Origin of the sequence: Azospirillum humicireducens (assembly GCF_001639105.2) — a bacterium.
Classification (GTDB): domain Bacteria; phylum Pseudomonadota; class Alphaproteobacteria; order Azospirillales; family Azospirillaceae; genus Azospirillum; species Azospirillum humicireducens.
This window is the reverse complement of sequence record NZ_CP015285.1, coordinates 2,720,001-2,774,730: the sequence shown is the minus strand read 5'-3', so window position 1 is coordinate 2,774,730 and position 54,730 is coordinate 2,720,001. Positions and strand designations below refer to the sequence as shown.

Below are 54,730 nucleotides of genomic sequence, written 5' to 3'. Positions count from 1 at the left end.
CCGCGGGTGGACTGGCGGCTGACCGAGCAGGACCGTCGGGGCGCGGCCGAGACCCAGCGCCTGCTGCGCGAGGATCTGCTGCGCCGCGGCCTGATCACGAACGGCGGGCGGCAGGACGAGCCCGCCGAGGCGACGATGGCGGATGTCGGCTGGTGCTGGCACCATATGGGCACGACGCGCATGCACGAATCGCCGCGCCACGGCGTGGTCGATGCGGAAGGCCGCGTGCATGGCGTCGGGAACCTCTTCATCGCCGGCAGTTCCGTCTTTCCCACCATGGGCGCCGACCACCCGACCATGACCATCGTGGCGCTGGCGCTGCGGATGACCGACCGCATCCTCGCCCTGCTGCAGGACGAACGGAGCAGTCCGCCTGCCCCCGCGGTCGCCGCCTCGCTTTGAGCGGAGCGGCGGTGTCCTATATCCTCCTCTCCCTGCGGAGAGGAACCGACCGATGGACCTGTTCGACGATGTTCCGGCCCCTTCCCCGAACGGGATGCCGCCTGCGGCGGGGCCGTTGCCCGACATCGTGGCGCCGGGGCTCGACTGCCTGTTCGTGGGCTTCAACCCCGGCCTGCGGTCGGGCGCGCTCGGCCACCATTATGCCGGGCGCGGCAACCAGTTCTGGCGCCTGCTGTTCGAGGCCGGGCTGACCCCGCGCCTTTACCGGCCGGAGGAGGACGCGGCCCTGCCAGCCATCGGGCTGGGCTCGACCAACCTCGTCGCCCGCGCCACCGCCAGCGCCGCCGAGCTGTCGCGGGCGGAGCTGCGCGGCGGGGTGCCGCGGCTGGCGCGGATCGTCGGTTTCCTCCGGCCGCGGGTGCTCGCCTACACCGGCAAGGGGGTCTATCTGGCGGCCACCGGCCTGCCCGACGCGCCCTGGGGCGTGCAGGAGCGCGGGCTGTTCGACGGCGTCGCCGACGTGGTGGTGCCGTCGCCGAGCGGCCTCGCCCGCCTGCCCTTCGAGGAAAAACTGCGCTGGTTCCGCGCGTTGCGGGCGGAGATCGAGCGTCGGCGAGGCACAGGATAGGTTTCCAATCGCATCAATGGGAACCTATCCAACGATGCTATGCAACAGCCTCGAGATGCGGCTGGCGCGTTATCGTGAAGCTGACCGCGCCGTCGGCGTCATAGCGCAGGATCCAGACGGTGTGGAAATCGTCACCCTCCCATTTTTTCGGAACCTGATCGGCCGGGGCACCGAGTGCCAGTGCCAGTTCCGGCAGCTTGCCGTGATGCCAGCAGATCAGAACGGTGGCGCCGGTGTAGGGCGCACCGCTCAGAAGCGCCGGAACCTTGGCGACATCATCGTCGGCAATCGTGTGGGCCAGCGGCAAGGCGCGGATCAGACTGATCGGCGTCACCGTTTCGATCGGCCGGACGCTGTGCGGCGAAGGTGCCGTCGCCACCACCGCCGAAATGGCCGGAGCTCCCGTCGGAACCAGATCGGGCAGCGTCCTGGTGATGGAGCAGGCGCGCTGCCAGCCCTTCGCCGACAGGTTGGGGTCGGTGTCGTCATCCGGCTTTTCGCCATGGCGGATCAGCAGGACGGTGTTCGGCGCCGGCTTCGGTGCGGTCATCGCCAAATGCCTTTCAACGGGAAAATTTCCTTCATTATACGCAAAATAAGAGAATGCACTGACAATTTAATCTCATAAGAAGTGAATCGATGGGCGTCTTGTCAGAAATGCCGCGACCGCAATTCCTGCCTAGTCGCTAGAGATAACTGTCCGGACGGAGAGTATCGACCGGGAGCGGGCGGCGGCGGGGGGCAATCCCCCTGCCCCGGCGAATCTCCGGGAAAGGCGAGGATGCGGAAACGGCCTTGAGCCATGCTGTGCGCCGCATGACCGCCATGGACCGACACAGCATCCCTTACGACCCATTGCCCGCGCCGGAGACCGGTCTGGTCGCCCGGCTTCTGCGCATCGAACCGACACGCAAAAAAGAACCGGCGGAGACTTCCGTCGCCGCCGGTCCGATGCGGGCCGGCCCCGCCTTAGCTGCCCCGTCTCAGCTGACGATGCCGCCGCGGCTGAAGGGCAGCGTCTGCTGCGGCTGGCCGGTCACCGAGAAGACGGCGTTGGCCACCGCGGGTGCGGCGGTCGGGACACCCGGTTCGCCGGCGCCGGTCGGCCGTTCGCCGGACGGCACGATGTGGACCTCCACCGCCGGCATGTCCGACATCCGCATCGGCAGGTAGCTGTCGAAGTTGGCCTGATCCACCACGCCGTCGGTCATGGTGATCTCGCCGCGCAGCGCATGGCCGATGCCCCAGCCCGTGCCGCCCTCCATCTGCGCCTTGACGATGTCGGGGTTGATGACCTGACCGCAGTCGATGGCAACGACGACCCGGTCGACCTTGACCTGCCCCTTGCCATCGACCGTCACGTCGGCGACATGGGCGACATAGGTGTTGAAGCTCTCATGCACCGCCACGCCGCGGCCCTTGCCCTGCGGCATGGGCTGGCCCCAGCCGGCCTTCTCCGCCGCCAGCTTCAGCACGCCGGCCAGACGCGGATGGTCCTTCAGCATCTCCAGCCGGAAGGCCACCGGATCCTTGCCGGCCGCCTTCGCGAGCCGGTCGATCATCACCTCCTTGGAATAGGCGGTGTGGGTGTGCCCGACCGACCGCCACCACAGGGTGGTGACCGGCGAGGCGACGGTGTGGGCGTCCACCGCCAGATTCGGCACGGCATAGGCCATGTCCGACGCCCCCTCGACCATCGTCGCGTCGACGCCGTTCTTGACCATCACCGCCTCGAACGGCGTGCCGGCCATGAAGCTCTGGCCGACGATGCGCTGCTTCCAGGCGACCAGGGCGCCCTTGGCATCCACCGCGGCCTTGATCCGGTGCAGGAACAGCGGGCGGTAGCGGCCGCCCTTGATGTCGTCCTCGCGCGTCCAGACCAGATGCACCGGGGCCTTGGGATAGGCCTTGGCGATCATCACCGCTTCGGCGATGTAGTCGGCGTTGGTGGTGGCCCGCCGGCCGAAGCTGCCGCCGGCCCACTGGGTCTCGATCTTCACCTGTTCCGGCTTGCAGCCCAGGATATGCGCGGCGACCATCTGTTCGACCGTCTGGAACTGGGAGCCGGCCCAGATGGTGCAGCCACCCTCCGGGTTCAGCGCCACCACGGCGTTCAGCGGCTCCATCGGCGCATGGGCGAGGTAGGGGAAGACGAAGTCTCCTTCCACCACATGCCCGCCTTTGGACGACGCCTCGGCGAAGGCCTTGTCGGCATCGCCCTTGCCGGCGGCGACCGCACCCGGCCGGTCGGCCAGCTTGCGGTAGTCGGCCAGCATGGCGTCGGTGCCGCGCATCTCGGCCTTGGCATCGTCCCAGGTGACCGTCAGCGCCTCGCGGCCCTTCATGGCGGCCCAGGTGTTTTTTGCGATCACCGCGACGCCGACCGGCAGGCTCACCACCTCGATCACGCCCGGCACCTTGCGGGCCGCCGCGTCGTCGACGCTCTTCACCGTGCCGCCGAAGCGCGGGCTGCGGGCCAGAACCGCCGTCACCTGACCGGGGCGGCGGATGTCCATCGAGAAGATGGCGGTGCCGTCGGTCTTGCTGATGTGGTCGAGCCGGTGCAGATCCGGCTTGCCGATCAGCACATAGTCCTTGGGGTCCTTCAGCTTGACCTGCTGCGGCACCGGCAGCTTCGCCGCCGCCTCCGCCAGTTCGCCGAAGGTGAGGCTGCGGTTGCTCGCCGCATGGCGGACGACGCCCTTCGACACCGTCACCTCGCCGGCCGGTACGGTCCAGCGGGCGGCAGCCGCGGCGACCAGCATGGCGCGGGCGGCCGCACCAGCCATCCGCAGCTCGTCCCAGCTGTTGGCGACGGCGGTGGAACCGCCGGTGCCCTGGATGCCGAAGAAGTGGTTGGCGTACAGCTTGCTGTCGGCCGGGGCGAAGGCGCCGCGCACCTGGGCCCAGTCGGCGTCAAGCTCCTCCGCCGCGATGGTGGCGATGCCGGTGACGATGCCCTGGCCCTTGTCGAGATGCTTGGCCAGCACGGTGACCGTGTTGTCCGGCGCCACGATGATGAAGGCATGCGGACGCGGGTCGGCCGGACCGACGATCTTCGGAGCGGCCTCCGCCGCCAGCGCCGGCATCGGCAGATGCGCGCCGACGACCAGCGCGCCGGCCCCGGCGCCGATGGCCTTCAGGAAACCGCGGCGCGACGGGGCCGTCAGCGGCCGCAGCGCGAGGGGTTCGCCGAACCCATTGTGGGCGGCCTGACGGATCAGATGATGCAGCATGGATCAGGCCCTCATCGTCTGGGCGGCATCCTTGACCGCCGCGCGGATGCGGACATAGGTGGCGCAGCGGCAGACATTGCCGTCCATCGCCGCGTCGATGTCCTGGTCGGTCGGGTTCTGGTTGTCGGTCAGCAGCGCGACCGCGCTCATGATCTGGCCCGACTGGCAATAGCCGCACTGGACGACGTCCAGCTTCTGCCAAGCCGCCTGGACGGCCTGCGCCGCCTTGCCCTTCACGCCTTCGATGGTGGTGACTTTGCTGTCCGGACCCAGCATGCCGACCGGGGTCTGGCAGGCGCGGGTCGGCGTGCCGTCGACATGGACGGTGCAGGCGCCGCACTGGGCGACGCCGCAGCCGAACTTGGTGCCGGTCATGTTCAGCTCGTCCCGCAGAACCCACAGGAGGGGCATGTCCTCGGGCACGTCGACCTGACGGTCCTCGCCGTTGACGTTGATGCGAATCATGGCTCTTGCCTCTTTCTCCCTGAACGGAACCGCCGCCATGTGGTGACGACGGCAGGTCCGCTGCCCGGTTGCGGGCCTTGGCTACGAATGGCGGCTACGGATCAGGATTTTTGATTGTTTGGCTGCTGAACCAGCTCTGTCTCGACAGAATACACCGTCTAGTGCACAATGAACTAGGAGGCTTTGGTTCATATCGTCATGAAAGCAATTCATAACCCGGCGCTCGACCTGAACCTGATCAAGGTGTTCGACGCGCTGCTCGAAACCCGCAACGTCTCCCGCGCGGCCGAGGCGCTGGGCGTCAGCCAGTCTGCGGTCAGCCACGCCCTGGCCCGGCTGCGCACGCTGATCGGCGATCCCCTGTTCGTGCGCACCGGCAACCGGATGGAGCCGACGCCGCGCGCCCAGCGGCTGGCGGAACCTCTGCGCGACCTGCTGGTGGGAGCCGCCCGCGCCCTGTCGGCGGCGGAGGATTTCGACCCGCAGCGGGAGGAGCGGAGCTTCAGCATCTCCACCTCCGATTCGATGCAGGCGGTCCTGCTGACCGGCATCCTGCGCGACGCGGCCGAGGGTGATCTGCGCGTGTCGGTCGCCCTGCGCAGCCTCGATCCCGACGCCATGCTGGACGCGCTGGATGACGGCACGCTCGATCTGGCCATCGGCTATCTGCCGGAACTGCGGCGCTGGCACGACCGTCAGGTGCTGTACCGGGAGACCCATGTCTGCCTGTACAACCCGGATCTCGTGCCGGTCACCCCGCCCATCGGGCTGGAGGATTACACCCGCTATCCGCACCTGATGCCGTCGCTGCGCGGCGGCATGACCAGCTTCATCGACGACGAGCTGGCGGCGCTCGGCACCCGGCGGCGGGTGGCGGCCTCCACCACCCAGTTCCTGGCGATCCCGATGATCCTGACGCGGGCGCCGATGCTGACCTCCCTGCCCGCCCGGCTGGCCAGCCTGTGCGCCGATGCGCTGGGGCTCGCCACCAGCCCCCTGCCCTTCGATGTCGGCGATTACGAGGTGTCGATGATCTGGCATCGGCGCAACACCGGCTCCCCCTCCCACAGCTGGCTGCGCCAGCGCATCGGCGAGGAGGCGGTGAAGCTCTGACGCGAATAGGACGGGGCGCCCTTCGAATTGCCTGGTCGAACCGGCCCGGATCGGCGGCCAACAACCACCGGGTTGGCAAATTCCCTTCCCTGCGGCAGGACGCCGCGCCGGCCGGAAGGTCACCGTGCCGCATACGACAAGTCATCGCAGCGCAACGAAAAACCGTGTAGAACTTGCTGCACCTGCGAACCAACGCAACCGCCAACCAATAGGGGCAAGGAACAATGGCCGAGAGCATGGGAATCGAGACCATCGGCGTCATCGGCGCCGGACAGATGGGCAACGGCATCGCCCAGGTCTGCGCCGTCGCCGGCCTGACGGTGGTGATGACCGACATCTCCGAGGAAGCGGTGCAGCGCGGCCTGTCGACCGTCGGCGGCAGCCTGGACCGTCTGGTCAAGAAGGAGAAGATGACGGCGGCCGACCGCGAGGCGGCCCTGGCGCGCATCACCGCCACCACCGACAAGTCGAAGCTGGCCAACTGCGATCTGGTGATCGAGGCCGCGACCGAGAACGAGGATCTGAAGGTCAAGATCCTGAAGGATCTCTGCGCGACCCTGAAGCCGGAAGCGCTGGTCGCCACCAACACCTCGTCGATCTCCATCACCAAGCTGGCGACGGCCACCGACCGTCCGGACCGCTTCATCGGCCTGCATTTCTTCAACCCGGTGCCGCTGATGGCGCTCTTGGAGATCATCCGCGGCATCCAGACCAGCGACGACACCCACGCCAAGGCGATGGCCTTCGCCAAGCGCGTCGGCAAGTCGCCGATCACCGCCAAGAACAGCCCCGGCTTCGCCGTCAACCGCATCCTCTGCCCGATGATCAACGAGGCGATCTTCGCGCTGCAGGAAGGCATCGCCACCGCCGAGGATATCGACGCCGGCATGAAGGCGGGCTGCAACCACCCGATCGGCCCGTTGGCGCTCGCCGACCTGATCGGTCTCGACACCATGCTGTCGGTGATGGAGGTCTTCTATGAAGGCTTCAACGACCCGAAGTACCGTCCGGCCCCGCTGCTGAAGGAAATGGTCGACGCCGGCTATCTCGGCCGCAAGACCGGCCGCGGGTTCTACGACTACAGCAAGTAATGTTTGGGGGGCGTTGTGGACACACGATGCCCCCTCCCTCCCCCACCGCAGGTAGGGGAGAGGGTTAGGGAGGGGGCCGAGCACCCCCCATTTACGAGAACTCCCGCACCGTGTGCAGGTGGTTGAGGGGCCCATGCCCGTGGCCCAGACCCGGCGCGGTCAGGATCGCCGTCTCCACGTAACGCCGCGCCCGCGCCACCGCGTCGCGCGTGCCAAGCCCCTGCGCCAGCCCCGCGGCGATGGCCGAGGATAGGGTGCAGCCGGTGCCATGGGTGTGCGGCGTGTGGACGCGCTTGCCCTGGAAGACTGTCTCGCCCTCCTCGGTCAGCAGCAGGTCGTAGAGGCTGTCGTCCTCCAGGTGTCCGCCCTTCAACAGCACCGATTTCGGGCCGAAGCTCAGCATCAGTTCCGCCGCGCGGCGCATGTCGTCCAGGTCGCGGATCGGCAGGTCGGTCAGCGCCTCCGCCTCCGGCAGGTTGGGCGTCACCACCTCGGCCAGTGGCAGCAGGCGCTTGCGCAGCGTCACCACGGCATCGGGATCGAGCAGATGATGGCCGCTCTTGGCGATCATCACCGGATCGAGCACCAGCGGCACGTTGACCGCGCGCGCCTCATACTCCGCCGCCACCGCCTCGATGACGGGGGCGTTGGCGAGCATGCCGATCTTCACGGCATCGGCGCCGATATCCTCCAGCACCACCTTCATCTGCAGGGCGACGAAGGCGGGATCGACCGGCACCACGCCATAGACCCCGGTGGTGTTCTGCGCCGTCAGCGCGGCGATGGCGGTCGAGGCAAAGGCGCCGAGCGCGCTGACCGCCTTGATGTCGGCCTGGATGCCGGCACCGCCACCGGAATCCGACCCGGCGACGATCAGGACGCGGCCTTTCACCGAGCCGGTCATTTCGGAGCCGCCGGTCATTGCGCGGCCTCCAGGCTGCGGGTGGCGCTGGCGCGGATGGCCTCGGCGATGTCGCCGACCACGCCATGGACCAGCGCCTCGTCGTCGCCCTCCGCCATCACGCGGATCAGCGGCTCGGTGCCCGACTTGCGGATCAGGACGCGGCCGCTCGACGCCAGCCGCGCCTCGCCCTCCTTGATCGCCTGCTGGACGGCGGCATCCTCCAGCGGCTTGCTTCCGGCGGCGAAGCGGATGTTGGTCAGCTTCTGCGGCACCGGATCGAAGACGCGGCAGACCTCGCTGGCCGAGCGGCCCTCGGCCTGGATCAGCACCGCCAGCACCTGAAGCGCGGCGATCAGCCCGTCGCCGGTGGTGGAATAGTCGGACAGCACCACATGCCCCGACTGCTCGCCGCCGACATTGTAGCCGCGCTCGCGCATCATCTCGACGACGTAGCGGTCGCCCACCGGCGTGCGGGCCAGATGCAGGCCGAGCCCGCCGAGATGGCGCTCCATCCCCAGGTTGGACATGACGGTGGCGACGACGCCGCCGCCGCGCAGGGTCTGCGACCGCGCCCAGGAGGTGGCGATCAGGCTCATCAGCTGGTCGCCGTCGATGGGACGCCCGGCCTCGTCCACCATGATGAGGCGGTCGGCGTCGCCGTCCAGCGCGATGCCCAGATGGGCGCCGTGGGCCACCACCTGCTCCTGCAGGGTCTGGGTGGATGTTGCGCCGCAGCCCTTGTTGATGTTGGTGCCGTCGGGGCTGACGCCGACCGGAACCACGTCGGCCCCCAGCTCGTACAGCACCTTGGGCGCGACCTTGTAGGCGGCGCCGTTGGCGCAATCGACGACGATCTTCAGCCCATCCAGCCGCAGCCCGCGCGGGAAGGTGTTCTTCACATACTCGATGTAGCGGCCGGTGGCGTCGTCCAGCCGGCTGGCGCGGCCGAGATCGGCGGGGCCGGCGAGGTCGGGGGCGAAGGGCAGCGCCATGCGCCGCTCGATGGCCGCCTCGACCTCGTCCGACAGCTTGTAGCCGTCGGGGCCGAACAGCTTGATGCCGTTGTCCTGATAGGGGTTGTGCGACGCGGAGATCACCACGCCCATGTCGGCCCGCAAGGACCGGGTCAGCATGGCGACCGCCGGGGTCGGCAGCGGCCCGACCAGCACCACGTCCATCCCCATGGAGATGAAGCCGGCGGTCAGCGCCGGTTCCAGCAGATAGCCGGACAGCCGGGTGTCCTTGCCGATCACCACCCGGTGCCGGTGGTCGCCGCGGCGGAACTGCAGCGCGGTCGCCATCGCCACGCGCAGGGCCGTTTCGGCGGTCATCGGGTCGATGTTGGCGGTGCCACGGATGCCGTCGGTGCCGAACAGGTGTCGCGTCATGAAAGCCTCGTGCAGGAACCGTCTTCAGGCCCGGATGTCGGGGTTCGGGGCCGAAAGCGCAAGCGAAGGATGTTTCTTCGCGCGGCTGACCGGCCGGGTCAAGCTCCCTTCGGCGGCTGCGCGAAAGGGTTGCAGGCGAGCTTACCGGGGATGCAGCCCCTCCCACAAGGCTCGGGCCTGCGCCGTTTCGGCCACGTCGTGGACGCGCAGGATCTGAGCGCCCTGGTTCAGCGTCTCCAGCCCGGCGGCGAGCGAGCCGGGCAGCCGCTCCTTCGGCGGCTCCTCGCGCGACAGGCGGCCGATGAAGCCCTTGCGCGACAGCCCGATCAGCACCGTACAGCCAAGTGCATGGTACAGCGAGGTGTGGCGCAGGATCTCCAGATTGTGCTCCGTCCTCTTGCCGAAGCCGATGCCGGGATCGATGGCGATACGCTCCGGGGTCACGCCGGCGGCGGCGCAGCGGGCGATCCGCTCCTCCAGCCAGTCGAACACGTCCAGCGCAGCGTCGCGGTAGGTCGGGTTGGCCTGCATGGTGCCGGGCTCGCCCTGCATGTGCATCACCACCACCGGGGTGCCGGTTCTTGCGACCACCGGCAGCGCGTCCGGATCGGACAGCCCGGCGATGTCGTTGACGATGCGGGCGCCGGCCGCGGCGGCGCTCTCCATCACGCTGGCGTGGCGGGTATCGACCGAGACGGCGGCCCCTTTCGCGGCGAAATGACGGATCACCGGCAGGACGCGCCGTTCCTCCTCCTCCGGCGCGACCGGATCGGCGCCGGGGCGGGTGGATTCGCCGCCGATGTCCAGGATGTCGGCGCCGGCCGCCAGCATCGCCTCGCCATGGTCGATGGCGGCGGAGGGGTCGAGGAAGTCGCCCCCGTCGGAGAAGCTGTCCGGCGTGACGTTGACGATGGCCATGATGAGCGGCCGGTCGGTCGCCAGCCCGGCGAAGGGCGCGCGGGCGCGGGTCAGGGCACCGAGCTGGCGGTCCAGCGCCTCCGCCACCGCGCGCGACCGCTCCCAGCCCCAGGCCATGATCTCCGACAGCGGCGCGAAGGCGCGGTCGATGCGGGAGGCCCCATCTTGCAGGCCGTCGCGCACGATCAGTTCGGCGGTCGAGAAGGCGAAGCGTCCGCCGGCCAGCGGCACCGCAGCCCCCTTGGCCCAGGCGGCGATGGGCATCAGCCCGACCGGGCGAAGATAGACCCGAACGCCCTCCTCTCCCGCCCAGGGGCAGAAGCCTGCCAGCGACCCGGCGGCCGATTTGGGGGCGGCTTTGGCAGCGGGCTTTGCGGAAAGCGGCGGCATCGGGATTCCCATCACGTCACGAACTGGTGCCACCGTTCCTGGCACGGGACCGGCGGGATGGCAAGGGGGGCTTACCCCCTTTCTTACCCCCGCCGCGCCAGACCGCCCTTCAGCTTCAGCACATAGGTGATGACCTCCGCCACCGCCTGGTAATGCTGGAGCGGGATGGCCGCATCGACCTCCGCCGAGGCGTGGAGGGCGCGGGCAAGCGGCGGATTCTCGACGATGGGAATGTTGTGCTCCTGGGCCAGCGCGCGGATGCGCAGCGCAATCAGGTCGGCACCCTTGGCGAGGCAGATGGGAGCGGCGGTGCGGCCACGCTCATAGTCCAGCGCCACGGCGAAATGGGTGGGGTTGGTGATGACCACCGTCGCCCGCGGGACGTTCGCCATCATCCGCTTCTTGGAGCGCAAGCGGCGGATGTCGCGCAGGCGGGCCTTGGCGTGGGGGTCACCCTCGATCTGCTTGAATTCGTCCTTGATCTCCTGGTGGCTCATGCGCAGGCGGCGGCGCCATTCCAGGCGGTTCCACAGCACGTCCACCGCCGCCATCAGGACGGTCGCCAGCAGGACCGCCAGCAGCAGCCGCAAGGTCACGTCCCGCAGCAGGTTGGGCAATCCGGCGACGTCCATGCCCACAGTATCCTCCGTCCATGCGATGTAGGGCGCCAGCGCGTGCCAGGCCGCGAAACTGATGATGGCGAGCTTGACCAGGCTCTTGACGAATTCGACCAGCGCCGGCCGGCCGGCCATCCGCTTCCAGCCCGAGGCGGGCGACAGGTGCGACCATTTCGGCCGGATGCGGTCGGACGCGACCAGAAAGGGTCCCTGCCCCAGCGCCGAAACCACCACCCCACCCAACAGGATGCCCAGCACCGGCAGCAGAGCCCCCGCAGCGCCGACGATCAGCCAATGCAGGCTGTGGATGACGTCGATGGCGCTGCCGTCGATGCGGATGTCGTCGGGATTCTCGATCAGCGGCAGCAGCAGGCCCGACAGCTGCGACGACACGCCGGGTGCCGCCATCAGCACGATCATCCAGGCCGCCACCATCGCGGACAGAAGGCCGACGTCGCGGGCGCGGGGGACGTCGCCCTTCTCCGCCGCCTCGCGCAGGCGTTTCTCTGTCGGTTCCTCTGTTTTCTGCTCGTCGTCCTGCTCCGCCATCGGTCAGGATCCCGAGAGCCAGCCGCCGAGCGTGGCGACGAAGGCGGTCAGCATCGCCCCGGCGGTCGCCATGAACAGGCCCATGCCCACCATCAGCACACCCGGCGTCGCGACGAAATAGACGGGCATCGCCGGCATGACCCGGTTGACCAGCCCCAGCGCCACATTCATCACCAGCCCGTAGAGGATGAAGGGCGCCGCCAGCCCCACCCCCAGCCGGAAGGTGGTCGCCAGCAGCTCGGCGAAGCGCTGGGCGACCATGCCGAGATCCGGGAACACCCCCGCCGGCCAGGAACCGTAGGAGCGGACCAGCGCACCGATCATCAGGTAATGCACGTCGGACGCAAACAGCAGCGCCAGCCCGCCGATCAGCAGCACGCCGGACAACACCGACCCGCCCTCGAACCCCGCCGCCTCCATCGAGAACGGGTTGCTAAGGCCAACGACCTGCGCCGCCAAGGCGCCGGCGGTCTGCAGCGCGGCCATGAACAGCCGGGCGCCGAGCCCCAGATAGGCGCCGACCAAGGTTTCGCCCGCCAACTCCCGCAGCATCTCCACCGGCTGGCCGGGCATGCGGTCGGGCAGCCCATCCACCCCCGGCAGCAGCACCAGCGTGACGATGATCGCCAGCACCGCCCGGATGCGCATCGGCACCGCCGCCTCGCCGAAGCCCGGCAGCAGCCCGATGGCCGCCGCCACCCGTGCCAGCACCAGGAGCCCGCGGTAGATCTCCAGGGTCAGGACCTGGCTGAGCGCATCCATCGGCCTAAACCTGATCGATGGTCTTGAGCGACGCCTTGCGGTGCAGCTCGGCATGGCTCAGCACCGGCGTCATCGGGCTGACCCGCTCCAGCAGGGAGCGGACGAAGGGCCGCACCTCCGCCCCCACCAGCAGGGCGGGCCAGACCTGCGAGGTGGCGTGCTTCTGGATTTTCAGGCGGACGGCGGTCAGGAACTCCTGCACCTGGCTGGGCGGCATGGCAAAGCGGCGGTCGTCGCCCTCCACCACGATGTGGTCGAGCAGCGCCTGCTCCCAGCGCGGGCTGAGAACGATCACCGAGACGAAGCCGTCCGGACCGGCCAGCCCCTGGTGGATCTGCTGGCCCAGCCGCATGCGCACATGTTCGGTGATCAGCGTGATGTGGCGGGTCCAGCCGACCGCCTCCGCCACCGCCTCGACGATGGCCGGCAGGTTGCGGATCGACACGCGTTCCGACAACAGCTGCTGCAGCACGCGCTGGAGCACGACCAGCGAGATCTGGCTCGGCACCATGTCGTTGATCAGCTTCTGGTACTCGCGGCCCAGCCCGTCGATCAGCTTTTGCAGCGCGGCGAAGGTCAGCAGGGTGGACAGGTTGTCCTTGATGACCTCGGTCAGGTGGGTGGTGATGACGCTTTCCGGATCGACCACCGTATAACCCTTGGCCACCGCCTCCTCATGGCGGGAGGGGTCGATCCATTTGGCCTGCAGGCCGAAGGTCGGCTCACGCGTCGGGTCGCCGGCGATGTCGGGCACGGCGCCGCCGGTCGGATCGATGGCCAGCAGATGCTTGGGCCGCACCTCCCCCTTCGCCGCCTCCACCCCCATGATGCTGATGACGTAGCTCTTGGGGGCCAGGAAGCTGGAATCCTTGATGCGCACCGACGGCAGGACGAAGCCGAACTCGGTGGCGAAGCGCTTGCGCAGGGTCTTCACCTTGGTGGTCAGCGGCCCGTTCTTGTTGAGGATCAGCGGGACGAGGTGGTTGCCGACCTCCACCTTCACCTCGTCGACCTTCAGCATGTCCTCCACCGCCTCTTCCGGGACGGCGGGGGGCGCCTTGCGGCTTTCCTCCAGCTTGGCGAGCGCCGCGGCGCGGGCCTTGCGGCGCGGCGCGTACCAGCCGAGCACCGCGAAGGCGGCGCCGATGGCGAGGAAGGGCGCCATCGGCAGCCCCGGCGTGATCGCCAGCGCCACCAGCAGCCCGGAGGCCACCATCAACGCCTTTGGATAGGCGCCAAGCTGGTCGATCACCGCCTTTTCGGCCGAGCCGATGTTGCCGCCCTTGGTCACCAGCAGGCCGGCGGCCAGCGACACCACCAGCGCCGGGATCTGCGTCGCCAGCCCGTCGCCCACCGTCAGGGTGGTGTAGATGGAGGCCGCGTGCTCGAAGCTCATCCCCTTCTGGGCGATGCCGATGGCCATGCCGCCGAGAACGTTGATGACGGTGATGACCAGACCGGCCACCGCGTCGCCGCGCACGAATTTCGAGGCACCGTCCATCGCGCCGTAGAAGGTGCTTTCGTCCTCCAGCTCCTTGCGGCGGCGGCGCGCCTCGGCCTCGTCGATCATGCCGGCGGAGAGATCCGCGTCGATCGCCATCTGCTTGCCGGGAATGGCGTCCAGCGTGAAGCGGGCGCCGACCTCGGCGATGCGGGTGGCGCCCTTGGTGATGACGACGAAGTTGATCACCACCAGGATGCAGAAGATCACCACGCCGATGACGAAGTTGCCGCCCATCACGAACTGGCTGAAGCCCTGGATGACGTGGCCGGCGGCGGCGTGGCCGTTGTGCCCCTCGCTGAGGATCAGGCGGGTCGACGCGATGTTCAGCGCCAGCCGCAGCATCGTCACCACCAGCAGCACGGTGGGGAAGGACGAGAAGTCCAGCGGGCGCGGAATCCACAGCGACACCATCAGCACCAGCACCGCGACCGAGAAGGACAGCGCCAGCCCGAGATCGAGGAACCAGGACGGCACCGGCAGGAACAGCACCGCCAGCACCAGCAGGATGCCGACCGCGAACAGCACGTCGCGGTTCGCCAGCCCGATGTCGCCGATCAGGCCGAACCGGCTGCGGACGTGATCGGTAAGGGTCATGGCAGGCCGTCGGGGTTCGAGGGATGGGGCGGTCGTCCGGCAACGATAGGACGGCGCGGTAAAACCGGGATTTAAGCTGCTCCCCGGCCTGTCACTGGTTCGGCAGCAGCGGCCGGGCCGGGCCGTCGGCGAACAGGCCGGACAGGAAGCTCAGCCGGCCGCGCTCGGCCGCGGTCCAGACCGGGGCGGAGCCGGAGGGTCCCGCCGCCAGCGTTTCCAGATAGCCCAGCGCTCCGGCGACCCAGCGCAAATTGCCGGTCACCCGCTGGCGATAGGCCTCGCCGCGTTCGGACTGGGACGAGTGGTAGCGGGCGATGGCCGTTTCCAGCGAACCGTGGTCGCGCCGCAGCGCCGACAGGAAGGACGCGGCATAGCGGGCGTTGGCGACCGGATCGAAGGCGGTGACAAGATCGGGAAAGGCGTCGGGGTGCCAGCGCAGGTTCACTTGCAGACAGCCGACGTCGATGGACTGCACGCCGCGCGCCTGGGTCTCGCGCACGAAGGCGATTGCCGCGTCGCGCGTCGGGAAATAGTGGGACCGCCCTTCGGTGTTGACCGTCCAGGGCCAGGCGGTGAAAAGGCGGTCCTCCGTCCGCCGGCCGGATTCGGTGAAGCCCATCGCCAGCAGCAGATGGTCGTGGATGCCGGCCGCCTTCTCCGCATCGAGAATGGCGGCGATGCACTGGGCTTCGGGCGGCAGGGCCTTGCGCGACGCCGGGGGGGGCGGTGCCTTCGGCGCGGCGTAGAGCGCCGTGCTCCACACGCCGATCTGCGAGAGGTTGGCCGGCGGCGCCGCCGCACCGCCGGCCGGACTTACGAGCAGCCCGAGAAGGGGGCCGACCGCTCGCAACAGGGGGCGCCGCATCGCCATGGGCGTCACTGCGGGCGTCAGTCGATGGCGACGATCAGGTCGCTCAGCCGGTCGGCATAGGTGGCGAGCGCGCCATACATGAAGGGCAGCGCCAGCACCGTCACCACCAGGATCGCGACGATCTTTGGTACGAAGGTCAGCGTCATCTCCTGCACCTGGGTCAGCGCCTGCACCAGCGAGATCGTCACGCCCACGACCACCGCCACGATCAGCGGCGGGGCGGCGACCAGCAGGGTCGTCCAGATGCCGCTGCGCAGCACCTCCAGCACGTCGGCCTGGTTCATGGGGGTGGTCCTTCGTTCGTGGGGAGAGGTGTCGGCTTCGATGCCCCCTCAAACCGCAATGCGCATGATCTCCTGATAGGCCTGCACCATCTTGTCGCGGATGGCGACGACGCTCTGCACCGTCATCTCAGCGGCCAGAACCGAGCGCACGACGTCCTGCGCGCTGGCCTTGCCCGACACGGCGGCCAGCGACACGCGCTCGCTCTCCTTCAGCGTCTCGACCGCCTGCGAGATCGATTTGTCGAGGAAACCGCCGAAATCGCTTTCCGCACTGGCCGCCACCGCGTCGGTCTGGCCGACGCTGGAGAGCGGCGAGGCCGCCGCCTGGGTCTCGGCGAGGCCGCCGACGAAGGGGCTGCGGTTGGCGGCATAGGCGGCGGCGACGCGGCCGACGGACATCTCGATCATGGAACGGCTCCTCAGCTGCGCAGCAGGTCGACGACGCGGGTCATCATCGCGCGCGATTGTTCGATGACGTTCATGCTGGCCTCGAAGGCGCGGCCGGCCTCGCGCATGTCCATCATCTCGATCAGCGGCTGGACGTTGGGCTTCTTGACATAGCCCTTGTCGTCCGCCGCCGGATGCGAGGGATCGTAGGCAAGCTGGAAATCACTGCGGTCGCGGCCGATCTGCTTGACCTTGACCAGTTCCGCCCCCACCCCGCGGTCCATCATGCTGTCGAAGGACACCGTCTTGCGGCGGTAGGGGTCGCCGCCCTTGGTGGTGGCGGTGGAATCGGCATTGGCGAGGTTTTCCGCCACCACCCGCAGCCGGGTCGATTGCGCCTGAAGTCCGGCGCCGGCGATCTTCAGCGTGGCGCCGAGGGCATCGTTCATCATGGCTCGTCTCCGTCTCGAATGCCGTCAGCCGTTCTTCCCTTAGCCATTTCGCCAGGCCATGCGCAGCATCTGCACATTGCGCTGGAACAGGCTGGTGGTCAGGGCGAAGGCGTCGCGGGTCTCGCTGCCCTTGATCATCTCCTGTTCCAGCGACACCGCGTTGCCGCTCGGCGTCGTCTCCCACAAGGCCGCCTTGCCCGCCTCGCGGAAGCCGGCGGTCGAGCGGGTGCTCACTAGATGAAGGCCGGAGGTGCGGGCGGCCTCGACCGGCCGGATGCCCTCCATCACGCTGTCGAAGGATTTCAGGTCGCGCGCCTGGTAGTCGGGGGTGTTGGCGTTCACGACATTCTCGGCGACCAGCTTCTGCCGCTGCGCCAGATAGTCCAGGCGGGTGCCGGCAAGCTGAAAGAATCCGATTTTACCTAAATCCATTGCGACCTCGTTCCATTACATCTCGCCGGAACACGAGGCGGACGATGAACCCGCCCGTTTAAAACCGGATTTAAATTCCCTCCTCTAGGCTGACCCCATCGACGGACATGATGGAGACAGCGCCCATGCCGGCACTCGCAACCCTGGCGGCGGAACTCGACCGGTTGCCGACGCGCCACTGGCGCGGGGAAATCCGCTCGGCCGCCGGCATGACGCTGGAGGTCGACGGGCTGCAGCGCGTGCTGTCGGTCGGCGACAAATGCCATGCCGAAACCCTGCGCGGCGGCCGTGTGCTGTGCGAGACCATCGGCTTCCGCAACGGCCGCTCGCTGCTGATGGCCTTCGACAGCCTCGACGGCGTGGCGGAAGGCTGCGCCGCCGTCACCGACGACACCGCCTTCACCCTACGCCCCGGTCCCGGCTGGCTCGGCCGGGTGGTGAACGCGCTGGGCGAGCCCATCGACGGCAAGGGGCCGCTGGTGAATGGCGAGCATCCGCGGGCCTTGCGCCAGCCGCCGCCAGCCGCCTGCGCCCGGCGCCGGGTGGGGAAGCGGCTGGACAGCGGCATCCGGGTGATCGACAGCTTCGTGCCGCTGTGCCGCGGCCAGCGCCTCGGCGTCTTCGCCGGGTCAGGCGTCGGCAAATCGACCCTGCTGGCGATGGTCGCCCGCCATGCCGAGGCCGACGCCATCGTCATCGGCCTGATCGGCGAGCGCGGCCGCGAGGTGCGCGAATTCATCCAGGACGACCTGGGACCGGAAGGGCTGGCCCGCTCCGTCGTCATCGTCGCCACGTCGGACGAGCCGCCGCTGATGCGCCGGCAGGCCGCCCTGCTCTGCATGACGGTGTCGGAAGAGATGCGCGATCAGGGGAAGCACGTCCTCTGCCTGATGGACAGCGTCACCCGCTTCGCCATGGCCCAGCGCGAGATCGGGCTGGCCGCCGGCGAGCCGCCGACCGCCAAGAGCTATCCGCCGAGCGTCTTCGCCGAGCTGCCCCGCCTGCTGGAACGCGCCGGCCCTGGCCCCGAGGGCGGCGGAGACGGCGACATCACCGCGATCTTCACCGTACTGGTCGACGGCGACGACCATGACGAGCCCATCGCCGACGCGGTGCGCGGCATCCTCGACGGGCATCTGGTGCTGGACCGCAGAATCGCCGAGCAGGGGCGCTATCCCGCCGTCAACCTGTTGCGCAGCGTGTCGCGCACCCTGCCCGGCTGCCACGATGCGCGCGAGAACCGCATCGTCGGCCGCGCCCGCGCGCTGGCCGCCATCTATGACGGCATGAAGGAGATGATCCGGCTCGGCGCCTACAAGCGCGGCACCGACCCGGAGACCGACGCCGCCATCGACCTGCACCCGCGGCTGGAAGAGTTCCTGCGCCAGGGCAAGGACGACCCTTCCCCATCCGCCGACAGCTTCGCGCGCCTGGACGCGCTGCTCGCCGCCATCGGAGTCCAAACATGAGCGTCAACACACGGCTGGCGGCCCAGGCCGTCACCCCGCCGTCACCCCACCCTGCACGCAAGGAGAAGGCGGAAAGCCTGGACGACAAGATGAGCCTTGGCTTCGACGACCTGATCGACGCGGTCAACCCGCTGCAGCAGTTGCCGGTGGTGTCGTCGGTCTACCGCGAGGCGACGGGAGAGACGATCTCGATCCCGGCCCGGCTGGCTGGCGGCTTCCTGTTCGGCGGCCTGCCCGGCCTGATCGGCAGCGCCGCCATGGTGGCGTTCGAGGAGATCACGGGCGACACCGTGCTGGGCCATCTCGGCAGCCTGCTGGAGGACGGGGACGGCTCCGCCGTGGCCAAGGGGGACGGCGGGACGGCGGCGGCGCTGCCTTGGATGACCGCCGGCACCGGCGGCGGCGCGGAGCCGCCCCTGCCCTCCCCCCAGGCGCTGGCCGAAGCCCTGCGGCGCCGGTCGCCCGCCACGGAGCCGGCACCGGCGGCGCTCGCCGTCCCGGCCGGCGACCGGCCGGCGCCGCAGCTTCTGGCGAAGCTCTACAGCCTGGAGGTGACCGCCGCTGCCGGCGCTCCGGGCGTGATCCGCAAGGCGGGGTGACTGTCCCTCCCCTCCCTGGGAAGAGGGGCGTGGAGCGCGATTTTCTTGTCCGGCGGCCCTGTTAAGGGGTTGCCCGGACTGGTGGCGGACACCCTGGAGCGGCGACGGAGCGGCGTGCTAGCATTCCGTCCGGATTCCAATCGTGGGTGGTCAGGTGGTGGACGACGGTGACAGTCGCGATGAGACGGACAATGTCGGCACCCCTCCGGGAAGGCGCTGGCTCTGGCTGCTGATCGGCCATTCCGCGGTCGGTCTCGCCACGGCCGGCGCCTTCCTGCCGGTGCTGCCGACCGTGCCCTTCCTGCTGGTGGCCGGCTGGGCCTATGCCCGCGGCAACCCCGCCCTGCGCGAGCGGCTGCGCAACGATCCGCGCTTCGGTCCCGCCGTGCGCGAGTGGCAGGACCGCGGCGCCATTCCGGTCCGGGCGAAGATCTTCGCCGTCGCCGGCATGTCGTCCGGCTTCACCGTCCTCGCCCTGTCCTCGCCGGGCTATCTGGTGCTCGGCGGCGTCGGGACGGTCATGGTGGCGGCGGGCACCTACGTGGTGTCGCGGCCGGCGCCGTCGGCCGACGACGACCGCAGCTGACGCCGGCCCTCAGCGGCCGAGATTGTTGCGCGACGCCTGTTCGATGGTCTTGATGTGGGCAAGGCCGGGCAGGATTTCCGACCGGATGAACTCCAGCCTGCGCACCGGGCCGCCGCCGCGGGCGAAGCGGTGCTTCCACAGGTTCATCTTCACCGCCAGCCCGCACAGCACCCCGCCGATGGTCAGATGGTGGGTGACGATCAGGTCGCGGATGCTGCGGAAGCTCTGCGGGTTGATGTCGTGCCAGAAATCGCGGGACCGGTTGTCGAAGCTCTCGAACCGCCCGGTGATGGAGGTGGCGATGTCGGTCAGGTCGTGGCCGATCTCGTCCAGCATCCGGCCCTGGCGGGTGTCGCGGCGCACCTCGCTGACCTGATACAGCTCCGCCATCCAGCCGAGGAAGCCCTGCACGTCGGGAACGATGTCGTCCAGGCAGCGCTTGAAATAGGCAAGCGACAGGAAGATGTCGGCATACTCCTCCAAGAAGGCCGGGATCTCCTGCAGCGGGATGTCGAGCCGGTCGGCGGTCAGCTGCAGCCGGCGCCGCGCCTCCTCCACGTCGGGCTGGACGAACAGCCGGATCAGCTCGTCCATGCTGGCGATCTCCGAGCATTGGATGCCGTAGACATGCTCGATCAACGGCCGGGTGAACACGCGCATGTAGCTGGTCAGCTCAGACCGCTTGGACTGCGACAGGCGCAGGGCGTCGGAATCCTCCACGTCGATGTTCAGCCGGCGAAGCTCCAGCCGCAGGCTGTAGACGTCGAAGCTGGCGGCTTCGGCGATCTGCGCGATCTTGCGCAGGTCGCGGCGGATCAGCGGATCGTCGATGCCGAAGCATTTGGGCAGCTGGTTGATGCCGATCTGGCCGCTGCCGGTCTGGGCATCGTTGAACAGCTCCGCCACCGTCTCCAGACGGACATTCTTGATCAGCCGGGCACGGCGCAGGCCCGGCGTCTCCAACGGAAGGATCGACAGCGGCAGGATGTGCAGCGCATCACGCGCCTCGTCCTCCGCCGACACGGCCGGCCGGGCCAGCCGCACCGCCGCCGCTCCGCTGGTGGCCGGCGGCCGGATGCGGTCCCGTCCCGCTCTGTCCTGTGGGGTGCCGGCTGGAGGCAAGGCTGGGGTCTCCCGTCTGCCGAGCCCCGCGGGCTTGTCAGAAGCGCGGGAATCTCATCAGCGTCATGGTGATGGATGGATCGATGGAGATGACGGACGCCCGCCCGCTGCGGGAGATCGGGCCGATCGACGGCATGGACGCCGCGGCGGCGCTGCCGCCGTTCTGCATGTCGTACATCGCGGCGAAGCGGTCGAGGAACTTGGCGACCTTCTCCGGACTTTTCAGGTCCGCGATGTCCATCCGCTTTTCCAGCAGCGCCTTCTGCTTATCCACGTCGAGAAGCGCGGTCTGCTCCGGCAGGCCGAGCGCGGTGTAGACCACCTTGCGCAGGGCGTTGTCGGCCATCACCTGATACCAGTTGGTGATGTTCCCCGAGCGCCGCTGGAAATAGAGGCCAAGGCGGACCGCCGGATTGGTGGCCTCGGAATCGACCTCCAGCGTCACGTCGACATAGCGGTCGACGATGGCCTGGACGACGGCCGGCTGCTTCAGGTTGGCGCCGCCGGTTTCGGCGAATCCGAGGATGGTCGCCATCTCGCGGAACTTGGTGTCGCTCATCCGGTTGGCGGTGGAGGACGGATCGCCCACGCCCTCCTCCAGCACCTTGCGGATCAGGCCGCGCGACTTGGCCTGGCTGCCCAGGTCGAACGCCTCCAGGACGAAGCGATAGAGCTTGTCGTCCTTCATGAAGTCTTCGGCGCTGGAGACCTTGCCGATATTCTCCTGGAAATAGGAGATGGCCCGCTGCACCGCAGGGCGGCTGCGCACCGCCTGTTCGTAACGGTCGTGGTTGCGGCTGACGACGCGCAGATCGACGAGTGTGGTCATGCCTTCACCTCGCCGTTTCCATTGTCGGCGCCCTCGCGCGGCACGGCGGGATCCTCGTCGGCGGCGTCGGTTTCCGCGCCGTAGCTGGCGGGGATGCGCATGATCACGTCCCCCGTCGCGGTGTCGAGCACCTCGGTGTAGAGCCGGCGGGTGTCGGGGTCGAGATTGACCCGGTAGGGCCGGGCGGCATGCCTGGGCTCCGCCTCCGCGGCGTCGGCCTTCGCTGTGCGCTCCACCACCTCCGCCGGCTTGGTCGTCTCGGCCTGGGCGGCGCGGAGACGGTCGGCCTGCCGCTGGCGGGCCTCGGCGATGATGTCGGCGCTGGCGGAAGAGCGTTCGCCGCTGGGGCCGGCCACGCCGGCGACGGGGGTGGTCATGGCGTCATCCTCCGACGTGGCGGTCGATCTGCACGACCTGCGCCGCCTGGAGGGGCGCTGCCGGAGCGGCCGGGGCCGCCTTGGCGGCGGACAGCAGCGTGCCCTCATACTCCATGACCGGGCGCAGGGCGGAGAGCGCCTTGTAATAGTCGCGCTCGCCGACATGGCCCATGGCGGCGGCGATGCGGTCCTGGATGTCGGGGCGGGTGAAGGTGGTGTAGAGCTGCGCCATCATCTCCGCCACCGCACCGCTGCCGGCGGCGGCGGTCTGCGGGTCGAGCAGCATGCTCTGGATCAGGAAATAGGCGCGGCGCACCGGGGTCACCGCATCCTCCTCCTGCAGGATGTCGCTGCCGCGGATGATCTGCGCGAAGTTGGAGATGGTCAGGGTGTAGCGGCGGTTCTCGTTCTGCACGACGCAGCCGTTGATGACCACCCGCTCGCACGGCTTGAGGCGCAGCTTAAGTGCCATAGGACAGTTCCTCCGTCGCCAGCTCCCGCGCGGGCTGCTGTGCGGCGCCCTGCAGGCCCTGCATCACCGACCGGTTGATGTGGATCAGCAGGTCGATTCCTCCTTCGCCGCGCAGGACGCGCTGGGTGTTGCGGTTCACCGCGAAGGAGAGCGAGACCAGACCGGCGCGCAAACCCTCCGGCAGGGCGTTGCCGTCCTCGAGCAGGTCGGCGCGCAGCGCGTTCCACAGTTCCAGGTTCCGCCACAGCGCATCCTTCAGATCGGCGGATCTCCAATCGGCTTCGCGGTTGGCCTCCAGCGCCAGGGTGATGCGCAGGAACACGCGGTACTCGATCTTTCGCGGATCGTCGCATTCGGCGATGGTCTGGTGGTAGGCGGCGATGCTCATGGGCGCACCCCTGCGGTGGGGTCCTTGACGGCGGGAAGCCGGACCGGTTGCGGTGGGTCTTGGGGGATAGGCTTTGGGTGACGGGCGGGAAGCCGTCGGCGATGCCCGCTCCGCCGCTGCGATGGGAGCATGAACGGGCATGGCCGACGGGACGGCGCCATCGTCCAGGGGTTTGGACGATGGAGCCGCCCACGAAGGGACTTAGCGGAACAGCGACAGGATGTTCTGCGGACCCTGGTTGGCGATCGACAGAGCCTGGATGGCGAGCTGCTGCTGGACCTGGAGGGCCTGCAGGCGGCTCGATTCCTCGTTCATGTCGGCGTCGACCAGCGCGCCGATGCCCTTGTTCATCGAGTCGGTCAGCTTCGACACGAAGTCGTTCTGCACCGACACGCGGTTCTCGATCGAGCCGATCACCGAGGCCTTGCCGATGGCGCTGTCGAGCAGCGAGTTGATGACTTCCAGCGACTTCTTGGAGTTGTTGACCACGTCGATCTGGGTCAGATCGGCGAGGCCGCCGAAGGCATCGCTTTCCTTCGAGCCGACCCACAGACCGGAGATCTGGGCGGTGAAGTTGCCGTCGGTGTTCACGTCCTGGTCGGTGAAGGTCAGCGTGTCGCCGGTGAAGGCGACCTGGAAATCGGCACCGGCCGTGGTCAGGGCGGCGTTCACCGCGGTGGCGATGTTGCCCTGGGTGGTGGCGAGATCGGTGTCGTAGGTCTGGGCCGACAGGTCGACCGACACGTCGACCTTGGTGCCGTTCTCCTTGGTGACCGTCAGCGACAGGGCGCCGAGACCCAGATTCTGGCCGTCGATGAAGGTGGCGCCGGGCGCGCCGAACTTGATGTCGACCTTGGCCTTGGTGGCGTTGGTCGAATCGACCTGCTGCTCGATGGTGGCCTTGCCGACGATCGATTCCACGCGCATGTCCTGGCGCTGGAATTCGATGTAGCTCGGGTCGACCGTGCTGTCGCTGCGGCTCAGCGAGGCCAGGATCGAGACGTTCTTGTCCTTGGCCGTGCCGTCGTTGGAGTAGGTGACGCGCAGCAGGTTGTCGCCGTTGAAGGAGGCATCGGCGGCGGCGCCCTTGATCAGCTTCACCAGCTGGTCGACGTCGTTCTGGATCAGGGTCTTGTCGACGCCGTTGGTCTGGCCGGCGATGACGCGGGCCTTCAGCGTCTGCAGGTTCTCGACGATGTTCTTGGAGGCCACCGACGCGGTGTTGGTGGTGCCGGAGCCCAGCTCCAGCGACTCCTTGACCGCCTTGAAGCCGGCGACGTCGGCCTTCATGGTCGTGGCGATCGACCAGTAGGCGGCGTTGTCCTTGGCGTTGTTGACCTTCAGGCCGGTCGAGATGCGGTCCTGCGTGGTCTCCAGATCCCCGGTCACGCGACGCAGGGTCTGCAGCGCGGTCATGGCGGAGGTGTTCGTCATAATCGAGGCCATGGGTATCTCCATTCGCGAGATGCATGGCGCCTTTCTGACGCCGGGGCCAATCGCGCCGGCCTTCCCGGTCTACTGTGCGGGGGCGCGAGCGGCAAAATCAGGATGACGGAGCCGGTTTAAGCCGGGGTAAAAAATCGGACGCTTGGGATCGGGGCGGACAGGCGGACAGGAGGAGGGACTGACGCGGAGTCAGCGGCCGACGGCGCGGGCCGCGGCGCGCGGCGCCACCGGCGGGATGAAGGGAACGCGGGTGCCAGCCAACCCGCCGGCACCCGACCAGCGGTCCAGCATCAGCTTGGCCCGGTCGGGGGCCACATGGTCGGGCGGCGCCTCGAACTTGTAGCCGCGTCCATAGACCGTCTCGATATAGCGGCCGCCGCCGGTCGCCATGTCGATCTTCTTGCGCAGCTTGCAGATGTAGACGTCGATCACCTTGTCCAGCGGGTCGGAGCCGGACAGGCCGTAGACCTCCTCGTAGATATGCTCCTTCGACACCACCCGGCGGTGGTTGAGGGCGAGCACCGAGAGGATCGCATGTTCCCGCTGGCTGAGGCGCAGCCGTTCGCCATCGACCTCCGGGTCCCGGCCGTCGAGGAAGACGGTCAACCGGCCGACGGTCACCGCATTGCTGGTCAGCCCGTAGGACCGGCGGCGGATCGCCTCCAGCCGGGCGCGGATCTCGGTGCTGACCACTGGCTTCACCAGCACGTCGTCCGCCCCGGCCCGCAGGATGCCGGCGGTGGTGTTGGCGCAGCGGCGTTCGATCAGGCAGATGATCGCGGCGGTGACGTTGCGGGCCCGGAGCATCGCCACGCAGGCTTCGGTGTCGCCGACATCGCCGATGATGATGGCGTCATGTCCGATCTCGATGGAGCCATGCCCGCCCACCAGCTCGCGCAAACCATTCAGGTCCACGCGGTCATGGTTAACCTTGCACAGGGCAAGTTGTTTACCGATTGCGTCGGCAATCAGATCGGCTGGCTCAATCAGCAAAGCCTGCATTGGATTCTCCATGGTCGAGCAAGCGCAGATAAAGCATTGATTTTTACGCAATTGCGCGCATGTCACATGCTTATCACAGCCCCAAAAGAACCCATCGAAAGCCGGTGTGTCAACAGAATGAGCTACCCACATAGACATAGCCAACGAACGTGTTTTACGCCGTTTTAAGGGTTTCATACGACTAAATACCGGATAAATTTTTATTCATCTGCCGTTTTACTTTGAAATCCGAGTTGATTCAGCAGTGATCGCCACAAGCAATCATTAATTCGTTCGACATCTATGGTTAACGACAGTGAAGAAGCCGAAAGCCGGCGCTTACAAACATGAACGCTGGTTTAACCCTGTTGCCCTACGGTCGCCGGGCATCCGTGTTGGAGGAGGTTCCATGTCCGGAACGAAGGCGTCCGTCATTCCGGCGACCGCAGCCGCTGCTTGTCTGCTTGCCCTTGCCGGTTGTGCGCAAATGTCACGACCGCCCGACAGCGATTACCGGCAAGCCCTTGAAAAAGCGTTCATGGCGGGGCGGTGCGACGGAGAGTCTGTGCGGGACCTGTGGTCGGCCTACGGCCGGTGGTATGCGGCGGCAGCGTCCATCGCCGGCCATCCGAAGACCGATGAGGCCGCGGCACTGCTGCGCCAGGGAGACCAGTTCCGCATTCTGGGCTGTCCGGAGGTGGCGCGCGCGTCCTACCGGATGCTGATCAGCCGTTTCCCGGAGGAGGGATATGCCGCGATGCGCGAGGCGGCGCATGACTCGCTGCGGACCCTGCCACCGCCGCCGCCCGTGCCGGGGACAATGCCGACCCCGGCCCCCGCCAGGCCGACCCTGGTGAGGCCGCCGGCGGAGATCTGATACCAGCGGCTCCTGATCCTGACCTGTCAGGATCAAGAGCTTCGGCGGCATGGGCCGCCGCCGCGCCAGTCGGCGCGGATACCAGCGGTCATCATCAATGACCGCTGGTATGAGAGCAGGATCCGAGAGCGGGGAGAGAGGGTTCGATCAAAGGGCGATGTCGGAGGAAAGCGGCCTGTCCAACCCCAGCCAGGCGTCGGCCAGCGGTCCGACGGTCAGCACGCCATCGATCCGGCAATCGGCCAGAGCGGCGCGGAAGCTCTCATGCAGATCGGCCAGCGCCGACGACGGCAGGCCGGTGGCCAGCCGCAAGGTCACGTCCAGCCGCCGACCGCCCAGCGTCGCCATCAGCTGCACCGGCCCCAGCCGCGGCGGCCGGGCCTGGAGCACCAGGGTGACGCGGTCGGACGGCCCGTCCTCCATCCCGACGGCGCAGAGCAGCCCGTCGCCGCCCTCCAGCAGCGGCACGCGCGACAGCCGCCACACCCGCCCTTCGACGGGCTGGAAGCGGGGGGCCAGCGCCCGCTCGCACTCGTCGATCAGCAATCCGCCGTCCAGGCCGGACAGTTCCGCCGCAGCATCCGCAGCGATCCAGCCGCGGCAGCCGTCCGCCGTCGCCGCCAGGAACAGGGCGAGCCCGGCGCCGAAGGTCGAATCGCAACGCGGCAGGCATCCCCGCGCCAGCGCCGATTCGACCGGCGCCAGCGTGTCGAGCAGATCGAGCAGGCGCCGCACCACCGGCCCCGCGTCGGGGCCGTCGCCGGTCTCCCCCGCCGCAGCCGGCATGGCCGCCGGCATCGCGGCGAAGCGTGCCGCCAGCAGGTCGGGCGGCGGCACCTGCGGGGGAACGAGGTCGTGCCCAGCCATTCAGCGGATTTCCATCCTGCCTGCCCCGCTCAATAGACGACCGTGTCGGCGTCGTCGGATTGCGGGATGATGATGGTGCCGTCGTCGGCCATCGCCTTGGCGGTGCGGACGATCTCGGCCTGGGCATCGTTGACGTCGCGCATGCGCAAGGGCCCCATGTTCTCGATCTCGTCCAGCAGGATCATGCGGGCACGCTCCGACAGGACCGACAGGAAATGGTCGCGCTGCGCCACCGGCGCGCCCTTCAGCGCGATGGCGAGCTGGCCGGTGTCGCAGCGGCGGATCACCGCCTGCAGCGAGACGCGGTCCAGCCGCATCAGATCCTCGAAGGTGAACATCAGCTGCTTGATGCGCTGGGTCGGCTCCGGCATCACCGTTTCCAGATCGTCGAAGATCTCGGTCAGCGTCTCGCGGTCGATGCGGTTGAAGATGTCGGCCATCCGTTCCAGCGAATCGTTGCCGTGGGTGCGGGCGTAATTCGCCATGAACTCGTTGTGCAGGATCGATTCAATGTCGAGCAGCACCTCGCGCTGGACCGATTCGATCTGGATCATGCGCTCGATCACCTCGGTGCGGATGGCCGGCGGCAGCAGGACCAGCACCTTGGCGGCGTGGTCGGGCCGCATCTTGGACAGGATGACCGCCGCCGTCTGGGGATATTCGCCGGCCAGATAGCTGGCGAGCACCCCCTCGTTCACGTTGGACATCTTTTCCCACATGGTGCGGCCGGCGGGACCGCGGATCTCACCCATGATCTCGGTGACGCGGTCGGCCGGCAGGAAGCGGTTCAGCATCCGCTCCGTGCTGTCGTAGGAGCCGACGACCGATCCGGCATTGGCGAAGCGTTCGGTGAAGATGCGCATCAGCGTCTCCACCAGATTGGAGGTGACGTTGCCCAGCGTCGCCATCGCCCGGCTGACGAGGCGGATCTCGTCCTCGTCCAGCCGCTCCATCAGCCGCGAGCCGCGCTCCTCGCCAAGGGCCAGGAAGATGACGGCGCTCTTCTCGACGCCGCTCAGGCTCTTGTAGTTCTCACGGATCTTGATCGGCGTTCCCATGGCGGCACCTCAGAAGGAAAGATCGGCGGAGGCTGCGGACGACGGCGGCGCGTCGGGTCCATCGGCGGGCGGCTGGGCCAGCGCGCGGTCGTGGCGGAAGGCGACCGCCATCACGGCGCCCGCCACCAGCAGCAGCGGATGCGGGATCAGCGGGGTGGGCTCGATGGCGGCGAGCAGCCCGGCGATGGAACCGTCCTCCGGCACCGTGGCGCCGCGGCGGCGGGCCAGCGCCAGCAGGCTGTCGGCGAGACTGGCAGGCGGCGATGCCGGGGCGGCAGGGTCTTCCATCGCCTCACACCCCGTAGGAGCGGATCAGGCTGCCGGCGATCAGGAACCAGCCGTCGGTCAGCACGAAGAAGATGATCTTGAAGGGCAGCGCGATCATCACCGGCGGCAGCATCATCATGCCCATCGCCATCAGGATCGCCGCCACCACCATGTCGATCACCAGGAAGGGCAGGAACAGCAGGAAACCGATCTCGAAGGCGCGGCGCAGCTCCGACAGCAGGAAGGCCGGCATCAGCAGCCTGAGATCGACGCTCTCCGCCGTCACCGGCCGCTCATCCCTCACGGCACCGTCCTCGCCCGCCGGTTTCGGCTTGGCGGTGAAGGCGGCGAAGGCGGCCAGATCGCGTTCGCGGACATGCGAGGCCATGAAGCCGCGGAACGGCTCGATCATCCGCTCCAGCCCCTGCTCCTGCGTGACCTGCTCGTTCAGCAGCGGGCGCAGCCCCTCCTGCCAGGCGCTGTCGATCGTCGGACCCATGATGTGGAAGGTCAGGAACATGGCGAGGCTGACCAGCACCATGTTGGGCGGCGACTGCTGCAGGCCGAGGGCCGAGCGCAGCAGCGACAGCACGACGATGATGCGGGTGAAGCAGGTCACCATGATCAGCAGCCCCGGCGCCACGCTGAGCACCGTCAGCAGCACGATGCCCTGGACGATCCGCCCCGACAGGCTCGCCCCGTCCGCCAGCGACCCCAGCGCACCGAGATCGAGGTCGAGCGGCGCCGCGGCGGCGGGTCCGGCGGCGAGGAGGACGGCGGCGAGGAGGGCGAGGGTGCGGAGGCGCATGCGGGGGCTTTCGGGGGGAGTAGTTGCCGCGCTTGCCCCCTCCCCATCCCTCCCCCGCTTTGCGGGAGAGGGGGTAGAACGCTTGCGGGAGTTACTCGAAGGAGCGGCGGCAGTTCCCTCTCCCACCGAAGGTGGGGGAGGGTTCGGGAGGGGGCACCGGTGCGACGACCTCCCCTCAGTCGATCTCCAGCTCCGTCCGCACGATCTCGGTCAGGGTGACGCCGAGGCGCTGGTCCTCGACGATCACCACCTCGCCGCGCGCAACCAAGCGGTGGTTGACCAGCACTTCCACCGGCTCGTCCACCTTGCGTTCAAGCTCCAGCACGGCGCCGCGGCCGAGCTTCAGCAGCTGCGCCACCAGCATGCTGGTGCGGCCGAGCACGACCTGCACGTCGACCGGCACGTTGTAGATGGCGTTCATCGGGCCGTCGTAGGGCTTTTCACCGAGCTTCTCGGCGGCCTTCTCGGCCTGCTTGGGATCGTCATCGAGCATGTCGAGGTTCAAAGGAGGCATGAGGGTTCTCGCTTCGGATCGTTCAGGTCATGTCGGGGGACAGCGCCGGCATCAGGGCGGCGACGGCACGGTCGGCGAGTGCGGCGACAGCGGCCTCGACGGCGGCGGGATCGCGGCGGACGGAGCCAGCGCCCCAATCAGCCTCGATCGCACCGGCGGCAAGCGACGGATCGCCCTGGATGTCGATGCGGCCGCGGAAGACCGCCTGCCCGGCCAGCCTCTCCTCCAGCGGAGGGCGGAGCGACGGGTGCAGGCGCAGGGTGAGAAGCGGGGATTGTCCGGCGGCGCGCAGGGCGTCGGCGGCGAGCCGCTCCACCTCCTCGCGCGCGACCCGGTCGAGCAGCTGCGGCACCATGCGGCGGACCAGCGCCACCAGCACGAAGGCGCCCTGGGCCTCCAGCCGTTCCATCAGGATGGCATGGTCGGCGTCGAGCGCCGCCATCCGCTGCGCCAGCCCGTCGAGAGTCGCGGCAAGCTCCGCCTCGATCCGCCCGCAGGCGGCGCGCTCGCCCTCGGCCCGACCCTGGGCCAGTCCCTCGGCCAGCGCGCTCGCGCGGGCCTCGGCAAGGGCGGCCAGATGCTCCCGCTCCGACAGGGTGGGACGGTCGAGCGGATCGGCCGCCTCCGTCACCTCCGGCTCCGCCGCCGGGGCAGGCGCGCCGAAACCGTGGTCGAAGCGGTAGCGCGGGTAGGCGGCCATCACGCCACCTCCTCATAGAGCCAGGAGCGCAGGATATCGATGGCCTCGTCGGGATACTGGTCGACCAGCTCGCCCAGCCGCCGGATCGAGGAGGCGCGGACGCGGCCCTCCACCGTGCGCAGTTCGATCAGCTGGTCCATGGTCTCCTCGATGCCCAGCTGCGGCGCCATCGACGCGGCGGCGAGCGCGGCTTCCTCCCCCTCCCCGCCGTCGGCCAGCGCCGCGCCGCCGCCGGCCGCGGCGGCAGAGGCCATGGCCGGACCGGTCAGCTGCGGCATGGCGCCGCCGGCGGGCGCGGCCAACGCCGGGGTTTCCGCCACCGCCGGTTCCGGTGCCGGGAAGACGCGGCGGATCAGCGGACGCAGGCCGACCAGGATGACCAGGGCGGAGAGCACCAGCAGGATCACCCACTGGATCAGCGTCATGACGTTGCGGCTCAGCGTCTCGGCGATCTCGTCGCCCAGCGGGCGCGGCGTCAGGTCGGGCGCCAGATCGACGAATTCGAGATTGTCCACCGTCACCCGGTCGCCGCGCGCCTCGCTGAAGCCCATGGCGGAGCGGACCAGCTCGGTCAGGCGCTGAAGCTCCTCCGCGCTGCGCGGCTCGTACTGGCGGGTGCCGTCGGCGGCGGTCTTCCAGGTGCCGTTGACCAGCACGGCGACGCTGAGGCGGCGGACGTCGCCCGGCTCGATCACCGTCTCGCGGCTGACGTTGGAGATCTCGTAATTGACGGTCTCCTCCTGCCGCTTGCTGTCGTTGGAGGATTGCGGCCCCTGCGGCTGGGCGCGCACATCGCGCTGCGGCAGGTTCTGTTCGGCGGTGACCGGCGGCTCGCCGTTGCTGTCCTGGGCGCGCTCCTGTTCCTGCACGGTCTGGGTGGAGCGGACGACCTGGCTGTTGGGGTCGAAGGTCTGGCTGCGCACCACCTCGCGCTTGGTCTCGACCTCGGCGGCGACCTGGACGCGGACATTGCCGGCGCCGAGCCGGGCGGTCAGCATCTGCTCCACCGCGCGGGCGACGCGGGCTTCAGCAGCCACGCGCAGGCCATCGGTGCGCGCCGAGGCCAGCCCCGGCCCATCGTCCTCGGTCAGCAGAAGCTCGCCGGAGGAGTCCATCACCGTCACCGCGCTGGGCTTCAGGTTCGGCACGGCGGCGGAGACGAGATGGCGGATCGACAGGGCCTGTTTCCGGTCCATCGCCGCGCGGCCCCGCATGCGCACCACCACCGAGGCGGTCGGCTTCGGCGCGCTGCGCGAGAATTCCTCGCGCTCCGGCAGGACGATGTGGACGCGCGCGGCCTCGACGCCGGCCAGCGTCTCGATGGTGCGGCCCAGTTCCCCTTCCATGGCGCGCAGGCGGTTGATGCGCTGCATGAAGCTGGTGATGCCGAGCGGCTTGTCGGTGTCGAACAGCTCGTAGCCGACGCCGCCCTGCGCCGGCAGGCCTTTCTCCGCCAGCGCCATGCGGACGCGGGAGACCTCGGACTGCGGCACGCTGATCGTCGTGCCGTCGAAGCCGGCGCTCACCGGCACGCCCATCTCCTGCACCGCCTTGGAGATGCGACCGGCCTCCACCGGTTCCAGGCCGCTGTAGAGCGGCGTCATGTGCGGCTGCGACAGCAGAAGCGCCATGCCGGCGACGGCAAGGACGATGCCGAGCCCGGTCCCAGCCAGCACGAGCAGCCGACCGCGCCCCAACGACCGCAACGTGTCGATCAGACTGTCCACGGTTCCCCGCACCTTTAAAGTTTCTGAAAATCGGCGGGCCTAGTCTTCGCCCTGCGCACCCCCCGACGCTAACGGGGCGACTTTTAAGCGGAGTAAAAAACGGCGTGGCCTCGCAAGACAAAGCGCCTCAAATCTTATCGAACGCCAGCTTTACTAAAATTTTCGGCAATCGTCCGCGGGATGGATCGATGATTACACGATTTGGCATGGCGGGGACCGGAACGGTCAGGGACGAAGTCCTGAACCGCCTTCGTGGATCGGGGCGCATCCTGGTGATCGCGCTGCCGCTCGCCCGTTTGGCTGCCGGCCTCATCGCGGTGGGGGGCGTGGCGGCGGCCGGGATCGCCGGCTACTGGATGGCGGCCGGGCCGCAGGCGCTGGACCGGCTGTGGCCGGCGGCGACGGAGGCGCTGCCTGCCGACGCCGTGGTCGACATGCCGGAGCTGGTCGTCAACCTGCGGCACGACACGCCGTCCCGCTTCCTGAAGATCGGCCTGTCGCTGACCGCCGCCCACCGCGACCGCGAGCGGCTGGAGCGCGCCATGCCGCAGCTCACCGACAGCCTGCAGGAGTTCCTGCGCAACCTGGACCAGGACGACCTTGAGGGGTCGGCCGGGCTGCACCGGCTGCGCAGCGAGATCAAGCGCCGCTTCAACCTGATCCTGTCCGATCCCGCCGGCCGGCAGGAGGTCGTCACCGACGTCCTGCTGCGCAACCTGCTCACGCAATAGCGACCTTCCAGAGGCACCGGATGACCGACACCCCCGCCCCGACCGCCCCCTCCATGGCCGCTGCCCAGACCGTTCCGGACGAGGGGTCCGACGGGGCCGCGGACTGGTCCGACGCCGCGTGGGAACTGGCCGCGGCCCGGCAGACCGCCCCGCCCGCCGCAGCGGCGGCGGAGGCGACGGGCGACGCAATGGCCGGCCTGCCCGGCGAGACCCGGACGCTGAGCCAGGAAGAGATCGACCGGCTGCTGAATTTCGCCGCACCGGAGGGCGGCGGCCCGGCGATGAGCGCCATCCAGCGGCTGGTCAGCTCGACCACGGTCAACAAGGACCGGCTGCCGATGCTGGACGTGGTGTTCGACCGCATGGTGCGGATGCTGAACACCTCGCTGCGCCAGTTCGCGTCCACCAACGTCGAGGCGTCGCTGTCGAAGATCGAATGGCTGCGCTACACCGACTTCCAGGACACCATCGAGCTGCCGGCCCTGATCGGCGTCGCCCGCGCCGAGCCGTGGGACAACCAGATGCTGGTGTCCATCGACAGCGCGCTGATCTATTGCATGATGGACGTGCTGCTGGGCGGGCGGCGGTCCAGGCCGGGGCGGATCGACGGGCGGGCCTACACCTCCATCGAGCGCAAGATGACCGAGCGGATGATGAAGGTGGTGCTCCAGGATCTGGGACAGTCCTTCGATCCGCTGGCCCAGGTCGATTTCGTCTTCGACCGGCTGGAGGTGAACCCGCAGTTCGCCACCATCACGCGCGCCACCAACGCCATCATCCGCGTGCGCATCGCCGTGGAGGTGGAGCGCCGCACCGGCCACATCGACATCGTCATCCCCTACGCCACGCTGGAGCCGATCCGCGGCAAGCTGGTGCAGATGTTCATGGGCGAGAAGTTCGGCCATGACACGGTGTGGGAAAGCCACCTGAAGAACGAGCTGATGCGCTCCAAGCTGGAGCTGGTCGCCGTGCTGGCGGAGACCAAGGTGCCGCTGGGCGAGGTCCTGGCCTGGCAGAAGGGCCAGTCGCTGAAGCTGCGCATCGGCCCCGATCAGACCGTCCTGGTCTTCAGCAAGACCATACCGCTGTTCGCCGGACAGATGGGACAGCGCAACGACAACATCGCGGTGAAGATCGACACCGATCTCGACACCAAGCAGGAGCTGATCGATGGTCTCCTTTCTCATTGACGCGGCCCTGGCGGTGATGCTGGTCACGGCGACCGCCTATCTGGTCATCGTCAACAAGCGGCTGAAGCTGCTGCGCACCGGACAGTCCGAGATCAACGCCCTGGTGTCGACCTTCTCCAAGTCGATCGACGACACCGACGCCTCGATGAAGCGCATGGTGGCGTCGGCGACGGAGATCGCCGCCCGGCTGTCCGACGATCTCGACCGCGCCAAGGGCATGAAGGAGGACATGGCGCTGATCCTGGGCTCCTGCGAGCGCACCACCGCCCGCATGGAGGAGTCGGTCCAGCATGCCCGCGCCCTGCTGCGCCGGCTCGACGAAGGGGCAATGCGCACCGGCCGCAACCGGGCACAGGCGGAAGCAACCGCAGCTGGCAGTGCCGAAGCCGTCGCGAAGCCGCCTGAAACAGCCGCCGCTCCGCTGATGGCGGCCCTGACGGCGGAGGAGATCGACAAGGGCGAGTTCCGGGCGCTCGAAACCGCCCTGCGCGCCGTCGCCGGCCAGACGGCGGAAGCTCCCGCTCCCGCCGCTCCGGCGAAGGCGGCGGCCAGCGCCTTCTATGCGCGGCTGCGCACCGTGGGATCGGAGGCGTCGGCATGATTCCCCGCATCCTCCCCATCACGCTGGTCGCGGTCCTGATGGTGCTGCCGCTGAAGCTCGGCGCTCTGGTGGACGGCTTCCCGGTGATCGCCCAGCAATTCGACCGCGAGTTCGGCGCCCATGAACGCCCCTGGGCGACCGACCTGAAGGCCACCGACGCCAAGACTGCCGAAGCGGCTGCCGCACCGGTACCGGTCCCCGCGCCCCTGCCGGTCTCGACGCCGGTTGCCGAAGCGCCGCCGCCGGTGGCGCTGGCTCCGCCCAGCTGCACCGATCCGCTTCTGCGCGCGGCCATCGACGAGCAGAAGGCCGACAACTCCGGCCGTCACAACCGGCTGCGCGAGGCCGAAGCGGTGCTGGCCGCCACCGAGGCGCGCGTCGGCACCCAGATCCAGCGCCTGAACGGCGTGAAGCGCGAGGTCGAGACGCTGATGGCCCAGCGCTCCAATCTGCAGCAGGAGGACCTGAAACGGATGGTGGCGATCTATGAGGCGATGAAGCCGCGCGATGCCGCCCGCATCCTGACCGATATGGAAACCGACATGGTGGTCGACGTGCTGGACCGCATTTCCGAACGGCGCGCCGCCCCGATCCTGGCCGAGATGGCCGACGCCAAGGCGCGCGAGGTGACGCGGCTGATCCTGCAGCGCCGCGCCTTGCCCGGCGACCGCAAGGCCGCTCCCACCGTCGTCGGCGCTTCGGTGCCGGCGACGGCCGTTCCGCGCCCCACCCTGACCAATTGAGCGCCATGACCAGCATGCCAGATGCCGTCGCGGCACCGTCCCGCTCCACCCCGTCTCAGCGCGGCGGCTCCGCTGGCGGCGATGCGCGCGACGGCGACTTCTCCAGCCTGGTGGAGGACGCCGCGGAAGACGAACCCGACGAATCCGCGACTCGCCCCGACCGTCTGCGCAGACGCAAGGAACCGAGGCCCGACACCCCCGCCGCCGCACAGTCCACGGTCACCCACGCGGTCGTACAACCGGCGGTCCAGCCTGGCGGCAGCACCGACGCGCCGCTGATGCCCTGGATGGCCGCCGCCAACCCGGCCGCGCCGCCGCCGGGCATGCCCGCGGCACCGGCTCCGAATCCGGGCGAGGCAGCTGCGCTGGCCGGGCAGCAGGCCCTTTCCGCTATTGGAAACGGCAACCGGACCACGGGGAACGCTGCCGCTCCGCAGCAGCCGGTCGAACCGTCGGCAACCGGTGCCCCCACGCCTGCGGGCACGACACAGAGCGCAACCAGCGCCGAGGGCGCGCCTCAGGGGGCCCCTAGGGACGCCACGGGCCAGAACGAGGCCGAGCCCGCGTTCCCGCAATCCATGTCTGTGCCCACAGAGGCGACCGCCTCGACCGCAGCCATGCCAGCCCCCACCGTCGCCGCCGACGCGGACGCAGACCCGGACGGGCGCGCCAGCCGCCGCGACGAGAGCAGCGATCCCCGGACCGCGATCCGCTCCGCCCGCGGAACCGGCCGGCCGGCCGCCGCCGACAAGGCGGACCAGCCCGTCAGCGCCGCGGCGTCTTCCCGGACGGCCCAGCCCGCCGCCGATGCAGCGGTCGCCGCCGCCACTCCCGAACCGGCGCCCGCTTTCGGCACGCCGCCTTCCGCCAACAGCGGCACCGCCGCGACCGGCTTCGAAGCCCTGCCCACCCTGCCCGCACAGGCCGCGACGCACTATGCCGCCGCCGCGGCATCGGGCCGGGCCGCAACGGCGCACAGCCCGGCAATGGCACAGTTGGCCGCTCCGCTGGTGCGCGTGCTCGACTCCGGGGGCGGCGAGTTCCACATCGACCTCGCCCCGGCGGAGCTGGGCCGCATCCGCGTCGTCGCCGACGTCAGCGACGGCAAGGTCTCGCTGACCGTCCAGGCCGAGCAGGCCGACACGCTGGCCCTGCTGCGGCGCGACCTGCAGCAGCTCGAACGCGCGCTCGGCGACGCCGGCCTGTCGCTCGACAATTCCAGCCTGCAGTTCTCGCTGCAGGACGACGGCCAGTCGCGCGGCTTCACCGCTCCCGACCGGGACCGCGCCGCCGCCGGCTGGCGCGCTCAGGTCCAATCCGACCCCGGTCCCGCCCCCGTCGACGACAGACCGATGCGCCCGATCGACGGGCTGGTCGACGTCACCGTCTGAACAGGAAAGAGCTTTTCGTCATGACCACCGCTCCCAGCACCGGCGTCACCGCCCCGAAGACCGCCCCCGCGTCCGCAGACGAGACCAAGAAGGCGACCGTCGATTACGAATCCTTCCTGAAGCTGCTGACCGCCCAGCTGCGCAACCAGGATCCGCTGGCGCCGATGGACGCTTCGCAGTTCATGACCCAGCTGGCGCAGCTCTCCACGGTGGAACAGTCGATGCGCTCCAATGACACGCTCGGCAAGGTGCTGGACACGCTGAAGAGCAGCGGCATGCGGATGGACATGGCCCTGCTCGGCCGCAAGGTGGAGGTGGAATCCAATCAGCTGTCGCTGACCGGCGGCAAGGCGGAGGCCGCCTACACGGTGGACGGCCAGCCGGCCTCCGTGAAGCTGGACGTGCTGAATGCCGCCGGCAACGTGGTGTACAGCACGCCGGGCGCCCTGCAGACCGGCCGTCAGGTCTTCAGCTGGACCGGCAAGACGCCCAGCGGCGGCACCGCCCCCGACGGCCTCTACACCCTGCGGGTGACGGCCAAGGACAAGGATGGCAAGACGCTGAACACCGCCACCGTCGTCACCGACACGGTGGCCGAGGTGCGCAGCGTCGACGGCGCCACGAAGTTCGTGCTGAAGAACGGCGCCACGGTGGAGTCCAGCGCCGTGCTGTCGGCGTCGTGAGGCAACGCGCCCGCTCCAACCCTGGAGAGGGGATGTTACAGCCGCGTGTTTTCCTGGCGCAGCAGCCGGTCGATCAGCACCGCACGGACCGGCCGGGCGCTTTCGGGGCCGGTGAAGGTGCCGTTGGCGCCGGCCAGCAACGCGGTCGCCACCCCCTGCGGATCGACCGACGGGCCGTTGAAGCGGCCATGTCCGGCGAGGTCGAACAGCGCCTCCAGCATGGCGCTGCGCGCATGCGGCAGGCGGCGGCGCAGCAGCAGCGCGTCGTCGGCGCTGGACGCCTCCAGCGTCACCTGGGTCAGGATGAAGGCGACGGTACGGCCGCGCTCCAGCATCGGCACGACCAGCTGCCCGGCCTCGACGTAGTAGGGACCGCCGGCAACGGCTGCCCCGGCATCGGGCTGGCCGCCGGCAGCCGCGCCTCGCGGAACCTCGAAGCGGCCGAAGCCGTAGCCGCCGGCAAAGGCGAGTGCGGCGGCCACGGCGAACAGCAGGACGGCTTTCATGATGCGGAATCCCCGGTGAAGCCGGATGTCAGAAGGGCAGGATCACGTCCAGCACCTGCTGGCCGTAGCGCGGCTGCTGCACGTCGGTGATCTGGCCGCGGCCGCCATAGGTGATGCGCGCCTCGGCGATCTTGTCGTATTCGATGGTGTTGGCGTTGCTGATGTCTTCGGGACGGATGACGCCGGCGATGCGCATCTCGCGCAGTTCGTAGTTCACCCGCACCTCCTGCCGGCCGGCGATGACGAAATTGCCGTTGGGCAGCACCTGCGTCACCACGGCGGCGACGCGCATGGCGATGCGCTCGTTGCGCTGGATGGTGCCGTTGCCGCTCGACGTGCTGGAGCTGTCGAGATCGACCAGGCTCGACGGATCGACCGCGTCGGGCAGCACGGCGGGCAGGCGGCTTTCCAGCCCGAAGAAATTGGGCAGCCCGGCCTTCTCGTTGTTGGTGCGTCCGCGCTGGGTGCTGTTGCGCAGCTGCGCCTGGTCGGAGATGTCGATGACCACCGTCAGCAGGTCACCCACCGACTTGGCGCGCGGATCGCGGAAGAAGTCGCGCGATCCGGTGCGCCACAGGGAGCTGGGGATCTGCTCCGCCATGGTCGGCTGCGGCATCGGCAGCGAGATCACGCGTGCCTCCGGCTGCATCGCCGGGTTGGAGATCTCCGACAGGGTGGGAGCGCTGCCGATATCGGACAGCCGCGCGCAGCCGCCGGTCGCAAGCGAAAGCAGCAGGATGGGGACGAGCGCGGTGCGCATGACGGAAGCTCCCTAATATGGGTCGATCAGGGCCGCGCGACCACTATTCACGGTCTTTGCGGAATGCGCGGGCCGTTCACGGAAACGGTTTCCGCGCCGGTGACGGTCCCGGTGACGATGGTGCTGCTGGCGATGTTCATGACGCGCACGATGTCGCCGACGCCGCCCTCCTGCAGGGCGCGTCCGCGCGCCGCCAGAACCAGGGCGCCGTCCTCGTAAACCAACGTCACCGGCCGGTTGCGCTGGACGACGATGGGCGCCCCGACCGATCCGACCTGGATCAGCCGGCCGGCCGGGATCTGGCGGCGCGGCGACAGGCCGATCAGCGCGTCGGCCGAGGAGATGAATCCCGACCCGGCGCGGTCCAGCGACAGACGGACCGTGGTCAGGTCGGCCGCCTCGATGATCTCACCTGGCCGGATGCGGCGGACCGGCACAGGCATCGCCACCTCGACCTCGGCCCTGCCGTTCAACTCGACGATCCCGCCGTCGCTGAGGATGCGAGCCTGGAAGGTTCCGGTGCGGGGATCGAGGTTGATGTCGCGCACGGCGTCCAGCCTGCCGTCGAACGGCCGGCCGAGAGTGACCGCCACCTGCGCGTCGGCCGGCACCGTCGGGCCGAGGGAGGCCAGAAGCTCCTCCGCCAGCCGGGACTCGACCGGACCCGCAGCGGCATGCAGCGGCAGTGCCAGGGCGGCTCCAAGCAGCAGGAAGGCCAGGGGACGCCGGATGGTGTGCAACACCGTCGTCACCGCATGTTCGTCATGGTGGAGGCCATCTGGTCGCCGGCCTCGATCACCTTGGCGTTCATCTCATAAGCGCGCTGGGCGGAAATCAGCTCGGTGATCTCCTGCACCACGTTGACGTTGGAGGATTCCAGGTACTTCTGGCGGATGGTGCCGAAGCCGGCCTGACCGGCCAGCCCGTCCTGCGGCTCGCCCGATGCCGGGGTGGCGCGGAACAGGTTGTCGCCCAGCGCCTCCAGGCCGCTGTCGTTGACGAACACCGTCATCGCCAGCTGGCCCTGGTTGACCGGCTGGTTCCGCCCATCGACATAGGCCAGCACCTCGCCGGAGCGGTTGATCACCACCTCGCGCGTGCCCTGCGGCACGGTGATGCCGGGGGCGACAGTGTAGCCGTCGGCGGTGACGATGCTGCCCTCCGGCGACAGCTTGAAGCTGCCGGCACGGGTGTAGACGGTCTCGCCGCCGGGCTGGGTCACGTTGAAATAACCGCGGCCCTCAATCGCCAGATCCAGCTCGTTGCCGGTCGAGGTCAGGTTGCCGGTGGTGTTGATGCGGTTGACCGAGGTCGGCCGCACGCCCAGCCCCACCTCGACGCCGGTCGGCACGATGGTGCCCGAATCGGTCGACTGGCTGCCCTGCCGCCGCTCCGCCTGATACATCAGATCCTGGAATTCGGCGCGCGAGCGCTTGAAGGCCGTGGTGTTGATGTTGGCGATGTTGTTGGAGATGACCTCGACGTTCATCTGCTGGGCCATCATGCCGGTGGACGCGATGCTGAGCACGCGCATGGACGGACTCTCCCTATTGGAGCTTCAAGAGGATTTGCCGAGGCGGTTGATGGCGGAGCGCAGCAGGTCCTGCCCGTCGTCCACCATCTTGGTCACCGCCTGATAATCGCGGGTCAGGTCCATCATGCGGCCGATCTCGACGATGCCCTGCACGTTGGACCGTTCGACCTTGCCTTCCACCAGCCGGGTGTCGGGGGCGGGACGCGCCTCCATGCCCTCGCCCGGCTCGAACAGCAGGTCGCCGGTCTGCTTCAACTGCTGCGGGTTGTCGAAACGGAAGACGGCGATGCGGGCGATGACATTGCCGTCGGCCGACAGCAGCCCGTCCGACCCGATGCTGATGACGCTGCTGTCGGACGGGATGACGATGGGGCGGCGGCCGTCGTCCAGCACCGGATAGCCGTTGGTGCCGACCAGCGTGCCGTCCGCGTCGCGGCGCAGCCGGCCGTCACGGCTGTAGCGCACGCCGTCGGGCGACTGCACGGCGAGGAAGCCGTCGCCGTCCAGCGCCACGTCATAGGGATTGCCGGTCTCGGTGAAGGCGCCGGCGCGCAGATCGGTGTAGGTGGACCGGTCGATGGTGAAGGCGATGCGGTCGGTCGGCTTGCGTCCGCCGGCCTCCAGCGCCGCCTCGAACAGGGTGCGTTCGCCGCGGAAGCCGGCGGTATTCATGTTGGCGACATTGTTCGCCACGACGTCCAGCTGCCGCCGAAGCGCCATCTGGCGCGACAGTCCGATGTAAAGCTGGTTCTCCATCGCCGAACTCTCCGGTTTTGAACTCCGCCTTAATCTGGACGATGCAGTTTAAAGCCGGGTTTCAACCTGGACCGTCCCGGCCGGCACCTTTCCGGTCTTGGACAAGGTTTGGCGATCATTTCGATAAAATGCGAGACGACTGTGATGAAACGGCGCCCGGATACCGCATCGCTTCTCAGTTCGACGCTGGCCCTCGCCCTGCTGGCGGGATCCGGTCCGGCACAGGCGGCCTCGGTCCGCGCACAGCTGGGCGACCATGGCGATTACTCGCGGCTGGTGCTGTCCATACCGAAGGGGCTGGAGCCGGTGGCGGTCGTCGACGGCTGCGTTCTGCGCATCGGCACGCCCGATCCGGTGCGCTGGCCGCTCGCCAGCCTGCGCGAGACCTTCTCGCGCCGCCTGTCGGATTTCGTGACCGCGGATGACGGGCGCAGCCTGACCGCGGCGATCCCCTGCGGCGCGCGGGTTTCCAGCCTCATCGAGCGCCGGATGTTGATCGTCGATGTCGCCGGCCCGCCGGTGCCGGGGGTCAAGCCGGGGGCGCCTGAAGGGGGGGCGGTGGAGGTGCCGGAGGCGGTGGTTGCCGCGGGGCCGGAACCGGTGCCGCAGGGCGGTACTATCGGTGTCGCCCAAGTCGTGGAAGCTCTGAATCCTATCGGCACCGCCAACGCGACGCCCGCCAATCTCCCTCTCCCGGAAGAGTCCCCTCTCCCCGGGGGGGAGAGGGGGATTCAACCCGGGGCGGGAGAGGGCATATCCCCACCTGCTCCCCTCGTCGCCAGCCTGGAAGGCGAGGTGCGCTCCAGCATCGAGGACACGCTGTGGCAGCTCGACCGCATGCCGGACCGCAGCACGAAACCCGCCCTGCGGGCGGCCGAACCACCGAAGCCCCCGGCACCGCCGCCCATCGGGGCGATGGACCTCGCCGCCTGGGCCGGCGACGACTTCAACCGCAGCCGCGAGGCGCTGCAGAGCGCTGTTCGGACGGCACAGGGCCGGGCGCGGGTCGATGCGCAGATCGCGCTGATCCGCTTCCTGCTGGCCCGCGCCATGGACGAGGAAGGACGCGCGGCGCTGGAGACGGCGGCCAGCCTGTCGCCGGCACCCGACCAGCGCTATACCCTGCGCATCCTCGGCGACGCCTTCCGCGCGCTCGACCGCGAGGACGCGCCGGACGACAGCCTGTTCGTCCAGCTGCCGGCCGGCGTCATGCCCGACCATAATGTCTGGCGCAGCGTCGCGCTGGCGTCCTCCCGCTGGGCGGCGGCCAAGGAGGGGTTGCCGATCGCCCTGCGCCGCCTGCTCGACTATCCGCCGGACCTGCGCAGCCGCCTGCTGACCACGCTGGCCGCCGCGTCGGACGAGGCCGGGGACAGCGCCGCCCTGAGCCTGATCGTGCTGGAGATGATCACCGTCGATTCGAAGGGCATGGCCGACGGACGGCTCGATTACTTCCGCGGTCGGCTGGCCGAGCTGAAGGCGACGCCCGACGCCGCGCTCGACCGCTACGACGCCGCCGCAGCCTTGCGCCGCGGCCCCTTCGCCCGCCGGGCCGAGGTGCGCGCCATCGAGCTGCGCCGCAGCCTGGGCCGGCTGGACGAGGATGGCGCCATCGCCGCGCTGGAGGCCCTGCGCTTCGCCTGGCGCGGCGACGAGATCGAGACCGACGCGCTGGCCGCCCTCGGCGCCGCCTATGCCCGCAGCGGCAGGACCGACGCGGCGCTCGACATCTTCGGCCTGCTGGGCCGCCGTTTCGGCGCCACGACGCGCGGGCGCGACGCCCTGGCGGCCGGGCGCAACCTGTTGGACGCGGTTCTCGACCGCCTCGACCGCGCGCCGCCGGGCGGGCTCTATGCGCTGGCGCTGCAGGCCAGGCACGGCCGGCTGGTCGCGCTCGCCGACAGCCCGGATGGCGGGCTGCGCCTCCGCCTCGCCACCCTGCTGCTGCGCGACGGCTATGCGCTGGAGGCCACCCGCATCCTGCATGCCCTGACCGAAAGCGCGACCGGATCCCAACGGGCGGAGCTGGGCGCCACCCTGGCCCGCGCCCTGATCGACAGCGGGCGCGAGGCCGAGGCGCTGGACGTGCTGTCCGGCACCGGCAGCCCGACGCTGGAGCCCGCCCTGGCCGAACGCCGCGCCCTGCTGCGCGCCGACGCCCTGCTCGGCGGCGGGGACACCGTGCGGGCGCTCGACACGCTGCGCGGCCTGGGCGGACCGGAGGCGGCGCGGCTCCGTGCCCAGGGGCTGTTCGCTGCCGGCGAGTGGCCCGCCGCCCGCAAGGCCTTCGCCGAGCTGGCCGCCACCGGCGCCGAACCGACGGCGGAGGATGTCGCCCTGCAGGGCCTGTCCGCCTATCTGGCCGGCGACGCCGATGCCCTGCGCGGGCTTGGCGACCAGCAGCGCGGCCGTCTGGCGGGCACCCGCTGGGCCGGGCTGCTCGACGCGCTGGCCCCGCCGCCCGCCGACGGCCCGCTGCGCGCGGAGTCGGTGGAGCGCGACCTCGCCGCTGCCGCCGCGCTCGACCGGCTGGCCCGCGACTGGCGCGGCAAGCCCTGACCCGCGGGCTGCGATCCGTAAAGCCGCTTTAAACGGCGGCCTGTAGCGTCGGCAGCGCGTTGCCACCCGTCGCGACGGCCTGTGCACTTCCGGAGAAGAGAACCATGCGCTTGATGTTCGGGTTGATCGCGGTGTTCGCCAGCGTGCTGGGCGGATTCTATGCGATGGGCGGGCGGATGGCCGTGCTGTGGCAGCCGGTCGAGATCGTCATCATCATCGGTGCCGGCATCGGCGGCTTCGCCATCGCCAACAGCCCGTCGGTCCTGCGCGACACGCTGCGCGCCGTCGGCGCCATCGCCCGCGGGCGGAGCACGCCCAAGAACGACTATCTCGACATGATCGCGCTGGTCTACGGCCTGCTGCGCGTCGCCAAGTCCAAGGGCATGTCGCAGATCGAGGCCGACATCGACAAGCCGGCTGAAAGCCCGCTGTTCACCCAGTATCCAAACGTGCTGCGCTATGAACGCTGCATGACCTTCCTGTGCGACTATCTGCGCCTGATCGCGCTGGGGCAGGACAACCCGCACGATCTGGAATCGCTGATGACGGAGGAGCTGGACACGCTGGGCCGCGAGCTGAACCAGGTGCCGAAGGCGCTGCAGAATCTTGCCGACGCCCTGCCGGCGCTGGGCATCGTCGCCGCCGTTCTGGGCGTCATCAACGCCATGGGCGCGATCAGCGAGGCGCCGGAGGTGCTGGGCCGCATGATCGGCGGCGCGCTGACCGGCACCTTCCTCGGCGTGCTGCTGTCCTACGGCATGGTCGGTCCCATCGCCAGCGCTGCCCGCCAGCGCCGCGAATCGGAACTGAACATGTATTTCTGCATCAAGGCGGCGCTCTGCGCCTATCTGCGCGGCAGCCCGCCGCAGGTCTGCGCCGAATATGCCCGCAAGGTGCTGTACACCGACATCCAGCCCAGCCTGGCCGAGGTCGAGGTCGCCACCACCCTGTCGTCGCAGGCCAAGGCCCGCGACGCCCGCCAGCCGGCGTGACCGGCCATGCCGCGCAAGACCGCCCTCCCCCCGATCATCGTCAAGCGCCATCTCGGCGGCCATGAGGAAGAGGAGCACAACGGCACCTGGAAGCTGGCCTATGCCGACTTCGTGACGGCGATGATGACCTTCTTCCTGGTGATGTGGCTGATGAACATCACCACCACCGAACAGCGCAAGGGCATCGCCGACTATTTCAACCCGGTGGCGGTGTCGCAGAGCAACTCCGGCGCCGACGGCATGCTGGCCGGCCGCTCGGTCGACAAGAGCGGCTCGCTGACCACCCCCAATGCCGCCGGCGATCAGGCCAGCCCGGTGGCCTCGCCGCCGGTCGTGGCGTCGGTCGGCGACAGCGACCGCCAGCCGGCCGGCCGCAAGGATCCGATGCCCCACCCGGCCGGCAGCCCGACGCCACCGGTGGACCTGCTGCGCCCAGCCGCCGAACCGGCGCAAGCCGCAGCCGCACCGGCAGCAGCCGAACCTCCGCCCACCGGCGCCACCGCGACGCGGGCGGAGTTGGAGGCGCTGCTCGACCGCCAATCCGCCGAACTGACCGAACGGGTGGCGCTGGAAACGCTGGAGCGCGACCTGCGCCAGCGCATCGCCGCCTCGCCCGATCTCAACGCCCTGCAGGGCAGCCTGGTGATCCAGCAGGTGCCGGAAGGCTTGCGCGTCCAGCTGACCGATCAGGCACGCTTCTCGATGTTCAAGGTCGGCTCGGCCCAGATGAACGAGCAGGGCCGCCGGCTGATGCGGATGGTGGCCTCGGCGCTGGCCTCCGTCCCCAATCCCATCGGCATCACCGGCCACACCGACGCTCTCGGCTATGCCCCAGACGCCAAATACGGCAACTGGGAGCTGTCGAGCGACCGCGCCAACGCCGCCCGCCGCGAACTTCTGGCCAGCGGCATCCCCGGCAGCCGCATCGTCCGCGTCGAAGGCCGCGCCGACCTCGACCATTTCGGCAGCAGCGACCCGCTCGACCCCAGCAACCGGCGGATCAGCATCACCCTGCTGCGGCGGCCGGGGTGAGGAGGCGTGGTGGTGCCCCCTCCCTACCCCCCCCCCGCTCTCGGCCGGCCAAAGGCCGGTCCGATCGCGGGAGAGGGAACTCCGCCACTCCTTTGCCACGCTCCCGCAAAGCTCCTGCCCCCTCTCCCGCGGAACGCGGGGGAGGGATGGGGAGGGGGCAACACAAAAGAACTTCCAAATAAAAACTCCCAAGCATTTTAACAAAAGCGCCCGCTTTTTCTTTTAAAGCGCCTTTAAAACCCCTTCGCTACCGTTAACCCCGTCAGTCCTTCGCGGAGAATCCCGGGACGCGCCACTCCCCTTCCGTTCGCCGATTCCGTTCGTCGTCACTGCGACGGCCCGTTCGACGGCCTGTTCAACGGTTGACCTGAGGATCCCAAGGATGAGCCTGTACAGCGCTATGCGTTCCGGTGTCAGCGGCATGGCGGCGCAAAGCTCGCGCCTCGCCGCCATCTCGGACAACATCAGCAACTCCCAGACAGTCGGCTACAAGCGCGCCACCGTGGATTTCTCCACCCTGGTCACCTCGCCCGGCGCCCGCAGCACCTACACGGCCAGCGGCGTGCAGTCGACCACGCACTATCAGGTGCAGCAGGACGGCACCATCCTCGGCACCGGCTCGACCACCGACATGGCGATCAGCGGCGACGGCTTCTTCGTCGTCGGCAACAAGTCCTCCGGCACGCCGGAATATTCGCTGACCCGCGCCGGCAGCTTCCTGCCCGACGAAAGCGGCTTCCTGCGCAACAACGCCGGCCAGTATCTGGAAGCCTGGAAGCTGAACCCCGACGGCACGCTGCCCAACGTCAGCACCGCCCGCTTCGACGACCTGCAGTCGGTCAACATCGGCAATCTCGTCTATGGCGGCTCCAAGACGACGACGATGAACTTCTCCGGCAACCTGCCGGCCCAGGCGGCGGCGGGCGACAGCTTCACCACCAGCCCGACCTTCTACGACGCGCTCGGCAACGCGCTCGATCTGTCGCTGACCTGGACCAAGGGCGCCACGCCCAACGAATGGACGCTGACCGCCACCGGCCCGACCGGCTACACCGTGGGCGGCGCGCCGCTGACGCTGACCTTCGCCGCCACCGGTCCCAATGCCGGAAAGCCGGTGGACGGCGCCGGCCTGCCGCTCGACCCGATGCCGGGTCTCACCGTCACCTCGCCGGCCACCCCGGCCTCCGACAGCTTCACCATGTCCCTCGGCAACCTCACCCAGTTGAACGGCGACTATGTGCCGACGGTGACGCGCGACGGCGCCAAGGTCGGACAGGTCACCTCGGTCGACATCGACGACGGCGGCAAGCTGTGGGTGCTGTACGACAACGGCGCCCGCCAGGCGCTCTACCAGATTCCGGTCGCCACCGTGACCAACCCCGACGGTCTGGTCGCCCAGGACGGCAACACCTACGTTCTGGGGTCCGACACCGGCACGCTGACGCTGGGCGCCGGCAAGCAGGGCGGCGCCGGCACCGTGGTCGGCGGGGCCCTGGAGCAGTCGAACGTCGACATCGCCACCGAACTGGTGTCGCTGATCGAAACCCAGCGCGCCTATTCGTCGAACGCCACCCTGGTGCGGACCACCGACGAGCTGGTGGAAGAAACCACCCGCCTGAAGCGTTGAGCCCAGTCCCGACGGAGCCCCGGCCATGAGCGTCCAACTCGCCCTCACCGCCGCCCTGTCCGGCCTGCGCACGACGCAGCAGCAGGCGGCGATGACCTCCCACAATCTCGCCAACGCCACCACCGCCGGCTATGTGCGCCGCGACCTCGCCCTGTCGTCGGTCAACACCGCCGGCCGCGGCTCCGGGGTGCAGGTGGACGCCGTCGCCCGCAAGGTGGACGAGCTGCTGATCCGCGACGCCCGGTTCGAGACCAGCCGCTACACCGGCCAGGAGGCGCGGGCGTCGGCGCTTGCCGACTACGCCCTGGTGCTGGGACAGCCGCAGGACGAGAAATCGGTCTCCACCCAGCTGTCGAAGCTGCAGCAGGCCTTCTCCCGCCTGCACGGCATGCCGCAGGACGAGGCCGCCCAGAATGCCGTGGTGTCGCAGGCGGTCACGCTGACCGATTCGCTGAAGCGGGCGGCGGAGGCGGCGCAGACCGTACAGTCCGACGCCCGCGACCGCCTGCAGACCTCCGTCGACACGGTGAACGGCTCGCTGCAGCGGATCAGCGACCTGAACGGCCGGATCGCCGATCTGGACGCGCGCGGCGGCGACGCCGGCGACCTGCGCGACGAGCGCGACCGCCTGCTCGACCGGGTGTCGCAGGAGATCGGCATCCGCACCTACAGCCGCGAGGACGGCCAGATGGTGGTGATGACCCGCAACGGCCAGACCCTGCTCGACCATCCGCTGGCGCCCGGCGAACAGCCGCTGACGCTGCTGGGCGACGAGGTGATGGCCAACGGCGTCGCCCTGTCCGCCAAGCCGGACAGCGAGATCCAGAGCGGGCGGATCATGGGCTATGTCCAGACGATCAAGCAGGACATGCCCCGCGCGCTGGCCCAGCTCGACGAGATGGCCGCCGGCCTCGTCCAGGCCTTCCAGGGAGCCGAGGCAGATCCGACCCAGCCGGGGCTGTTCACCGACGCCGGTGCCGCCTACGGCACCACCGCCGGTCTTGCCTCGCGCATCGCCGTCAACGATTCGGTGCGCACGGAAAGCTGGCGGGTGCGCAGCGGCGTCCAGGCGGCGGCCCCGCTCCAGCCCGGCGACCAGACGCAGATCGACAGGTTCCTGACCGTCTTCACCACCGCGCGCAGCTTCGCCGCCACCGACATGCCGGCCTCCGCGACGCTCGGCAGCTACGCCACCGCCATGGTGTCGGCCCAGCAGGGCTACCGCACCGGCGCGGAAGCGGAGATGAACGCGCGCAAGATCAGCGCCGACACGCTGGAGTCCGCCCGCATCAACCGCGACGGCGTCAACATCGACGACGAGATGCAGAAGCTGCTGCTGATCGAGCAGAGCTATGGCGCCAGTGCCCAGGTGGTGCAGGTCGCCGGCCGCATGATCGACATCCTGCTGCAGATCAAGGGGTAAGTCCGATGCTGTACAATGCCCTGTCCACGCTGGGGATGAGCCGAAAGCTGCAAAGCACCATGACCCGGCAGCAGATGGAGCTGGTCCGCGCCAACGAGGAGGTGGCGACCGGCATCCATGCCGATGTCGCGGCGACCATCGGCGCCAGCACCGGCCGCGACATCGCGCTGCGCAACCTGTTCGACCGCACCGACGAGTATGTGAAGACCACCGACCTGCTCGACGGCCGGATGAAGATGATGGACAGCGCGATGACCAGCATCATCGCGTCCGGCACCGACCTGCTGGCCGCCGCCTCCACCGGGCTGGGGCAGCAGTCGCCGACCGGCAGTTCGCTGCAGGTGCGGGCGCGCGGCGTGCTGGATCAGGTGGTCGGGCTGCTGAACGCGTCGGCCGGCAACGCCTATCTGTTCGCCGGCACCGCGCTCGACCAGCCGCCGATGCGCAATGTCGACGGCGACAAGTCGGGCCTGCGCGCGCCGATGCAGATCGTCCGCGACGCCATCCAGTCCGCCACCGGCGGCACCGAGATGCCGAAGACGGCGGCGGAGACCGCCGCGGTCATCGCCCAACTGGACGACCTCTTCGCCGTGCGCGACCCGGCGACGCCGGCCCCCGCCCCGCTGACCGACACCTTCGAGGGCGGGCTCTACACCGGCACCACCTCGCTCCAGCCCGGCGGCGCCGCCTCCCCGCGCGTCGCCGGCCGTCCGGCCGACTCCAGCACCATCGCCTATGGCGTGCAGGCCAACGACCCGATGATGCGGGAGCTGCTGGAAGGCATCTACATGCTGGCGGCGGTCGACACCTCCGCGATGGATGTCGACGCCTATCCCGACTATATCAGGACGGCGGTCGACAAGCTGTCCGGCGGCCTCGGCAAGCTGCGGGAGGCGACGGCGCAGCTCGGCGTCCAGCGCGCCCAGGTCGCCACCCTGGCCGAACAGCACAAGACGCAGAAGTCGATCCTCAGCCTGCAGATCGACAATCTGGAAGGCGTCGACCCCTATGAGGCGAGCACGCGGATCAGCCAGCTGGAGGCGCAGATCGACGCCACCTCCGACGCCACCGCGCGCATCGCCAAGCTCCGCCTGACCAACTACCTCTAGGTCCCATCGCCATGAGCCCCGGCATCCAGGCCCCCGTTCCGCGCCGGCTCCGGCCCGCCCTCAACCGTGCCGCGGCACTGGCCGCCGCGCTGCTGGTGGCGCTCGCCGTCCTGTCGGCCCTACCCGCCCCGGCGGCGGCGCAGACACGGGTCAAGGATCTGGTCACCTTCGACGGGGTCCGCCGCAACCAGCTGGTCGGCTACGGCCTGGTGGTGGGGCTGAACGGCACCGGCGACCGCCTCATCAACACCCCCTTCACCGAACAGAGCCTGAAAGGGATGATGGAGCGGCTGGGCATCAACACCCGCGGCGAGACCCTGCGCACCCGCAATGCCGCAGCGGTGATGGTGACGGCCAGCCTGCCGCCCTTCCCGCGCCAGGGCACCACCGTCGACGTGACGGTTTCCGCGCTGGGCGACGCCACCAGCCTGCTCGGCGGCACGCTGGTGGTGACCCCGCTGCTGGGTGCCGACGGCGAGGCCTATGCCGTCGCCCAGGGGCCGCTGTCGGTCGGCGGTTTCAGCGCCGGCGGAGCCGCTGCAACCGTGACCAAGGGCGTTCCCACCACCGCCCGCATCGCCAACGGCGCCACGGTGGAACGCGAGCTGAAATTCGCCCTGAACGATGTCGGCGCGGTGCGCATGGCCCTGCGCAACCCCGACTTCACCACGGCGATCCGCATCGCCGACGCGGTGAACGGCCGGCTCGGCGCCGGCAATGCCCGCGTGGTCGACCTGACCACGGTCGATGTACGGATCACCGGTGCGTATGTCGGCAACGTCCCCCGCCTGATCGGCGAGATCGAACAGCTGCCGGTCCGCCCCGACGCCATCGCCCGCGTGGTGGTGGACGAGCGCAGCGGCACCATCGTCATCGGCGACGATGTGCGGGTCAGCCGCGTCGCCATCACCCAGGGCAACCTGACCGTCCGCGTGGTGGAGACGCCGCAGGTGTCGCAGCCGCAGCCCTTCAGCAACGGCTCCACCGTCGTGGTGCCGCGCACCGACGTGCAGGTGCAGGAAGGCAATGGCCGCCAGTTCGTCACCGTGGGCGGCAATGTCAGCCTGCAGCAGCTGGTCAACGGCCTGAACGCGCTCGGCGTGGGCCCGCGCGACATGGTGGCCATCCTCCAGGCGATCAAGGCCGCCGGCGCCCTGCACGCCGATCTGGAAATCATCTGACCGCGAGAATCGACGATGGACATCGCCGCAGCCACCTTCCGCGCCACAGCCGCGACTGCCCCCGCAGCCTCGACACCGGCCGTTCCCAACCCGGCGGCAGCCGAAAAGGTCGCCAAGGAGTTCGAGGCGATGCTGGTAAGCCAGTTGATGGAGAGCATGTTCGCGGGCATGCGCGAAAGCCCGCTGTTCGGCGGCGGCGGACCGGCGGAAAAGCCGTGGCGCAGCATGCTGCTGCAGGAATACGGCAAGGCCATCGCCGAGTCCGGCACGCTCGGCATCGGCCGGATGACGCATGACGAGATCGCCCGCCTTTATGCCGCCCAGGGGCTCACCCAGCCGGAGCAGCCGTCATGAGCGTCACCCTCAAGGACCTGATCCACGAATTCGCCCCAGACCGCGCCGCCGAACCGGCGCCGCTTGAGAACATGGCCGCCCCCGATCCCGGCTATGACGGCGCCACCGCGCTGCTGGTGCGCGACTTCCTCGACGCTGTGGAGGCTCTGTCCGCCGTCCTGGAGGAGGAATCGGCCTGCATCGCCGCCGGCATGCTCGACCGGCTGGAGGTCTTCGCCCACCGCAAGGCGGCGATGGCCGAACAGTTGGAGGGCGCCGTGCTGCGGGCGCGCGACGAAGGCATCCGCCTGCCCGACGACCTGCGCGCGATGACGCTGGAGCGCATCGACCGGTTGGAGCGGGCGGTGTCCACCAACGCCTCCGGCCTCGTCGCCCTGCGCAAGGCGGTGCTGACCATCAATCGCAACCTGCTGATCGCGCTGGAAAGGGCTGCCAGCGACGGCACCTATGCCCGCGACGGACAGGCGCGCCGGCCGGTGGAACTCTCGGCCTCGGGCCTGAACGCCAGCCTTTGAGACTCAGCCGCGGCTCTTGACGCTCGCCAGTTCGCCGGCCTGCTCCAGCTTGATGATGCAGGCGACCAGCGCGCGCTGGAAGCCGCGGGCGTCCGACGGCAGCGCCACCCCGGTGCCTGTCGGCCAGAACTCGACGAAGGCGAGGCTGCCCTCCCCTTCCGCGCTTTGGCCCGGCCATTCGAAGGCGATGCCAAGCCCGATCTCCTTCGTTGTCCGCCGATGGTCGGTGACGAGGATGTGGGCCTCCCAATGCATGCCGCCGCTGCCGCGCTCGGCCCGCTGCTGGCTCCAGCCCCGCAGATAGTCGCGGAAACTCTCCGACTGACGGTCGAGCCGCACATAGCTGGAGCGGTCGGTCACCGTCTGTCCCAGCTTCGTCGTATAGCGGGCCTGGGCGAGCGCGCGGGTCACGTCGGCACACAGCTCCTCGATCTGCGCGAGGCTGCGCCGCACCGTGTCGGCCAGGGCCGTCGCCAGTGCGGGACCGGTCAGTGCCGCCTTGCTGTGATCCTTGCGGTAGATGTCGAAAAGATCGTCCGAGTCGCCCATCGCCGTCCCCACGCCGCCGCCGTCCGGCGGACCACTGCGACCAATCCACCAAAAACAAATTAATAGCCTGTGAAGCGATCGAAAATGCGCAGCCCAGGCACACGAAAACGCCCCGGCTCTGTTGAACCGGGGCGTTTTTCGATGTGTGCAAAGATGTCAGCGATTTCTGCTTCGGTTTGGCGTCTCTTGAGGCTGAGTGACCTGGCGGCGACCTACTCTCCCACGTCTTAAGACGCAGTACCATTGGCGCGGAGGCTTTTCACGGCCGAGTTCGGGATGGGATCGGGTGTTTGACACCTCGCCATGACCACCAGGTCACCCAGGCTCAAGACCGACGCTACCCAAAGCGCTTTCGCTGTCGTGCAAGTGATGTGAGGATGTATCGAACTGGCGGGCTTGCGTCAAGCAGGGCCTTTGAGCAGGCTTGCTGCTGCGCATGGCGCGGTCTGTGGTGTCGAGATCAAGCCGATCGAGCGATTAGTAAGGCTTAGCTTCAAGCATTGCTGCCCGTCCACATGCCTCCTATCGACGTGATGGTCTGTCACGGCTCTCAAGGGAGCTCTGGTTTAGAGGTGGGTTTCCCGCTTAGATGCTTTCAGCGGTTATCCCGTCCATACTTAGCTACCCGGCCATGCCACTGGCGTGACAACCGGTGCACCAGAGGTATGTCCATCCCGGTCCTCTCGTACTAGGGACAGATCCTCGCAAAACTCCGACACCCACGGCAGATAGGGACCGAACTGTCTCACGACGTTCTAAACCCAGCTCACGTACCACTTTAATCGGCGAACAGCCGAACCCTTGGGACCTGCTCCAGCCCCAGGATGTGATGAGCCGACATCGAGGTGCCAAACGACTCCGTCGATATGGACTCTTGGGAGTCATCAGCCTGTTATCCCCGGCGTACCTTTTATCCGTTGAGCGATGGCCCGTCCACGTGGAGCCACCGGATCACTATGGCCGACTTTCGTCTCTGCTCGACTTGTCAGTCTTGCAGTCAGGCGGGCTTATGCCATTGCACTCGACGAGCGATTTCCGACCGCTCTGAGCCCACCATCGCGCGCCTCCGTTACACTTTGGGAGGCGACCGCCCCAGTCAAACTACCCGCCATGCAGGGTCCCGGACCCGGATAACGGGCCACGGTTAGATGCCAGAGACTTCAAGGGTGGTATTTCAAGGTTGGCTCCACACGGGCTGGCGCCCATGCTTCCAAGCCTCCCACCTATCCTACACATGAAGTCCCTAGCACCACTGCAAAGCTGTAGTAAAGGTGCACGGGGTCTTTCCGTCTGACCGCGGGAACTCCGCATCTTCACGGAGAGTTCAATTTCGCTGAGTTGGTGTTGGAGACAGCGGGGAAGTCGTTACGCCATTCGTGCAGGTCGGAACTTACCCGACAAGGAATTTCGCTACCTTAGGACCGTTATAGTTACGGCCGCCGTTTACCGGGGCTTCAATTCAAGGCTTGCACCTCTCCTCTTAACCTTCCGGCACCGGGCAGGCGTCAGACCCTATACGTCGCCTTGTGTGGCTTCGCAGAGCCCTGTGTTTTTAGTAAACAGTCGCTACCCCCTGGTCTGTGCCCCCCGCCATGGCTTGCGCCACAACGGGGCCCTCTTCTTCCGAAGTTACGAGGGCAATTTGCCGAGTTCCTTCAACACCATTCTCTCAAGCGCCTGGGTATACTCTACCAGTCCACCTGTGTCGGTTTGGGGTACGGTCTATATGGCGGGGCTATTTCCTGGAACCGGTCCACAGCACGATCAATCCGATAAGATCGTACACGCTTTCCAATCCGTCACCTCCGCCAGGCCCACGACTATTAACGTGGTTCCCATCGACTACGCCTTTCGGCCTCGCCTTAGGGGCCGGCTCACCCTGCGTGGATTAACCTTGCGCAGGAACCCTTGGACTTTCGGCGACAGTGTTTCTCACACTGTTTGTCGCTACTCATGTCAGCATTCTCACTTCCGATACCTCCAGGCGACCTCACGGGCACCCTTCGCAGGCTTACGGAACGCTCCGCTACCACTCAGAGGACAGATGCCAGACGGCAGACGTCAGTGGCGTTCGGCTTTGCCCAGGCCTTGGAGCATGCGGGCAACTTCCTGGAAGCCGTCCCGCCATGTCTGCCATGTTTCCTGGTCCACATAGCCGAGATCCAGACAGTAGCGGCACCACAGCCTCATCTCGTCTGCCGACGAGATCGCGATGTGCAGGTATCGCCTGAACTCTGTTTTCGACCACTGTTGTCTGGAAAAGCCTTCAACCAGGTTCGCACACACCGATTTGGAGGCCCGCCGCATCTGGTCGGCGAGCGCTCCCTGCTCGATGGCAGGAAACCCAAGGCTTTTCTGGTGTATTTCCAACGACAGCCGGTAGGCTTTACGGAAAACCTCCAGGTCCTCGAACGAAGACC

At 68.7% G+C, this 54,730-nt stretch carries 57 protein-coding genes and 2 rRNA genes (2 of these 59 only partly in view); 23 read left to right on the top strand and 36 right to left on the bottom strand.

What is annotated here, in order from left to right:
- Together A6A40_RS13085 and A6A40_RS13080 are read left to right on the top strand one after the other, a co-directional pair.
- On the top strand, positions 1-402 hold the 3' end of the coding sequence (locus tag A6A40_RS13085) for a GMC oxidoreductase (protein ID WP_063635767.1). 1,287 nt of this gene lie to the left of the window's left edge; the window shows 402 of its 1,689 coding nt (coding positions 1,288-1,689); the start codon falls outside the window, past its left edge; its stop codon occupies positions 400-402.
- A 52-nt stretch (positions 403-454) separates the two neighbouring features.
- Positions 455-1,030 (top strand): mismatch-specific DNA-glycosylase, encoded by a 576-nt coding sequence (locus A6A40_RS13080; protein ID WP_063635766.1) that lies wholly within the window; start codon positions 455-457, stop codon positions 1,028-1,030.
- A 37-nt stretch (positions 1,031-1,067) separates the two neighbouring features.
- Here the strand turns inward: A6A40_RS13080 and A6A40_RS13075 are convergent, their stop codons facing one another.
- The 3 genes from A6A40_RS13075 to A6A40_RS13065 all read right to left on the bottom strand — a co-directional run bounded on the left by A6A40_RS13075 (position 1,068) and on the right by A6A40_RS13065 (position 4,731).
- The gene (locus A6A40_RS13075; RefSeq protein ID WP_063635765.1) at positions 1,068-1,580 is read right to left on the bottom strand and encodes a hypothetical protein; all 513 of its coding nucleotides are present in this window, start codon (positions 1,578-1,580) and stop codon (positions 1,068-1,070) included.
- 433 nt (positions 1,581-2,013) lie between these two features.
- On the bottom strand, positions 2,014-4,266 hold the full coding sequence (locus A6A40_RS13070) for a xanthine dehydrogenase family protein molybdopterin-binding subunit (protein WP_174718515.1): 2,253 nt from the start codon (positions 4,264-4,266) through the stop codon (positions 2,014-2,016).
- Between the two features lie 3 nt (positions 4,267-4,269).
- The gene (locus tag A6A40_RS13065; protein ID WP_063635764.1) at positions 4,270-4,731 is read right to left on the bottom strand and encodes a (2Fe-2S)-binding protein; all 462 of its coding nucleotides are present in this window, start codon (positions 4,729-4,731) and stop codon (positions 4,270-4,272) included.
- 198 nt (positions 4,732-4,929) lie between these two features.
- Between A6A40_RS13065 and A6A40_RS13060 the strand changes: the two genes are divergently transcribed.
- Together A6A40_RS13060 and A6A40_RS13055 are read left to right on the top strand one after the other, a co-directional pair.
- The gene (locus A6A40_RS13060; RefSeq protein WP_063635763.1) at positions 4,930-5,844 is read left to right on the top strand and encodes a LysR family transcriptional regulator; all 915 of its coding nucleotides are present in this window, start codon (positions 4,930-4,932) and stop codon (positions 5,842-5,844) included.
- 224 nt (positions 5,845-6,068) lie between these two features.
- Positions 6,069-6,935, top strand: a complete 867-nt coding sequence (locus A6A40_RS13055) for a 3-hydroxybutyryl-CoA dehydrogenase (RefSeq protein WP_174718514.1) — start codon at positions 6,069-6,071, stop codon at positions 6,933-6,935.
- A 91-nt stretch (positions 6,936-7,026) separates the two neighbouring features.
- Here the strand turns inward: A6A40_RS13055 and thiD are convergent, their stop codons facing one another.
- The 11 genes from thiD to A6A40_RS13000 form a co-directional block, all read right to left on the bottom strand.
- Positions 7,027-7,857, bottom strand: coding sequence for a bifunctional hydroxymethylpyrimidine kinase/phosphomethylpyrimidine kinase (gene thiD / locus A6A40_RS13050; protein ID WP_108546667.1), 831 nt, complete (start codon positions 7,855-7,857; stop codon positions 7,027-7,029).
- Positions 7,854-9,227 (bottom strand): phosphoglucosamine mutase, encoded by a 1,374-nt coding sequence (gene glmM / locus A6A40_RS13045; RefSeq protein ID WP_063635762.1) that lies wholly within the window; start codon positions 9,225-9,227, stop codon positions 7,854-7,856. The genes thiD and glmM overlap by 4 nt, the downstream gene beginning before the upstream one ends.
- Positions 9,228-9,368: 141 nt before the next feature.
- Positions 9,369-10,535, bottom strand: coding sequence for a dihydropteroate synthase (gene folP / locus A6A40_RS13040; RefSeq protein ID WP_063635761.1), 1,167 nt, complete (start codon positions 10,533-10,535; stop codon positions 9,369-9,371).
- An 83-nt stretch (positions 10,536-10,618) separates the two neighbouring features.
- Complete coding sequence (locus A6A40_RS13035) at positions 10,619-11,701, bottom strand: EscU/YscU/HrcU family type III secretion system export apparatus switch protein (RefSeq protein WP_063635760.1); 1,083 nt, start codon at positions 11,699-11,701, stop codon at positions 10,619-10,621.
- Positions 11,702-11,704: 3 nt separating this feature from the next.
- Positions 11,705-12,463 carry a flagellar biosynthetic protein FliR gene (locus A6A40_RS13030; RefSeq protein ID WP_063635759.1) on the bottom strand — a complete coding sequence of 253 codons (759 nt, stop codon included), beginning with the start codon at positions 12,461-12,463 and terminating at the stop codon, positions 11,705-11,707.
- 4 nt (positions 12,464-12,467) lie between these two features.
- Positions 12,468-14,561 carry a flagellar biosynthesis protein FlhA gene (gene flhA, locus A6A40_RS13025; protein WP_063635758.1) on the bottom strand — a complete coding sequence of 698 codons (2,094 nt, stop codon included), beginning with the start codon at positions 14,559-14,561 and terminating at the stop codon, positions 12,468-12,470.
- 91 nt (positions 14,562-14,652) lie between these two features.
- Entirely contained in the window at positions 14,653-15,432 is a 780-nt protein-coding gene (locus A6A40_RS13020; protein WP_063635757.1) for a lysozyme family protein, read from the bottom strand.
- 17 nt (positions 15,433-15,449) lie between these two features.
- Positions 15,450-15,716 (bottom strand): flagellar biosynthesis protein FliQ, encoded by a 267-nt coding sequence (gene fliQ, locus A6A40_RS13015; protein ID WP_014249892.1) that lies wholly within the window; start codon positions 15,714-15,716, stop codon positions 15,450-15,452.
- Positions 15,717-15,764: 48 nt separating this feature from the next.
- Positions 15,765-16,124 carry a flagellar hook-basal body complex protein FliE gene (gene fliE / locus A6A40_RS13010; protein ID WP_082860815.1) on the bottom strand — a complete coding sequence of 120 codons (360 nt, stop codon included), beginning with the start codon at positions 16,122-16,124 and terminating at the stop codon, positions 15,765-15,767.
- A gap of 11 nt (positions 16,125-16,135) precedes the next feature.
- Complete coding sequence (flgC, locus tag A6A40_RS13005) at positions 16,136-16,555, bottom strand: flagellar basal body rod protein FlgC (protein ID WP_108546666.1); 420 nt, start codon at positions 16,553-16,555, stop codon at positions 16,136-16,138.
- Between the two features lie 39 nt (positions 16,556-16,594).
- Entirely contained in the window at positions 16,595-16,987 is a 393-nt protein-coding gene (locus tag A6A40_RS13000; RefSeq protein ID WP_063635756.1) for a hypothetical protein, read from the bottom strand.
- A 125-nt stretch (positions 16,988-17,112) separates the two neighbouring features.
- Between A6A40_RS13000 and fliI the strand changes: the two genes are divergently transcribed.
- From fliI to A6A40_RS12985, 3 genes are all read left to right on the top strand, one after another.
- The gene (gene fliI, locus A6A40_RS12995; RefSeq protein WP_063635755.1) at positions 17,113-18,456 is read left to right on the top strand and encodes a flagellar protein export ATPase FliI; all 1,344 of its coding nucleotides are present in this window, start codon (positions 17,113-17,115) and stop codon (positions 18,454-18,456) included.
- Positions 18,453-19,055 carry a hypothetical protein gene (locus A6A40_RS12990; RefSeq protein WP_063635754.1) on the top strand — a complete coding sequence of 201 codons (603 nt, stop codon included), beginning with the start codon at positions 18,453-18,455 and terminating at the stop codon, positions 19,053-19,055. The genes fliI and A6A40_RS12990 overlap by 4 nt, the downstream gene beginning before the upstream one ends.
- Before the next feature lie 142 nt (positions 19,056-19,197).
- A complete protein-coding gene (locus tag A6A40_RS12985; RefSeq protein WP_082860814.1) occupies positions 19,198-19,641 on the top strand; it encodes a YbaN family protein in 444 nt (147 codons plus the stop codon).
- A gap of 9 nt (positions 19,642-19,650) precedes the next feature.
- Here the strand turns inward: A6A40_RS12985 and A6A40_RS12980 are convergent, their stop codons facing one another.
- From A6A40_RS12980 to A6A40_RS12950, 7 genes are all read right to left on the bottom strand, one after another.
- Positions 19,651-20,763: a hypothetical protein gene (locus A6A40_RS12980; protein WP_082860813.1), complete on the bottom strand. Its 1,113-nt coding sequence runs from the start codon at positions 20,761-20,763 to the stop codon at positions 19,651-19,653.
- A 37-nt stretch (positions 20,764-20,800) separates the two neighbouring features.
- On the bottom strand, positions 20,801-21,592 hold the full coding sequence (locus A6A40_RS12975; protein WP_063635752.1) for a DUF1217 domain-containing protein: 792 nt from the start codon (positions 21,590-21,592) through the stop codon (positions 20,801-20,803).
- The gene (locus A6A40_RS12970; RefSeq protein ID WP_063635751.1) at positions 21,589-21,969 is read right to left on the bottom strand and encodes a hypothetical protein; all 381 of its coding nucleotides are present in this window, start codon (positions 21,967-21,969) and stop codon (positions 21,589-21,591) included. The genes A6A40_RS12975 and A6A40_RS12970 overlap by 4 nt, the downstream gene beginning before the upstream one ends.
- A gap of 4 nt (positions 21,970-21,973) precedes the next feature.
- The gene (locus A6A40_RS12965) at positions 21,974-22,441 is read right to left on the bottom strand and encodes a flagellar biosynthesis repressor FlbT (protein WP_063635750.1); all 468 of its coding nucleotides are present in this window, start codon (positions 22,439-22,441) and stop codon (positions 21,974-21,976) included.
- Positions 22,431-22,829, bottom strand: coding sequence for a flagellar biosynthesis regulator FlaF (locus tag A6A40_RS12960; RefSeq protein WP_063635749.1), 399 nt, complete (start codon positions 22,827-22,829; stop codon positions 22,431-22,433). Before A6A40_RS12960 ends, A6A40_RS12965 begins: the two co-directional genes overlap by 11 nt.
- Positions 22,830-23,030: 201 nt before the next feature.
- Positions 23,031-24,275 carry a flagellin N-terminal helical domain-containing protein gene (locus A6A40_RS12955; RefSeq protein WP_063635748.1) on the bottom strand — a complete coding sequence of 415 codons (1,245 nt, stop codon included), beginning with the start codon at positions 24,273-24,275 and terminating at the stop codon, positions 23,031-23,033.
- A 189-nt stretch (positions 24,276-24,464) separates the two neighbouring features.
- Entirely contained in the window at positions 24,465-25,190 is a 726-nt protein-coding gene (locus tag A6A40_RS12950; protein WP_236783665.1) for a winged helix-turn-helix domain-containing protein, read from the bottom strand.
- A gap of 631 nt (positions 25,191-25,821) precedes the next feature.
- On the opposite strand from A6A40_RS12950, the gene A6A40_RS12945 reads away from it, so the two are divergent.
- Positions 25,822-26,133: a tol-pal system YbgF family protein gene (locus A6A40_RS12945; RefSeq protein ID WP_236783664.1), complete on the top strand. Its 312-nt coding sequence runs from the start codon at positions 25,822-25,824 to the stop codon at positions 26,131-26,133.
- A 147-nt stretch (positions 26,134-26,280) separates the two neighbouring features.
- Here A6A40_RS12945 and A6A40_RS12940 read toward each other — a convergent pair whose 3' ends face one another.
- The 7 genes from A6A40_RS12940 to fliF form a co-directional block, all read right to left on the bottom strand.
- Positions 26,281-27,000 (bottom strand): flagellar hook-length control protein FliK, encoded by a 720-nt coding sequence (locus A6A40_RS12940; RefSeq protein WP_063635745.1) that lies wholly within the window; start codon positions 26,998-27,000, stop codon positions 26,281-26,283.
- 29 nt (positions 27,001-27,029) lie between these two features.
- On the bottom strand, positions 27,030-28,058 hold the full coding sequence (locus A6A40_RS12935) for a flagellar motor switch protein FliG (protein WP_063635744.1): 1,029 nt from the start codon (positions 28,056-28,058) through the stop codon (positions 27,030-27,032).
- Positions 28,059-28,067: 9 nt separating this feature from the next.
- Complete coding sequence (locus A6A40_RS12930) at positions 28,068-28,346, bottom strand: hypothetical protein (RefSeq protein WP_063635743.1); 279 nt, start codon at positions 28,344-28,346, stop codon at positions 28,068-28,070.
- 4 nt (positions 28,347-28,350) lie between these two features.
- Positions 28,351-29,133 carry a flagellar type III secretion system pore protein FliP gene (gene fliP / locus A6A40_RS12925; protein WP_063635742.1) on the bottom strand — a complete coding sequence of 261 codons (783 nt, stop codon included), beginning with the start codon at positions 29,131-29,133 and terminating at the stop codon, positions 28,351-28,353.
- A 175-nt stretch (positions 29,134-29,308) separates the two neighbouring features.
- Positions 29,309-29,647 (bottom strand): flagellar motor switch protein FliN, encoded by a 339-nt coding sequence (gene fliN, locus A6A40_RS12920; protein WP_063635741.1) that lies wholly within the window; start codon positions 29,645-29,647, stop codon positions 29,309-29,311.
- 22 nt (positions 29,648-29,669) lie between these two features.
- Positions 29,670-30,347, bottom strand: coding sequence for a FliH/SctL family protein (locus A6A40_RS12915; RefSeq protein ID WP_063635740.1), 678 nt, complete (start codon positions 30,345-30,347; stop codon positions 29,670-29,672).
- Positions 30,347-32,074, bottom strand: a complete 1,728-nt coding sequence (gene fliF / locus A6A40_RS12910) for a flagellar basal-body MS-ring/collar protein FliF (protein WP_063635739.1) — start codon at positions 32,072-32,074, stop codon at positions 30,347-30,349. Before fliF ends, A6A40_RS12915 begins: the two co-directional genes overlap by 1 nt.
- Before the next feature lie 188 nt (positions 32,075-32,262).
- Between fliF and A6A40_RS12905 the strand changes: the two genes are divergently transcribed.
- The 6 genes from A6A40_RS12905 to A6A40_RS12880 are packed head-to-tail and all read left to right on the top strand — an operon-like array spanning position 32,263 to position 37,413.
- Positions 32,263-32,805, top strand: a complete 543-nt coding sequence (locus A6A40_RS12905; protein ID WP_236783663.1) for a flagellar basal body-associated FliL family protein — start codon at positions 32,263-32,265, stop codon at positions 32,803-32,805.
- A gap of 20 nt (positions 32,806-32,825) precedes the next feature.
- Positions 32,826-33,995: a flagellar motor switch protein FliM gene (gene fliM / locus A6A40_RS12900; RefSeq protein WP_236783662.1), complete on the top strand. Its 1,170-nt coding sequence runs from the start codon at positions 32,826-32,828 to the stop codon at positions 33,993-33,995.
- A complete protein-coding gene (locus A6A40_RS12895) occupies positions 33,976-34,596 on the top strand; it encodes a DUF6468 domain-containing protein (RefSeq protein ID WP_063635737.1) in 621 nt (206 codons plus the stop codon). The genes fliM and A6A40_RS12895 overlap by 20 nt, the downstream gene beginning before the upstream one ends.
- On the top strand, positions 34,593-35,339 hold the full coding sequence (locus A6A40_RS12890) for a MotE family protein (RefSeq protein ID WP_063635736.1): 747 nt from the start codon (positions 34,593-34,595) through the stop codon (positions 35,337-35,339). Before A6A40_RS12895 ends, A6A40_RS12890 begins: the two co-directional genes overlap by 4 nt.
- A gap of 5 nt (positions 35,340-35,344) precedes the next feature.
- Positions 35,345-36,730 (top strand): flagellar hook-length control protein FliK, encoded by a 1,386-nt coding sequence (locus A6A40_RS12885; RefSeq protein WP_063635735.1) that lies wholly within the window; start codon positions 35,345-35,347, stop codon positions 36,728-36,730.
- Between the two features lie 20 nt (positions 36,731-36,750).
- Entirely contained in the window at positions 36,751-37,413 is a 663-nt protein-coding gene (locus A6A40_RS12880) for a flagellar hook assembly protein FlgD (RefSeq protein WP_063635734.1), read from the top strand.
- Positions 37,414-37,448: 35 nt separating this feature from the next.
- Here the strand turns inward: A6A40_RS12880 and A6A40_RS12875 are convergent, their stop codons facing one another.
- From A6A40_RS12875 to flgF, 5 genes are read right to left on the bottom strand one after another with little or no spacing between them, the layout of a single operon-like run.
- A complete protein-coding gene (locus A6A40_RS12875) occupies positions 37,449-37,919 on the bottom strand; it encodes a hypothetical protein (RefSeq protein WP_063635733.1) in 471 nt (156 codons plus the stop codon).
- A 28-nt stretch (positions 37,920-37,947) separates the two neighbouring features.
- Positions 37,948-38,679 (bottom strand): flagellar basal body L-ring protein FlgH, encoded by a 732-nt coding sequence (flgH, locus tag A6A40_RS12870; RefSeq protein ID WP_063635732.1) that lies wholly within the window; start codon positions 38,677-38,679, stop codon positions 37,948-37,950.
- A gap of 47 nt (positions 38,680-38,726) precedes the next feature.
- Entirely contained in the window at positions 38,727-39,431 is a 705-nt protein-coding gene (gene flgA / locus A6A40_RS12865) for a flagellar basal body P-ring formation chaperone FlgA (RefSeq protein WP_063635731.1), read from the bottom strand.
- A complete protein-coding gene (flgG, locus tag A6A40_RS12860) occupies positions 39,428-40,213 on the bottom strand; it encodes a flagellar basal-body rod protein FlgG (protein ID WP_063635730.1) in 786 nt (261 codons plus the stop codon). Before flgG ends, flgA begins: the two co-directional genes overlap by 4 nt.
- A gap of 24 nt (positions 40,214-40,237) precedes the next feature.
- Complete coding sequence (flgF, locus tag A6A40_RS12855; protein ID WP_063635729.1) at positions 40,238-40,969, bottom strand: flagellar basal-body rod protein FlgF; 732 nt, start codon at positions 40,967-40,969, stop codon at positions 40,238-40,240.
- 144 nt (positions 40,970-41,113) lie between these two features.
- Between flgF and A6A40_RS12850 the strand changes: the two genes are divergently transcribed.
- The 9 genes from A6A40_RS12850 to A6A40_RS12810 all read left to right on the top strand — a co-directional run bounded on the left by A6A40_RS12850 (position 41,114) and on the right by A6A40_RS12810 (position 51,761).
- On the top strand, positions 41,114-43,528 hold the full coding sequence (locus A6A40_RS12850; protein ID WP_063635728.1) for a hypothetical protein: 2,415 nt from the start codon (positions 41,114-41,116) through the stop codon (positions 43,526-43,528).
- A 104-nt stretch (positions 43,529-43,632) separates the two neighbouring features.
- On the top strand, positions 43,633-44,520 hold the full coding sequence (gene motA, locus A6A40_RS12845) for a flagellar motor stator protein MotA (RefSeq protein WP_063635727.1): 888 nt from the start codon (positions 43,633-43,635) through the stop codon (positions 44,518-44,520).
- A gap of 6 nt (positions 44,521-44,526) precedes the next feature.
- On the top strand, positions 44,527-45,552 hold the full coding sequence (locus A6A40_RS12840) for a flagellar motor protein MotB (protein ID WP_063635726.1): 1,026 nt from the start codon (positions 44,527-44,529) through the stop codon (positions 45,550-45,552).
- A 382-nt stretch (positions 45,553-45,934) separates the two neighbouring features.
- Positions 45,935-47,179, top strand: a complete 1,245-nt coding sequence (locus A6A40_RS12835; RefSeq protein WP_063635725.1) for a flagellar hook protein FlgE — start codon at positions 45,935-45,937, stop codon at positions 47,177-47,179.
- A gap of 25 nt (positions 47,180-47,204) precedes the next feature.
- Positions 47,205-48,602, top strand: a complete 1,398-nt coding sequence (gene flgK / locus A6A40_RS12830; RefSeq protein ID WP_063635724.1) for a flagellar hook-associated protein FlgK — start codon at positions 47,205-47,207, stop codon at positions 48,600-48,602.
- 5 nt (positions 48,603-48,607) lie between these two features.
- Complete coding sequence (locus A6A40_RS12825; protein WP_063635723.1) at positions 48,608-49,711, top strand: flagellin N-terminal helical domain-containing protein; 1,104 nt, start codon at positions 48,608-48,610, stop codon at positions 49,709-49,711.
- An 11-nt stretch (positions 49,712-49,722) separates the two neighbouring features.
- Positions 49,723-50,892: a flagellar basal body P-ring protein FlgI gene (locus A6A40_RS12820; RefSeq protein ID WP_063635722.1), complete on the top strand. Its 1,170-nt coding sequence runs from the start codon at positions 49,723-49,725 to the stop codon at positions 50,890-50,892.
- Positions 50,893-50,907: 15 nt separating this feature from the next.
- The gene (locus tag A6A40_RS12815) at positions 50,908-51,246 is read left to right on the top strand and encodes a rod-binding protein (RefSeq protein ID WP_063635721.1); all 339 of its coding nucleotides are present in this window, start codon (positions 50,908-50,910) and stop codon (positions 51,244-51,246) included.
- Complete coding sequence (locus A6A40_RS12810) at positions 51,243-51,761, top strand: hypothetical protein (protein WP_063635720.1); 519 nt, start codon at positions 51,243-51,245, stop codon at positions 51,759-51,761. The genes A6A40_RS12815 and A6A40_RS12810 overlap by 4 nt, the downstream gene beginning before the upstream one ends.
- Positions 51,762-51,764: 3 nt before the next feature.
- Here A6A40_RS12810 and A6A40_RS12805 read toward each other — a convergent pair whose 3' ends face one another.
- The 3 genes from A6A40_RS12805 to A6A40_RS12795 all read right to left on the bottom strand — a co-directional run.
- Entirely contained in the window at positions 51,765-52,310 is a 546-nt protein-coding gene (locus A6A40_RS12805; protein ID WP_063635719.1) for a hypothetical protein, read from the bottom strand.
- 199 nt (positions 52,311-52,509) lie between these two features.
- Positions 52,510-52,625 (bottom strand): 5S ribosomal RNA (gene rrf, locus A6A40_RS12800).
- A 141-nt stretch (positions 52,626-52,766) separates the two neighbouring features.
- Positions 52,767-54,730: ribosomal RNA gene (locus tag A6A40_RS12795) — 23S ribosomal RNA — on the bottom strand; it runs 1,210 nt beyond the window's last position.

What these genes read in the sequence shown, in the direction of transcription:
- A6A40_RS13080 (WP_063635766.1), top strand. Translation starts at nt 455, where the DNA reads ATGGACCTGTTCGACGATGTTCCGGCCCCTTCCCCGAACGGGATGCCG.
- A6A40_RS13075 (WP_063635765.1), bottom strand. Translation starts at nt 1,580, where the DNA reads ATGACCGCACCGAAGCCGGCGCCGAACACCGTCCTGCTGATCCGCCAT.
- A6A40_RS13070 (WP_174718515.1), bottom strand. Translation starts at nt 4,266, where the DNA reads ATGCTGCATCATCTGATCCGTCAGGCCGCCCACAATGGGTTCGGCGAA.
- A6A40_RS13065 (WP_063635764.1), bottom strand. Translation starts at nt 4,731, where the DNA reads ATGATTCGCATCAACGTCAACGGCGAGGACCGTCAGGTCGACGTGCCC.
- A6A40_RS13060 (WP_063635763.1), top strand. Translation starts at nt 4,930, where the DNA reads ATGAAAGCAATTCATAACCCGGCGCTCGACCTGAACCTGATCAAGGTG.
- A6A40_RS13055 (WP_174718514.1), top strand. Translation starts at nt 6,069, where the DNA reads ATGGCCGAGAGCATGGGAATCGAGACCATCGGCGTCATCGGCGCCGGA.
- thiD (WP_108546667.1), bottom strand. Translation starts at nt 7,857, where the DNA reads ATGACCGGCGGCTCCGAAATGACCGGCTCGGTGAAAGGCCGCGTCCTG.
- glmM (WP_063635762.1), bottom strand. Translation starts at nt 9,227, where the DNA reads ATGACGCGACACCTGTTCGGCACCGACGGCATCCGTGGCACCGCCAAC.
- folP (WP_063635761.1), bottom strand. Translation starts at nt 10,535, where the DNA reads ATGCCGCCGCTTTCCGCAAAGCCCGCTGCCAAAGCCGCCCCCAAATCG.
- A6A40_RS13035 (WP_063635760.1), bottom strand. Translation starts at nt 11,701, where the DNA reads ATGGCGGAGCAGGACGACGAGCAGAAAACAGAGGAACCGACAGAGAAA.
- A6A40_RS13030 (WP_063635759.1), bottom strand. Translation starts at nt 12,463, where the DNA reads ATGGATGCGCTCAGCCAGGTCCTGACCCTGGAGATCTACCGCGGGCTC.
- flhA (WP_063635758.1), bottom strand. Translation starts at nt 14,561, where the DNA reads ATGACCCTTACCGATCACGTCCGCAGCCGGTTCGGCCTGATCGGCGAC.
- A6A40_RS13020 (WP_063635757.1), bottom strand. Translation starts at nt 15,432, where the DNA reads ATGGCGATGCGGCGCCCCCTGTTGCGAGCGGTCGGCCCCCTTCTCGGG.
- fliQ (WP_014249892.1), bottom strand. Translation starts at nt 15,716, where the DNA reads ATGAACCAGGCCGACGTGCTGGAGGTGCTGCGCAGCGGCATCTGGACG.
- fliE (WP_082860815.1), bottom strand. Translation starts at nt 16,124, where the DNA reads ATGATCGAGATGTCCGTCGGCCGCGTCGCCGCCGCCTATGCCGCCAAC.
- flgC (WP_108546666.1), bottom strand. Translation starts at nt 16,555, where the DNA reads ATGATGAACGATGCCCTCGGCGCCACGCTGAAGATCGCCGGCGCCGGA.
- A6A40_RS13000 (WP_063635756.1), bottom strand. Translation starts at nt 16,987, where the DNA reads ATGGATTTAGGTAAAATCGGATTCTTTCAGCTTGCCGGCACCCGCCTG.
- fliI (WP_063635755.1), top strand. Translation starts at nt 17,113, where the DNA reads ATGCCGGCACTCGCAACCCTGGCGGCGGAACTCGACCGGTTGCCGACG.
- A6A40_RS12990 (WP_063635754.1), top strand. Translation starts at nt 18,453, where the DNA reads ATGAGCGTCAACACACGGCTGGCGGCCCAGGCCGTCACCCCGCCGTCA.
- A6A40_RS12975 (WP_063635752.1), bottom strand. Translation starts at nt 21,592, where the DNA reads ATGACCACACTCGTCGATCTGCGCGTCGTCAGCCGCAACCACGACCGT.
- A6A40_RS12970 (WP_063635751.1), bottom strand. Translation starts at nt 21,969, where the DNA reads ATGACCACCCCCGTCGCCGGCGTGGCCGGCCCCAGCGGCGAACGCTCT.
- A6A40_RS12965 (WP_063635750.1), bottom strand. Translation starts at nt 22,441, where the DNA reads ATGGCACTTAAGCTGCGCCTCAAGCCGTGCGAGCGGGTGGTCATCAAC.
- A6A40_RS12960 (WP_063635749.1), bottom strand. Translation starts at nt 22,829, where the DNA reads ATGAGCATCGCCGCCTACCACCAGACCATCGCCGAATGCGACGATCCG.
- A6A40_RS12955 (WP_063635748.1), bottom strand. Translation starts at nt 24,275, where the DNA reads ATGGCCTCGATTATGACGAACACCTCCGCCATGACCGCGCTGCAGACC.
- A6A40_RS12940 (WP_063635745.1), bottom strand. Translation starts at nt 27,000, where the DNA reads ATGGCTGGGCACGACCTCGTTCCCCCGCAGGTGCCGCCGCCCGACCTG.
- A6A40_RS12935 (WP_063635744.1), bottom strand. Translation starts at nt 28,058, where the DNA reads ATGGGAACGCCGATCAAGATCCGTGAGAACTACAAGAGCCTGAGCGGC.
- A6A40_RS12930 (WP_063635743.1), bottom strand. Translation starts at nt 28,346, where the DNA reads ATGGAAGACCCTGCCGCCCCGGCATCGCCGCCTGCCAGTCTCGCCGAC.
- fliP (WP_063635742.1), bottom strand. Translation starts at nt 29,133, where the DNA reads ATGCGCCTCCGCACCCTCGCCCTCCTCGCCGCCGTCCTCCTCGCCGCC.
- fliN (WP_063635741.1), bottom strand. Translation starts at nt 29,647, where the DNA reads ATGCCTCCTTTGAACCTCGACATGCTCGATGACGATCCCAAGCAGGCC.
- A6A40_RS12915 (WP_063635740.1), bottom strand. Translation starts at nt 30,347, where the DNA reads ATGGCCGCCTACCCGCGCTACCGCTTCGACCACGGTTTCGGCGCGCCT.
- A6A40_RS12905 (WP_236783663.1), top strand. Translation starts at nt 32,263, where the DNA reads ATGATTACACGATTTGGCATGGCGGGGACCGGAACGGTCAGGGACGAA.
- fliM (WP_236783662.1), top strand. Translation starts at nt 32,826, where the DNA reads ATGACCGACACCCCCGCCCCGACCGCCCCCTCCATGGCCGCTGCCCAG.
- A6A40_RS12895 (WP_063635737.1), top strand. Translation starts at nt 33,976, where the DNA reads ATGGTCTCCTTTCTCATTGACGCGGCCCTGGCGGTGATGCTGGTCACG.
- A6A40_RS12890 (WP_063635736.1), top strand. Translation starts at nt 34,593, where the DNA reads ATGATTCCCCGCATCCTCCCCATCACGCTGGTCGCGGTCCTGATGGTG.
- A6A40_RS12885 (WP_063635735.1), top strand. Translation starts at nt 35,345, where the DNA reads ATGACCAGCATGCCAGATGCCGTCGCGGCACCGTCCCGCTCCACCCCG.
- A6A40_RS12880 (WP_063635734.1), top strand. Translation starts at nt 36,751, where the DNA reads ATGACCACCGCTCCCAGCACCGGCGTCACCGCCCCGAAGACCGCCCCC.
- A6A40_RS12875 (WP_063635733.1), bottom strand. Translation starts at nt 37,919, where the DNA reads ATGAAAGCCGTCCTGCTGTTCGCCGTGGCCGCCGCACTCGCCTTTGCC.
- flgH (WP_063635732.1), bottom strand. Translation starts at nt 38,679, where the DNA reads ATGCGCACCGCGCTCGTCCCCATCCTGCTGCTTTCGCTTGCGACCGGC.
- flgG (WP_063635730.1), bottom strand. Translation starts at nt 40,213, where the DNA reads ATGCGCGTGCTCAGCATCGCGTCCACCGGCATGATGGCCCAGCAGATG.
- flgF (WP_063635729.1), bottom strand. Translation starts at nt 40,969, where the DNA reads ATGGAGAACCAGCTTTACATCGGACTGTCGCGCCAGATGGCGCTTCGG.
- A6A40_RS12850 (WP_063635728.1), top strand. Translation starts at nt 41,114, where the DNA reads ATGAAACGGCGCCCGGATACCGCATCGCTTCTCAGTTCGACGCTGGCC.
- motA (WP_063635727.1), top strand. Translation starts at nt 43,633, where the DNA reads ATGCGCTTGATGTTCGGGTTGATCGCGGTGTTCGCCAGCGTGCTGGGC.
- A6A40_RS12840 (WP_063635726.1), top strand. Translation starts at nt 44,527, where the DNA reads ATGCCGCGCAAGACCGCCCTCCCCCCGATCATCGTCAAGCGCCATCTC.
- A6A40_RS12835 (WP_063635725.1), top strand. Translation starts at nt 45,935, where the DNA reads ATGAGCCTGTACAGCGCTATGCGTTCCGGTGTCAGCGGCATGGCGGCG.
- flgK (WP_063635724.1), top strand. Translation starts at nt 47,205, where the DNA reads ATGAGCGTCCAACTCGCCCTCACCGCCGCCCTGTCCGGCCTGCGCACG.
- A6A40_RS12825 (WP_063635723.1), top strand. Translation starts at nt 48,608, where the DNA reads ATGCTGTACAATGCCCTGTCCACGCTGGGGATGAGCCGAAAGCTGCAA.
- A6A40_RS12820 (WP_063635722.1), top strand. Translation starts at nt 49,723, where the DNA reads ATGAGCCCCGGCATCCAGGCCCCCGTTCCGCGCCGGCTCCGGCCCGCC.
- A6A40_RS12815 (WP_063635721.1), top strand. Translation starts at nt 50,908, where the DNA reads ATGGACATCGCCGCAGCCACCTTCCGCGCCACAGCCGCGACTGCCCCC.
- A6A40_RS12810 (WP_063635720.1), top strand. Translation starts at nt 51,243, where the DNA reads ATGAGCGTCACCCTCAAGGACCTGATCCACGAATTCGCCCCAGACCGC.
- A6A40_RS12805 (WP_063635719.1), bottom strand. Translation starts at nt 52,310, where the DNA reads ATGGGCGACTCGGACGATCTTTTCGACATCTACCGCAAGGATCACAGC.